This is a genomic window from Bacillus sp. HNG, assembly GCF_003400205.1.
Lineage (GTDB): Bacteria > Bacillota > Bacilli > Bacillales > Bacillaceae_L > Ferdinandcohnia.
In genome coordinates, this window is record NZ_QUQV01000003.1 from 346,029 (window position 1) to 403,699 (window position 57,671).

Genomic DNA, 57,671 nt, shown 5'->3' on the forward strand with positions numbered 1-57,671 from the left:
GGCATTTGTGTGAAATAAAATTTTTCATGGTCAGACCCTTGAACTTCATAATTCATGTCATGAAGTATCTGTGCCAATGAACTCATGCCAGTACCTTTGATTCCAACGAAGTGGTAAACTGTCATATAAAGAACCTCCAACAATGTCTATCTGTAAGACAGTATATGAAATTCATCTAGTTTTGATAATTGTACCCATGATTTTGAGATTGGTGCTAATGAATTTTATGTAATATACAATCATCTCACATTTTTTCATTATAGCACTAATCAATGGTTAAGACCATTACGAAAAAATGACTAGAAATTCGTCGAAGATATGTAGTTTGTCCCACATACTAAGAACCAGTGTGGGATAAGTTACCCTTATTATGAACGTTGGAGCATAGAAATAACCTTTCGCTATGTAGTTTTAGGGCTTTTTTAACTAAAAAAACGAAAGGCCGATAACAAAAGTTATCAGCCTTCATAAAACTCAGCAAGTTCCTCTTCCGTAATTAACACATCACGTGGTTTACTACCACGAGATTCCGAGATAATCCCCTGCTCCTCCATCATATCGATGAGACGCGCTGCACGATTATAGCCTATTCTAAATCGTCGTTGTACACTTGAGGTAGACGCTCCCCCATGTTCTAATACAAACTCACATGCTTCTAAAAACAACTCATCCTCGTCATTTGAAATGGAAGCCTTCTTTAAAAGCTCGTCTTGCTCAAACATATAGCTTGGTTTCATTTCTGCTTTCACGAAATCAACAACAGCTTCGATTTCATCATCGGAAACAAAATTTCCTTGGACACGAAATGGCTTAGATGAGCCATTCTCAAGGAATAGCATATCCCCTTTACCAAGTAGCTTTTCTGCCCCGCTAGAGTCAATAATTGTTCTAGAATCCACCTGGGAAGAAACTGAAAATGCGATACGTGTTGGAATATTTGCCTTAATTAAACCAGTGATGACATCAACAGATGGTCGTTGTGTCGCAAGAATTAAATGGATTCCACACGCTCTTGCTTTCTGAGCAATTCGGCAGATGGAATCTTCGACATCTCCTGGTGCAACCATCATCAAATCAGCTAACTCATCAATGATAATAACAAGGTATGGAAGCTTTCCGCTTTTTTCATCATGCTTTTTCACCATCTCATTATATCTGCCAATATCACGAACTCCGGTATGAGCAAATAGTTCATATCGTCTTTCCATTTCCTCAACTGCCCACTTAAGAGAAGCCGTTGCCGCCTTCACATCCGTAATAACAGGACTCACAAGATGAGGAATATGATTATATGGCGCAAGCTCGACCATTTTCGGATCAATTAAGAGTAGCTTTACTTCATCTGGAGAAGCCTTATAAAGTAAACTTACAAGCATCGCATTAATGCAGACACTTTTACCAGAACCAGTCGCACCGGCGATTAATCCATGTGGCATCTTTTGCAAATCCGTCACAATTGGCTTACCCGAAATATCAAGACCCATAGCCACGGTTAATGGGGATTTATTCGATGTAAATTCCGAGCTTTGGATAATTTCTTTTAAAAGCACAGGCTTGCTTTTTTTATTCGGGACTTCAATTCCAATTGTGTTTTTTCCTGGAATCGGCGCTTCAATTCGAATATCCTTCGCAGCTAAGCTCAATTTTATATCATCTGTTAGGTTTGTTATTTTATTCACCTTCACCCCAGGTTCAGGATGTACTTCAAATCTAGTAACAGCCGGACCCTGAGTGACATTCACGACTTTTGCTCCCACTTTGAAATTTCGAAGTGTTTGGTCAAGAATATTTCTCTGTTCCAAAAGCCACTGACTGTCATCGTGCTGCTCGGCAGGCGGTGCATTTAAAAAAGAAAGCCCCGGAAACGAGTAGCTTGAGATTAGCTCTTCGTTTGGTGAATGTAATTCCAATTCCTGCTGTTTGGCTTGTTCCATTTCTGTAGATGTTTCCTGCAGAATCGGTTGTTCCTGTTTTTTATCAGATTCAGTAGGCTCTTTAGCATCTGGCTGACTTACTTGTCTCGTTTCCTTTTGCGACAATTTCTGTTTATCCTTTTTAAACATTAAAACATTAAAAGGAATATGGGACCTTCTCGGCTCTGAATTTATCTGTTCTTGTCTCTGTATTTGTTCAGCGTGTGGATCAGCCTCATCCACTTCAACGGAATCCTCGTTTACTTCCGCTTTATGTTCTGTACTTACTTCCATAATATCCGTATCATCAGTAGGTTGCTGTGGTTCTTCTACCATACTTTCAGTTTCTACCATATCTTGTTCAATCACATTCGGTTCAATAGAAACATCAGGCACTTCCGTGGTAGAAGTCAGTATTGGGGTTTCCTCGCTATTAGAATCTTGGGTCGAAACCTGTACTGGTGTTTCCTCACTAATAAAATCTCGGGTTGAATCCTGTACCGGTGTTTCTTCACTTATAGAATCTTGGGTAAAAACCTGTACCGGTGTTTCCTCTCTAATAGAATCTTGGGTTGAAACCTGTACTGGTGTTTCCTCACTAATAGAATCTCGGGTTGAAACCTGGAACGGTGTTTCCTCGCTAATAGAATCATGAGTGGGAACCTGTACTGAAGTTTCCTCACTAATAGAATCCTGGGTTGATACCTGTACCGGTGTTTCCTCACTAATAGAATCTCGGGTCGAAACCTGTACTGGTGTTTCCTCACTAATAGAATCTTGGACATATGGCTCCAAATAATCTAGTTCTTCCTTAGCTTCTTCTTCCCTTATTAGTTGGTTCGCAAAGCTGACAACCTTTTGCTGCTTTTCTACATCGGAAACAATCTGAAGTTCAGGTTTCACTTGCTCCGTTTGTAGAATTGTAGGAGCAACTTCTTCTTGTGCTTCTTTCCATGCCCTAGCAATTGATTCTGTATCCGTGATAGGTGTTAAAGGAAGTTCAAACTCTATTGTTTCATGAGGCTTTGGCTTACTTAGACCATATACTGGGGAAGGCGTTTCAGTTGGCCGAAAAGGTTGTTTCTCCTGTACCTTAACAACGGGTTTAGGATTCGTATTCCTTTTTGGTTGTGAGGTACTAGTTTGTTGAGTCCGCCTTCTCTGCACCTTTTCAGTTTTTCTGATTTCTTGATCAGGAATGACTGGAAACCTGAATTTCCCCTTTGGGTATTCATATGTAACTCTTGCCTCAATATGTTTATTCTGTCGGATTTGAGTCGTATTTATTTCAATTGGATCTTCATCGTCCGCCTTAAAAAAATGTAGTAATCTTTTTATCCAATTCACAACTATCACTCTTCCATTTTAATTCTATTCCTTATTGTAACAAAAAAGCCGCTAGTTTTCCTAGCGACTTTTGATTTAGTAGATTATTTTCTTGGTCGATTTTTCCCAAGGATAAATATTGGCTCAAGCTCACCAGCTTCATATAAAAATGAAAGTGCTGTAATCGGTACACGTCCACTTGCAAAAAAGCTCATGGTCATCTGTGCAAGAATGTCATATCCCGTTTCATTTTGAATATCCACTATAATCAGAACATCCTGATGTGGTACGGCTACTGCCATCGTACCTTTTATTTGCTGACTCATTTTTTGTAAAAATGCATCATTCAAAATACGGCTTGCATCATACCCATCATTTTTATTGATAAAATAGAAGGTATTTCCTGCAACCTCATCCGTTTTATACGAAACATCCAGTGAACGAAGATTGAATCTTGCAATTTCACGAATCCGTTCAACCTTCCAATTTTCTTTTTCAAGTAGTCCCTGATCAATTAAACGATATGTTTTTCCTAAATCCAGTGCATAATAAATTCTTGTTTCTGCAGTATGATCATCATACACTAAATCTTCCCCATCATTTGATTGAGTTGGAAACGAGGTGGAGCGAATGACAGGAAAAATATTTTTTTCTTTTCCTTCAAGCTCAAGCTCAGTATTCATAACCATTAAGGATTCTTCAATATAATAAATAACCTCATCAAGACTTGCTTGGCCTTCTTCTTGGTATTTTGCTACAATCCCAGGAAGGGTAATAGTTGTTCCTCTTTTCGTTTCCTTATCCTCGATGCGTAATGTATCCTTTTTAGGATCGAAAGAAAATTGCCAGTTATGCTGTGCAAGTTTATCTTGAATGATTTTCTTTAATTTTTTCGAGTCCATTTTCCTTCTATTGTTTGAGTCCATAGAAACATTCTCCTCTCTCTTCTATTTTCTTAAGAGAGCTCATTAATGAATTGTTCAATTTCTTCCTTCGTTTTACGGTCTTTACTTACAAATCGGCCCATTTCTTTTCCATTCTCATACGCCACAAAGCTAGGAATACCAAACACATTTAAGGTTGCACACAAATCAATAAATTCATCACGATCTACATAGTAAAATGTATAATCAGGGAATGAACTTTCAATTTCAGGTAAGAATGGGTCGATAAAACGGCAATCTGGACACCAATCTGCTGAGAACATTAGAATGGTTTTTCCGTTTTGGATAATCTCTTGATATTGATCTATATTTTCAAGTTTCTTCATGTATATAACCTCCAAATTCCATATGCACTTATTATCATATATTCTTTGTCTAAAAACAAATAAAAGCCCCTACCAAGTAGTGGGGCTTTAGCGCACGTTTAATACTGAACGGATGAAACAATTTTCATCATCTCTGAAGCACTTTCCGAGATCTCACTTACCTTCACTTCTGTTGTCATTTTTATACCGCCTATGCCAACAGTTACAATGTAAAGCTTGTCCTCGATTTTGTATGCTTTTACATATCCATATCGTTCTTTGTCTTTAAAGGTTTGATCGACCATAAATTTCTCTGCGTCGATTTCCTTATACAGAGCATCGCTGGTTCGTTCTTCATTTGGATTTACAAATAAAATAAAGGTTTGATTTCCTTTTTGAAGGATTACGTTATTTTCATCCTTCTTTTCTATTTTCATAGTAGCAGGTAGATAAAAGGATACATCCCCATTCTCACTATTTGTTTTTTCAGGTTGGGCGTTAAATGCCGTTTCGACAGTTGAAATTGTTTCCTTTGATTCATCTTCAACTGACGCACAACCTGCCAAAAGTCCTACTAATAATAATAAGGTTAGAAAAAGGACCTTTCCTCGTTTCAATTTTCTCTCACCCCTTAAACAGGTAGACTTACCTCTATTTCTCTATTTTCTATAATAAACCTATTATTTTCTAGGTTGCAAGACTAATCTTATAATTTTAATCAATATGTAATAAGTACCATTTTTAATGAAAGGACTTTTAGTTATTTTTCCTGTATGTATATTGGCCGACTAGGAGTTTGACGACATGGGTAAACATATCTTTTCGATTAACATAGTGATTGGTAAAAATACCAATTGCACCTTCATGACTGCGAATGTCTTTTTGTTTTGTGAATTCCGCCATGACGTCTCCCAGCTCAATGCCTTTTTTTAATTCCTCTGCAATCTCATCAGGCAGAAGAATTCTAGCTCCACCAGCAATGATTGGTTCATTGTTCTTGTCAGTGATTGCACCCCAATTACATAAAAATAACCCAAATTCGGAGTCGACAACGCCACCCTCAAGTCCAATCCCAAGGCCGGTACCTTCTTTTTCTAGAGCAGATTTTGCACGATTGATTGCCCCCCGAATGGTTTCTTCATCTGAAAAAGGCTGGGCAGATACACCTGAGGGTACGGAAGTAGGGAAGAAGTTTGCTTCAACACCAGCAAATCCATTTATAATTGCATCTACTTTTGCAGGATTTTTCGTACCTATTGCAACTTGTAACATCAAAAAACACCTCATTTCCATAATGAATGCTCGGCAAATGCCGAGCACGTTTACATATTATTACCCATTTTGACGAATGGAATCAATAGTTGTACGGTCTGATGACTTTACTAGATTAACAAGTAATTCTTTTGCAGCTGCATAATCATCAACATGAATAATTGAAGCATGTGTATGAATATAACGTGAACAAATACCTATAACGGCCGATGGCACACCTTCATTTGCAAGATGAACTTGGCCAGCATCTGTTCCACCTTGAGAAATAAAGTACTGATACTTAATGTTATTTGATTCAGCAGTATCCAAAACAAATTCACGCATTCCACGATGTGTAATCATGGACCGATCAAAAATACGAAGCAAAGCACCGTGTCCAAGTTTACCAAAGGCATTTTTATCTCCTGACATATCATTAGCTGGGCTTGCATCAAGTGCAAAGAAAATATCAGGTTTGATCATAGTTGCAGAAGTCCGTGCTCCTCTTAAACCGACTTCCTCTTGTACAGTTGCTCCAGAGTAAAGTGTATTTGGAAGGTCTACGCCTTGTAATTCCTTCAATAACTCAATGGAAAGTCCACAGCCATAACGGTTATCCCATGCCTTAGCTAAAACTTTCTTTTCATTTGCCATAGGTGTAAATGGACAAATCGGTACAACTTGCTGACCAGGCTTAATTCCAATACGAATCGCATCTTCACGATCGTCAGCACCAATATCAATGAGCATATTCTTAATATCCATTGGTTTATTGCGTTGACTTTCTTCTAGAAGATGTGGTGGGATTGAACCGATTACCCCAATAACAGGACCATTGTCTGTAATAATTTGAACTCTTTGTGCTAAAAGCACTTGGCTCCACCAACCACCAAGTGTTTGGAAACGAAGCATCCCATTTTCAGTGATGGCAGTAATCATGAATCCAACTTCGTCCATGTGGCCTGCAACCATGACTGTTGGAGCATTAGCATCACTTCGACGTACTCCAAAAATACTACCTAAGCCATCTTGTACAACCTCATCTGAGTATTTTTCTAGCTGAGAGCGCATAAACTTTCTTACCTGGTGTTCATTTCCTGAAGCTCCGGGAAGCTCTGTTAACGTTTTAAATAGCTCTAGTGTATCCTGTTTCACTGTTATTCTCCTTCCGGTTTTAAAAACGTGGCGTTTTTATGTTTGATTCTATTTATGTACATTATTTAGTATATCGAAATTGTTTTTTTGTTACCATAGGGAACATAGCGATTTTTATAAAATCTAGTTATACTTATGGTAAGAATTAAGTTCGTTTAGGAGGGAAAAAATGAGCTGGAATAAATTTCTACTTGGCTTTGGTGTCGGTTTTGTTAGTGCTCTTCTGCTAAAAGAAGCACTAAGTGACTCCTTGATTCCAGGTGACAAAGCATTAAAAATCGCAAAAGAAGCTTTCAAAAAAAATGGTCCCATTGATGGGTCCTGGATTCAAATGAATCCTGAAGATTTCTCAAAGTCAGGAATTCAGTATCAAGTGTATAAAGGTGGCATTTCCCGTAAATTAAATCAAGAAAGCCACCAATATGAATTCGTGATGGATGCAAAAACAGGTTCTATTTTAGAGGTGAACCCTCTATAAAACAGATTAGCTTATAAGAAGACCTTATAAGCTTTTTTATTATTTACGGACTCTTTTCAAAGAATCAATTATTTCTCCCGATTGATTCCATTTGATTGCTCGATAATAAGCATCGTGGTAAAAAACATACCATGCCTCTGTTTCAAGACCTTTTTCCATCCATTTTTGTTTTTGCTCAATTGATTTCATTGGGTAATCATCATATGCCAACACCCATAATACATTTTGGTGTGCATGAGTTGGCATAATATCAGCCATATGAATCGCCACTTCCTCTTGGCTTTCAAATAAGATGATGGAATGACCATCACTATGCCCACCTGTATGTACCATTGTAATTCCATCAACAACCTCTAGCTGCCCTGAGAATGTCTTTACTTGGTGTTGAATTGCTTCCCAATTTTCCTTCCAGTACGTCGCTTTTGAACGGATATTTGGATTTCGCATTTCTTCCCACTCCACATTAGAAGCATAAATGATAGCGTTCTCAAAAGTCGGAACTAATTTACCATTATCCCATTTTGTAAGGCCGCATGCATGATCAAAGTGAAGATGAGTCATTAGGACAAGATCAATATTGCTTGTTGATAGCCCAAGTTCTGCCAATGATTGATCAATGGAAGACTCCTCAAGCACTCCAAAATTCCGCTTTTGTTTATCCGATAGCTTCCCATTACCAATCCCAGATTCAATCAAAATATTTTTTGTACCAACTTTGACAAGAATTGGATCGGTTCGAAGCTCTATTTGATTTTTATCATTATGTGGATATTTTCTGGACCATAGTGGTTTTGGGACAACACCAAACATAGCTCCACCGTCTAAATTTGTTACTCCGCCATTAAGCCAAGTAAGTGTAATATCACCTATTGTTAGCTGCTCCATTCTTTTCCTCACCCCTCTTGGTATGCTGCCTTCATTTTATCATTATTAAGAATATTATAAAATAAAAAACCCATAAACCGAATGGTTCATGGGATAAGTTATGGTTATTTATTCTGATATCGAACTTCCGAACGATAGATGGGATGCCCCATCTCGGAAAACTTTTCTTCATACTCCGTCATGATATTTCCTTCAAAATCAGATTTATGTAAATCAAGGCTTACAAATGTCAAAAGAAGTCCATATTCCGAAAAACTCCTAAGCGAGTATTCAAATAACCCTCGATTATCCGTTTTAAAATGGATTTCTCCCTCATCAACTAGAATGTCCTCATACATTTTTAAAAATGATTTGTAGGTTAGGCGACGCTTTTCATGACGGGTCTTTGGCCAAGGGTCACTAAAGTTAAGATATACCCTGTCAATTTCACCTTTTTCAAAAAAGTCCCTAAGGTTTGCTGCATTTTGATTCAACAATTTGATATTCGGAATTTCTGCTTCAATTACACGATCTAACGCAGAAACGATCACACTTTCATATAATTCAATCCCAATATAGTTGATATCAGGATGAGCTTTTGCCATTTCTGTCACAAATCTACCTTTTCCAGTACCTACTTCTATATGAATCGGATTATTGTTTCCAAAAATTTGATTCCAGCTTCCTTTATGTTCAACTGGATTATCGATTACGTACTGTGGGTATGATGCTAATTTTTCCTTCGCCCACGGTTTATTGCGTAAACGCATGATTGCCACCTCATTTAAATACGTGTTCAAAAAGGAGGATAAAAAGGACCACGCCGGCTAAAAACGCCACGTCCTGTGGCGTCGCCGGCACTAGCACATCCTGTGCGTCGAAAGTTCGAGGCGGTGCAGCTTTGAGTACCGGAGCGTATGAAAATAATACGTGAGGAACGGAAAAGCAAGCCAACGAGCTTCCACAGGATGTGGTGACTTCGACGTTCGACACAGGACGTGTCGGCAGTTAGTCGAAGTTCCAATATAGATGTGTCATTTTTACCGGACTTTTTGAACATCCACTTTAGTTGTATCGCACAAAAGAATAACATGTCCAAAGAATTCGTGCAAGCTTACTTTGTCGTTAAAAAACTCAAACCCATGCATTGTGAGTTTGAGTTTACATCGTATAAAAAAGGTCATTTCATGGAAATGTAGTATATAGACAACATCAAAAAGGAAGTGTTTTTAATGCCTCTAGATTATACACATCAAATGGATATTTTAAAGGATATCCTATCTAATCATCAAATGGATTGCTGTGGTACAGTTGCTGAGTGTGAGCAATTAGGCCGATTAATTCAATCACTCATTGCAAACCCGAACATTGACCAGAGCGTAAAACAGGTATTAACCGATGTCTATTCTTATAGTCAACAAGGACAATATACCCAACATCTTGATAACCATATCGAATCGCATCAAAACCAAATCAGCCAGTGGATATCTGATATTGACCAATACTCATAACAACTTCTCTAAATATTGCAGCCAATGAAGAACTTCTTTTTCCTTATTTTTCAACTGATACCAGCCTAAGAGATGTAGGGATTGTGCAACGACATACCATTTCATACGGAGAAGTAAATGATCCGTTAGTTCCATTCCGTAAAGACTGATCCATTTTGGCCAGTCTTCTTTTTTTATATACCAATGTAAAAGCATACCAATATCAACTGCTGGGTCAGCAATCATTGCGCCATCCCAATCAATTAAATAAAGTTCATCATCATCTGATAATAACCAATTATTATGATTGACATCTGAATGGCAAACGACGATTTGGTCTGTCTTAACATTATCTTTTTCTTTCTCTAAGAACTCGATGGCTTTGTTCACAATATTCATTTTTCGTAAATCAGGATGTAATTTGCGTACAACATCTTGCAAGACATCCTTTGCTTCTATAGGCTTCTTCCCTATACGTCTTAGCATATCTAAAAGCTCATTCGACTGGTGAATTTTTTTGAGCAACCCTGCTACATTTTCACCATACATATCGACTGGTTTTAGTTCTCTCCCACTAAGCCATTGTTGTGCAGTCACAACATCGCCATTTTCTAGACGCTTTGTCCAAATTAGCTTTGGAACAATTCCCTCTGCTGAAAGGACGGCCAGAAATGGGGACGAATTTCTTTTTAGAAATATTTTTTTATCATTCAATTGGGCAAAATACGCGTCTCCCGTTGAACCACCCGCTGGGGAGAATTCCCACTCGTTGCCTAATACGTATGTAAGCCAGTTTATCTCCAATTTCAACACAACATTTCCTAAAAAATCTTAAAAAAAAATGACAGCTATTGACGATCTATATAACAATAGCTATCTTACTAAATTTTAGCGTTCAATTACAATTAAAGTCAAGAAAAAGTAACGTTTCTGTTATAAATAATAGGAAATATAACACTAGTAAATGATACCAATTAGGATCATTTTACCATAAAGGAAAGTTTCCTATGTTGGACTTCCACCTGTATAGGAGTTTGTCCAATTAATTCACCATCTGCATGCACTAGTATTTTCTCATCTGATTCTACCTTAATGTTTGCTCCTTTATGTTGAGCAATTTCTTCAAACTTTGTATGTGCGCCAAAAAACACAGTTACAAAGACAAATAACAGCTTTACTCTTGAAAGATTATGAACAACTGTTATATCAAAAAAACCATCCTTTGGATTTGCCTTTGGGGCAATTTTCATACCCCCTCCATAAAATGGTTGGTTTGATACTGTTACAAACCAAACATTCTCATATTGATAGTCTTTGCCATCAATGTGTAACGAGACATTTGTAAGGCGATAGGTAAAAAGAAGGCGTATTAGAGCGCCAACATAGGCTATAGACCCCATATGTATTTTGTTTAAGTACTTTTTCATTTTCGATTCATTTGTTAGCTTTGAAACGGCTGCATCAAAGCCTGTACCTAAGCTACTTACAAAATAAGAGCTATTCGATTTACCTCGGATCTTACATTTTCCAATGTCAAACCATTTTCCCTTACTTGCCTTATTCCGAACGATGAAGGTCAGTGCGTCTAATGGGGACTTTGGAACATTAAATCCTCTTGAAAAATCATTTCCAGATCCTGCAGGGATATAGCCCACTTTTATCTCAGGATAATACACCATCCCATTTACAACCTCATTAATCGTACCGTCCCCACCAACAGCAATTACAGCCTCGACCTTGTCTTCAAACATAGAACCTATTTGTCGTGCTAATTCCGCTGCATGGTTCGGGTATTTTGTAAAAAAAGATCGGTAATCGATTTTTTTCTTTTCAAGTTCTTGCTTAAGCTTGTTCCAAACCCTTAATCCCTTTCCATTACCTGCCTTTTGATTCACAATAAAAATGAATAGTTTCATAGTTTATCCTCTAGAAAATTCGACATACATGCTTTAATAGTATTTTATATCCTTAAAGAAGGCAATAGAATAAAAGCGTAAGCGCCTTGATCAGCCCCGACAAGCATAAGAAAAGCTGGCGAGAAGGATGTATTTTATCCTTCTTGTCAGATTGGCTAGACCAGAGAGGGGCTAGGCGCTGGAGCTGGACTTGGATACATTCATTAAAAGTTATACACAACGATAAATTTTATAATTTCTTAGACCATGAAAAAAGGATGCTAATGCACCCTAGTCCATTCTACGAACACAAACTGTCTGACAGTATTGCAGTAAAGCATTGCCAGCTTTTAATTGCATGTGCTTTAATGGAGAACTCATTTTTCTTAAAGAGGTAAACCACTCTTCATAATTTCTCTTTTCTACTAATTCTATGTCATAAGGAACAAGTGGAAAATCAAAGAAGCCAGTCCGATTCAAGATTACTTTTCGAATCGGTAGTTCAATACCATATAAAGAATAAATCGTGCGGACAATCCCATCCATGCGATCAAGTTCAATCATTGGCGATAACACTTTTTTATCATGGCGACCCCTTTTTTCTATCCAAAACCGTTCATTTGAGCCTAAAAACACACTGTTTTCTTCACCTTCTAGGATTGTAATTAACCAGGTTGTAGTGGGGCTGATGATAATAATCTCCACTTCAACAGGTGCATTTTTTAATTTAAAAATAGGTTTATATAGAATCAGGTTGGTGTCTGGAAACCTTTGAAGAAAATATTTTAAATTCGGATCATGGTAAAATTCCCTGTCGACATATGATTTTTCTCGAATGGTAGAGCTTGCCCACTTCAACTGAAATTCAAAAATCTGGTCCAGAAATTGTTGCTTCTGCTCATCGAGGGCATCTGTACTTTTATCTTTCGTCTTACCCCATTGTTGCTTTTTTAGGCGGATAAACTGTCCGGGATACCGGAACATATCCACCTCATATCGTGAAATATAATCTTGCAGTTTGATTAATTGTCCCAACTTTATTACACCTCATTATAAGAAAAAAGAAACCAGCATCGGCAATATAATTGACGTATAAACCGCGCTTAATATCATCGCAATCGAGCTAATTGCTCCTTCATTTGTGCCAATTTCCAATGCTCGTGATGTACCAATTCCGTGTGATGCGGTCCCAAATCCTAAACCCACTCCAACAAAGTGATCGACCTTGACCCATTTTAATAGGATTGGACCAAACATGGCACCCGAAATTCCGGCAATCATCACATAGACGGCCGCTAGTGCAGGGATTCCACCTGTTACACTAGCGATATCCATCGCAACCGGTGTCGTAACTGATTTTGGAGAAATGGAAAGTATGATTTTAGGATCGATTCCTACTATTTTTGAAAAATAAAGCCCTGTAGCAATTCCAGTAGTAGAGCCTACAAAGACACCTATTATAATGGGCATGAAAAATGCTTTTAAAGATTTTCGATTTTGATATAAAGGATAGGCCAATGCTACCACAGCAGGTCCAAGCAGTTCATCAATCCATTTTCCTCCCAACATATATGTTTCATATGGTATGGAGAAAATAAGTAAGAAGATAAGGATGACAAAAGTAGTCGTCGCAATGGGTACTAGTAATGGATGAGTTACTCGTTTATACAGCCTTGTCATCAATAAGAAAATAACAATCGTACCAATGACGGAAGCAATTGTTAAAACGATATTCATGCCCCGTAACCCTCCCCGAGATCCTTGCTTTGCTTTTTCCTAGTCGCAATTTTTTCACCAACTACACTGGAGATCAGCATAACAAGAAATGTACTCAATAATACAATGACTACCGTGATAATGCCCTTACCATTAAAAAAGGATAAGTAATCCATGATCCCAACGGTTGCCGGTACAAAGAGAAGGGCTAAATAGGTGAGCAAAAATTGTGCTCCATCCCCTAACCATTTTTCTTTGACGATTTTTGTATGCAACAATAAAAACAACAAAATCATGCCAATAATACTTCCCGGTATGGCTGTATGTAAAAGCCCTTGAATCAAGGTCCCTAGCCAATAAACCAGATACAAAATCGCAATCTGAATAAAAATCTTAACAAATCTCATCGAAAGTTCCCCTTTTATTTCAATGAAAAGATAGATAACGGCTGATACTTTGGAGAGCGGTTCAAATGGGTTTGGTATAACACAAAATGCTCCGCCTCAAAGATTGATTTTTCTTCCTTAGGTTGTACGATACCCTTCAGTTGTGTGGGCAAAAATAGATTTTCCGATTTCCATCTTCGTGCCATTGTAATATGCGGAGTAAATGATCGCTTATCAAGGGAAAAGCCCAAATCTGTACACGCTCCATACACATCTTGCCTTAGTGCACGTAATTTCTCGCTCTCCTCTACTCCTGCCCATAGGATTCGGGGAGAATCTGACTTTCCAAAGGTGCCCAATTCATTTATTTGAAGCGTAAAACGTTCATGTTTCTTTGCGATTTCGGGCATTTGCTTTTTAATGTCAGTAAGTTGTTTAAATGAAGCCTGCCCTCCCAAAAAAGCAAGCGTAATATGTAAATCCTCAGGATGAACCCAAGACTTGAACTTTAGCCTAGGTTCCAGCATTTCTCGCCATTTGTGTAATAACTCTTTTGTCTCGGCTGGGAGTGCGAGTGCAAGAAAATAATGGGTTTGCTGCTCCATATAAAAGCCCCTTTTTAACAGTATTTATTGTATCATTTTAGCAAACTTACGGGTAAAGGGAAACTTAAGGTGAGGGATTAGATTTCGTTGAAGAAATAAACTCGGTGACGTCTAGTGCCAGTGTGTTTTAATTGAAGAGAGTACAAAATATTTCTAGCTGCCGTTGGAGATGAGAGATTTAAGAAGTCTCTTAGTTGGCTGTTTGTAATTGTGTTGCTAATGATTAATTGATAGTCAATTATTGATTGGAGATAAGCTTTATTTGAGGAGTGTTGACAGTATTTGCAATGCCATTGCCTTTCAGTTCTATACATAGGGAGTTTGCCACACTTCGGACAAGCTACCCCTTTAATTATATCCTTTATATCTATCCCAAATTGTTTAAAAATATTTCCATCAAATGGAGTATGTTTTTTCAAAAGTGATTTTGACAATTTTTGAAGTTGTTTTTTATCGTAAATTATTTTTCTATGTCTCTTTTCAAATGGTTCTATTCTTGAAAGAAAACTGGTACTTTTAATGACCTTGTAAATTTGATTGTAACCTTCACTTGCAGAAATAATAGAACATGGATTTGTAAAAACAACTAAACTTTCGCTTAGGATTGGGGGGAATTTTAATTGTTGTAACAAACGCCTAAACTGCAACTGGTGTCTATTTATTTGTGCAATTGGGCAGGAGTATGCTTTTTTTCTATCGTCAATTGTTTGAATCAATTGTTCAAACATCCCGTCAAAATAAAGCTCTCCACGATAATTTTTAGCATCAATGATTAAGATATACGTGGGACCCATTAGAAGGATGTCTATTTCAAAGAAATGCTCACCGGAGATATCTGGAAGACGTAAATTATGGAGAGTTAGATAGTCTTTCTCTTTTAAAAAGCTTAAATAATACTTTAAGGATTGCTCGCCTCGGTATCCTGACATTCTTTTTCTGAATTCCTCACGAATTTCTGCATATTTGGGATGAAATTCATCGACTCTTCTTAGAAGCGCCTCCATTTTTCGTAATCTAAGTGGCATTTCTAATTCTTTTTTGATCATTTAACAAACTCCTTTATTATCGATATCTCTTTTTTCTACATAAACAGCTAAACTCCTTTAAATTTCACACGAAGTTTTCTATAAAAATTAGGCATGAAAATTTCTATCGGCTTTATTTGAGTTCTATCGATTTTATTTGATTCTATCGATTTTATTTCGGTTCTATCGATTTTATTTGATTCTATCGATTTTAGCAAAAATAAAATACAAAAGCCCGCCATCCATGGCGGGCCACTAACTTCCTCAATTATTTTGCCAGTTCATATATGGCCTGTGCATAGATAGCGGTAGCTTTTAGTAAGTCTTCTACTAAAATAAACTCGTCCTTTTGGTGGGCAACATCAGGTCGTCCTGGGAACAATGGTCCAAACGCAACGCCTGCTTCTAAAGATCTTGCATAGGTACCTCCACCAATTGAAACTAATGTCGCTTCTTCGCCTGTCTGTTCTTCATACACTTTTTGAAGGGTTTGAATTAATGGATGATTTTTATCGACATGATGAGGTGAAGAATTGCTGTAATTTACAAGTTCGAACCCAATCTTCTCACATACCTCTTCAATTTTCTTTTTCGTACCATCCATATCATTGGTTACTGGATAACGCAGATTTAAACCAAGGCTTCCACCATCTGCTTTCGTGTAAGCAAGCTTTCCGACATTGATGGTTAAATCACCTGTGATGTCGTCACTATAAGCAACACCTAAATTTCTTCCCCTGGAATCTCCTACAAAATACTCAGTCACCATACTTAAATACTGCTTTGCTTGTTCATCTAATGAATACCCTTGTAAAAAGGATACTAAATATAAACCAGCGTTTTTCCCATGGTCGGGCTCCATTCCGTGTGCGGACACACCTTCTAATTCAAAAACAACGGTGTCCTCATCACAAAGGCCTCGTCCCATTAATGAGTTTTTGTCTAAAAACGCCTGAAATTCATTCACCATTTCCTGCAAATTGCCTTTCCCTTCAAGCTTCGCTTCGGCAAAATCCGGAACCATGTTATAACGACGACCTGAGTTGAATGACGCCAATTGAAGCTCAGCAACTGAAGATGACTGAGATTTTTGAACAAGGTCAAAATCTGCAATTCCTTTTTCTGCATAAATGATTGGGAAATCTGCATCGGGTGCAAAGCCCATTGTCGGCATTTCTTCGTGTTTGAAATAATGCTCAACACAACGCCAATCACTTTCTTCGTCTGTTCCAATTATCATTCGTACACGCTTTGAGAGCGGAAGATTTAATTCCTTAATGATTTTCATCGCGTAATACGCAGCCATTGTTGGTCCTTTATCGTCTAATGAACCTCTGGCAATCATTTTTCCATCATGAATTTCTGCGCCATATGGATCACTGGACCAGCCATCTCCTTCTGGCACAACATCAATATGGCATAAAATCCCGATTAATTCCTCTCCAGAGCCCATTTCGAGATGGCCAGCATATCCATCAAGGTTTTTCGAGGTAAAACCATCCTCGCTACCTTTTTCCAATAGATAATGAAGTGCCTCATCAATCCCAGCCCCAAATGGTGCAGTCGGGGTTCCATTCTCCTCATCAAGGACACTTTTTATTTTCAAGAAATCCTGGGTATCTTTAATAAGTTGATCTTTACGTTTCTCTACTTCTTCATGCCAGTTAATCTGTTCCATCTGAATTCTCCTTACAAAATGATCAAAATAAAAATCAAATACACCATAGCGTATTTACGCTCGATTTTCGAGCAAACTCGAAAAATTCCCTTTGAAAAACCGTAGCATCCGCCGGAAGCTTTAATTTTATTCAGCCCAGGGAACCATCATAATAACGGTTTACTTTTAATACATTCACCCACCACTATAGAAGTATCCTACTTAAGCTGATTAAAATTAATATCAGTCCTACAATTAATATTACAGGAAGCGAAATGAAATTCACAATATAGTGTTCCGCCTGAATACGAATAATATCATCTTTTCTTACGTTGACGATAAAATGATTGGCCATAATTCGATTTACTACAATCTTAACCCACATTCTAAGAATGATAATAAATCCAAAAAAGATTAAACATTTGATCCAGATCGGTGGAATGATTAACAAGGCCACTGTTGTAATACTTGTGATTTGAAGACATTGAAACAAATAAGACCTGTTCCGAAAAAATACTTTTATACATAATTCTCGCAAGCTTTTCCTGCGATTTCGGTTTTTAAAAATTCGTTTTGAGTTTCGATAAAACAGTGGGCTCCGTTTCTTTTGACTCGGTACTTTTTCGACGTATTCCGAAAAAAGAAAAATACTTTTTACATATACGAGCTTTGCTTGCTTCTCTATGTCAACATCGTTGGAAAAGGTTGTAAGCCTATTTATCCTTCTAGAGGAATTCCATATAAATAAAAACCATTGAATACCACTGATGATAAATAAAAATAGGATAGACGTATCAAGGGTCCACATGACTAGTGTTGTAGTAAAAATCCCACATGCAAGGAAAATCAAAATCGTATAAAGACTCTTTTTCCATGTTGAAACAATACCATCTAAGTACTGTTTCCATCCAAGAATGAGTGCCTTTAAGCTAATAAAATAAATTGCAAATACAAAAATCTCACCCAAGGATAGGGTGTAATGATTGAATAAAAATGGAGCCAAAACAGCAATTAAAACTAGGATGCCAATACTATGTCCAATCACATATAGATTTCTTGTCCACTTTTTCAAAGTGATCACAAGGGAACGTTTTTGTAATAAAAATAATTGGTCCGCTTCCTCCAAAAATGTCCGAATACGTCCTTGCCAGCAATACAAATAAAGCAAACTAATAATAAATGAAAGTGGGATACCCTTTATCCAACTTGGAATGTCTGCCCACCATGTATAATAATAATAACCGCCAATCACAATGACTGGAATGAATAAATATAGAAAAATTGTCCAGTCTACAACACTTCTAAATACGCCCCATTGATACGCTATTTCCGTACGAAGTCGGGTTAAAAAAAGGCTTTTATTCATCGGACGACTCACCTTGCACAATTTGGTTAAAACACCGGAGAAGCGAGCCATCATGTAAATTAGCACTTTCACGGATATTATCAAGCTTTCCCTGAGCCTTCAGTCTACCACCCGCCACCAATAGGAAACGATCACACACTTTTTCAGCAGTATCTAGGACATGTGTACTCATCAAAATCCCAGCACCACGTTGTTTTTCCAAATCAATAAGTGTTAAAAAATCCTGCATTGCCATCGGATCTAATCCAACAAATGGTTCATCAATAATATAAATATCTGGTTTTATGAGAAATGCAGTAATAAGCATAACCTTTTGCTGCATTCCTTTTGAAAATGTACTTGGAAGCTTATGAATCACTTTTTCCATATGAAAGAGTTTAACTAACCTCATTGCCCGCTCATTAAAGTCAGCATCATCAATCTCCATTACACCCGCTGCCAAATCAAGATGCTCCCATAATGTCAATTCATCATAAAAAACCGGTCTCTCCGGGATATACGAATATGTATGATTATTGATAAAATCAATTTTCCCATTGGAATTTTCTAATAATCCAAGAATCGTTTTTATTGTTGTACTTTTTCCAGCACCATTGGGTCCTATGAGCCCAACAATCTCACCTCGGTTGATTGAAAAAGAAAGATTTTCTACAATATTACTATTTTCTTCATAGCCAGAATTCTGTATTGAGACTTCCAATAAAGTCCGTTCCATTAGCAATCCCTCCGCTACTACATACGAAAATCCAACAGAAAAGTTCCCCATTTTAGCCAAGGTTTACCAAACTGTAATAAAAATGTAAAAAACAGAATAGTAGAAATAATTTATGATTATAATAGAACTAAATGAAGATTTTTGACAATTTATGTAGAAAGAGTCATACTATTCAGATACAACTATATATATATAGCAAACGCACCTGTAAAGAAATGAGGTGATATGGGACATATATATAAGATTGGGTTATTAAAATAAGAAAAACTGTTGCGAATCGTTATTTTGAGAAAATTAGTTTAAGAGTACGACTGAGGCATGTATATCATGTACAAAAATGATAAGGAGTGGTTTTTTGAAACCTTCAACAAACCGTATGTTAACTCGTATCAAATCAGTCTACATGTTTATTAACGAAAAAGGGACTGTAACAACTCAGGAGCTTGTGGATGAATTTGGAACTACTTCACGTACCATTCAGCGCGATTTGAATGTGTTAGCATATAATGATTTGGTTCAAAGCCCTAGCCGTGGAAAATGGACAATCACAAAGAAGAAAGTCAAAATATCTTAGCAACAAACATAAGGGGCATATGAAGAAGGTAGCAAATAACTTCACACTAGAAGGCCTTTTCATACAGATACATATGGAGAAACTAGATTCTAATAAAAAAGGGGCTGTCACTAAGACAGCCCTTGTTACTTTTTCGTATACGTTTTTAATAATGTAACCTCTTCATCCGTGAGCTCTCGGTATTCACCAAGCTCAAGTGTTTCATCTAGTGGTAATGGCCCCATCTTCATTCTTTTCAAATAAACGACTCGTTTTCCTACTGCTTCAAACATTCGTTTTACCTGATGGAATTTTCCTTCCTCGATTACAACTTCGATCTCAGAACGTAATCCACTGCTAATAATCGTCAGAACAGCTGGCATCGTTTCATATCCATCATCAAGGATAACTCCGTTTCGGAAAGCCTCCACATCCTCTACTGTTACCTCTCCCTCAATGATGGCTACATACGTTTTGGGAACATGTTTTTTGGGGGAAAGCAATTGATGTGCAAGCTGACCATCATTCGTTAAAAGTAATAACCCTTCCGTATCTTTGTCCAACCGCCCCACTGGAAAAGGCTTATAGACTGCATCTTCCATTTCTAACAAATCTAAGACTGTATCATGAAGATGATCCTCTGTTGCGGAAATGACACCTTGAGGCTTATTTAACATTAAATAGATAAATTCTTTGTATTCAATCACTTCTCCATGAACGGTGACTAGATCTGCTTCGACTTTTACATGCTTACTAGAATCTTTAACCGGTATGCCATTTATTTGAACGGCTCCTGATTTTAATAAGCTCTTTACCTCTTTTCTACTTCCAAAACCTCGATTTGCAAGTAATTTATCAATTCGCAATGCAATAACCTCCTTTACCTGTGCGAATACCTATCTAACTAAGAATAGGCGTTTTATTCATTACACAAAAGCCCTATTAACATACACTATTACTGTACTTTTAAAAAGAAAAAGGAGCGAAACCACAATGTATTATTATGACTATGATTATCGTCAACAACCTCAGGGTTTCTTCCCAGGCAGTCCTGGATTCCCTGGATTCCCTGGAGGAGGCGGAGGCGTCGGCGGAAACGTAAACCTTCGTCTCGACCGGATTGAGCGCCAAATGCAAAGACTAGAAAATCAGATTGTTCGTTTAGACCGCCGTGTAAACCGAATAGAGCGCCGTCTTGGCTTTGGTACTTTCCAAGGCTAACTCATAAAGAGAACCTTCTAACACCCGGGAAAACCTAATCTCACACAAACTGTAGTATTAGAATCTTAAAAAAGGCTGTCACTTACTGCACAGCCTTTTTCCTATTTCTTGATAAAAATGATAATCGATTGCCAATTAGAACCTCCAATAGGCGTGAACGATATGCTAAATATAGATACGCAACAGCGCCAACTGCAACCCCTACTAATAAAACAAAGACCGACTGTAATCTGCCATTTTCATATCCGACAATAAATGATAGTAGCCACTCAATCAACATTATCGTCAAAGCCATCACTGTCGCAAAAATAGCCATTAAAAGCGTTCTCCTTGCAAACAATGAATAACTATACCCAGCATGTCTTGAAATCATCCAGAAGCAATACGCAATTGCTACCGTGTAACCTAAAGCTGTTGCTAGTATCGAACCTATCTCGCCAAACCAGGTAATAAACAAACTATTGAAACTGATTTTTAGAATAAGCCCCATGAACAGACTAACAACTGCAAATTTTTGCTTATTTATTCCTTGTAAAATAGCAGCTGAAATCGAATAAAATGAAAATAGAATCGCAACAGGTGCATACCATCTTAAAATTCTGCCACCAGCCACATTCATTTCAAATAACGCATTGAAGGTAGGGTACGCTAATACGGATAAACCAACAACTGCCGGTAAAACCAACAGTACACAAATTTGAAATGTCTTATCAATTTGGCTTCTAAGTAGTTTAAAATCACCTGATGTAAATGAATTTGTAATCGTTGGAACAAGTGTCAAACTAAACGCCGTTGCCAAAGAAACGGGAATCATGACTAATTTTGGAACCATAAATGTGACATATGAGAATAATCCCTCTGATACATCTTTATCAAAACCGTTTTCGATCATTGTCCTGTTAAAGGTGAGTTGGTCAACATATTGATAAAGAGGAATTGAAAGTCCCACAAGGACAAAAGGTCCTGCGTAAGAGAAAAGCTCCTTAAACATTTCTTTTGTTGTCATATCCGTTTGTGGTCTACTTTTTGCAAGCATTTCATCTAAATATGGTTTTCGCTTAAACCAATACCAGATGAGGACTGCCAAACCTCCCAATGCTCCAATAAACGCACCAAATGTAGCTAATCCAACTGCGAATACCCTTTCACCAGCCATTACCTGCATCACGATAAAGGTTGCTGACAGGACGAAAAGAATTCGGACAATTTGTTCCACCACCTGTGAAACAGCCGTTGGTCCCATTGATTGATGTCCCTGGAAAAAACCTCTTTGAATACTCATAATCGGAACGACAAGTAGAGCAAAACTGACCATTCGAATCACATACGTAACATCTTCAACTGTATTTTTTGCATCTTCTCCACCAAGAACAATGGGTGCAAGAATGGGTGCAAGTAAATTTAAGATTGTAAAGCCTAATATACCGGTAAGTCCCATTACGATAAGTCCGGATTTATACATCCTCATTCCAGTATGATAATCGCCAAGGGAATTATATTTCGAAACAAATTTAGAAACAGCAGCTGGAATTCCAGCAGTTGATATAAATAAAAAGATGGTATATTGAGCATACCCATAGGAATAAAGAGCAGAACCAATATCTCCAACTAAATAAACGAATGGAAAAACATAAATCATTCCAAGTACTCGAGAAATATATGTAGCAAGGGTTAAGACAAACGTCCCACGCAGTAATTTTGAATTTGAATCTGCCATATTAAATCCCCAATCTCTATTTTTGAAGACTAACTAATCAAGTTTATCATATTTATAAAAATTAATAACCTATATTTATTTGTCAGTTTCATGACATAATGGATTCTTTCGCTTTTTTATGTATAGTTTAGACTTATTGAATTTGAAATTCAACGTTATTCTATACCCTGTTCCCATGATATGATGTAGATAAGAAAATATGGGAGTGTGGAAAGCCATGAATCATATTATCTTGTTTGATGGAGTTTGTCATTTTTGCAATAGCAGTGTGCAATTTATCCTGAAAAAAGATTCGAAACAAATGTACCATTTTGCGTCCCTGCAAAGTGAAGCAGGAAAGTCATTATTGAAAAAACATGGCATTCCTGAGGATATTAATAGTATCGTATTAATTGAAGGCGATCAGTATTATACAAAATCAAGTGCAGCTCTTAGAGTCTGTCGTAATCTGAGTGGTGCATACCGCTTTCTGTATATTTTTAAAGTGATACCGGCCCCCATCAGGGACATATTTTATCATATAATTGCCAATAATCGTTATAAATGGTTTGGAAAACAGGAAAGCTGTATGCTTCCTTCTCCAGACGTTCGGAAGCGATTTTTAGATTAAGGAGTGTTTACATTTGCAGTATGATGTTGTTGTAATTGGAGGAGGACCTTCTGGCTTAATGGCTGCGATCGCCGCCGGTGAGCAAGGCGCGAAGGTACTTCTTTTAGATAAAGGGAATAAGCTTGGGAGAAAGCTTGCGATTTCAGGCGGGGGGCGCTGTAATGTCACAAACCGTCTTCCAATCGATGAAATCATTAAGCACATTCCAGGAAATGGTCGGTTTTTATATAGTGCATTTTCTGTTTTTAATAATGAAGATATTATAGCTTTCTTTGAAAAGTTAGGAATTCAGCTTAAAGAAGAAGACCATGGCAGAATGTTCCCAACAACCAATAAAGCGCAATCTGTTGTCGATGCATTGTTAACTAGGCTCAATTCATTAGATGTCCATATCGAAACGAACACACCTGTTGCTAGGCTTGATTATAAAGATGGACATGTTGCTGGTGTACATTTGAAAAACGGTGAATATGTAGAAGCTGGATGTATCGTTGTCGCTGTCGGTGGTAAATCGGTACCACAAACAGGTTCGACTGGAGACGGCTATGCTTGGGCAGAAGCAGCCGGTCATACGATTACAGATCTCTTCCCAACTGAAGTCCCGGTTACATCTGATGAGGAATTCATCAAAAACAAAACCTTACAAGGTTTAGCATTACGGGATGTTGCTGTGAGTGTCCTAAACCCTAAAGGAAAAACAGTTATCACCCATCAAATGGACATGCTATTCACTCACTTTGGTATTTCAGGACCGGCGGTTTTACGCTGTAGTCAGTTTGTTGTAAAAACGATGAAAAAGTTTCATGTAGACCGTGTAGTTATGAGTATTGATGCACTGCCATCATTAAATGAGGAACAAATCTTCCAACAGATTTTAAAACAATCAAAAGAGGACCCAAAGAAATCTTTAAAAAATATCTTAAAAGGCTTTTTACCAGAAAGATACCTACTATTTTTGCTTGAGAAAAATGAAATTGACCCTCTTGTTACCTTTGCAAACTTATCGCATGATCGTATTCGTGCATTTGCAAAAGATTGCAAGCAATTTCAGTTTACAGTCAACGGAACGCTGTCAATTGAAAAAGCATTTGTAACGGGTGGTGGGGTGTCAATAAAAGAGATTCATCCAAAGGAAATGGAATCAAAATTAATGAAGGGACTCTTTTTCTGTGGGGAAATCCTTGATATTCACGGATATACGGGCGGTTATAACATTACATCAGCCCTTGTGACAGGTAGATTAGCCGGTGAAAACGCAGGAAAGCATGCAACTGCCTTACGAAACTAAAATAGAGCCTAACTCCAATAGCAACTAATGGGTTAGGCTCTATATATGATCATAGCCGAAAAACAAAAAATTTGATCATCCTCTTGGTCACAGGATACCCCAACTTGGAATTTAACCTCAACAATATCATGTTCATCCACTTTTTCAAAAAAACGATTCATCTTATGTTCTAAATCCTCTTCATGTTCTTCATCAAAAACCTTAACCTTTAATGCCATAAACTCCACCTCCACTACTAGTATTGACAGAGTTTTAGATTCTTAAGCTTATAATCTAGGTTTTTTCACTCTTTTAAAGATTGCGAACCCTACAATCAATAAGATTCCGACTATGGAAAGGTACAAAACAAGATTTGATTTTCCTGGCTCCCTTAGCTCTCCTTGCAAATCCACTTTTTCAGTTGGAACCTTCCCTTTTCCAAGAATATCTAGATCCTCACCCGCTGCAGATAATAATTCCGTTCTCTCACAAAATCCTGTTTCTAATTGTTCTTTATCCCCGTACGCATATACAAGATATTCCTTGTTTAATTCAAATTCATATCCACAGCTCGCACCTGATCTTGCAGTGCTTACGATAACCTGGGAAGTATGAATACCTTTCCAACTTTCTTTAACCTCGAATAACACGTTTATTGGGTCTGCACTCGATTGGCTGTAGGAAAATTTATTTTCATCAACAAGATCAATCACTTTTCCAGAAAAAACCGCTGTTTTTCTATTTAACTCATCATTTACGGATTCCGGCCGAGCGCAATCACATGCAGATGCTTGACGAGGGAAAAGACTAATAAAAATCAGAAAAAGTAACAGCAGGACAAGCAACCCTTTTAAATATTTCAAATCGTCGACCCCCTTTTTAGGTATAGTCGAAAATGGATGTGAAAGGTTGCATAAATGATCCGAACGCATCATATTTTTTCATTTTTAACTATTAATTTTTACTATAGTCGTAGCTTATCAAACATTTGCGCTATTTCTTTTTCCTTTTTATTACAACAGTCCTGTCTTATCAAGCATTTATACTATGAGTTTTTCCTTTTTTATACAATACTCACAGCTTATCAAGCATTTATACTATGACTTTTTCCTTTTTTATACAATACTCACAGCTTATCAGGCATTTATACTATAGCCTTTTCCTTTTTTATACAATAGCCATTGCTTATCAGGCATTTGTGCTATGACCTTTTCCATTTTAGTAAAAAGTCTTGAAGATTCTTCCTTAATTAACCCTAAAATTAATGCATTTCCTTTCTCTCAAACAAGCCTGTAAATAAAAAGCAGGTTATGAAAGCTACCAACGTTACTGTAATTGCCATAACAAGACCGATAAATGCCATGAATGTATCGTGTCCAGGGAATTGTGGTTCAAGTGTTACAATCATATAGGTGAATATGAGTGTGAGTAGTAAATAAAAGCTACTACCGATAAACCCTCTTAAAATCCGCCCCTTCTTATCTCCAGTCCATGCATGTAGTAGAATAATCCAGGCTACCAAGCTTACGATGACAGCCCCAAACATAACCAATAAATGGATATAAGGAATGGTTAAAAAGCCTAATAAAAAGAGTATTAGTAAAGTGGAGCCAAATAGAATTGCATTTAACACAAATAAAAATAGACCACTAAGCCAAGGGTTTTGGAACCACTCATAGCTTGATAGTTTTTTTACTAGACCATTATTGAGACCAATACTAGTTACCAGTTTATTTCGATTTACCCCTACTAAAATCATTAACAATATACCGACCATTAAAAATAGTGTCATTCTTATCCTCCTTAATAAAAACATTTCTAGTTTGATTTTAAAGGATGATTTATTGTTTATCAATAAATTTTTATTAATTTTAAACATAATATTATTGTTTATTATTGCAACTATAATAAAAAGCGCGAATTCATATTAGAATCCACGCTAGATATGTATCAGAATCTGTTTTATCGTTTTGTTTCACCAGTCCAATTCATCATGCCACCGACCATGTTTCGTACTTTGTAGCCTTGGTCATCTAGAAATGCACAGACGTTGAAGCTTCTTCCACCAGAGCGGCAGATGATAATGTATTCTGTATCCTTATCAAAATACCCCAGGTTATCTGGAATATCCCCCATTTTGATATGCTTAGCGCCCGGAATCATGCCTTCTGCTACTTCTTCATCCTCACGGACATCGACAAGCTCTAATTTTTCCCCATTCTCAAGCTTTTGTCTTAATTCTTCTGTTGTGATTTCTTCAATCATAGGTCCCATCCTTTCAAAAATCGTCTCGACTATTATAACAAAGTGGAAATAAAGAATTCAATTTTCCACGTTTTGTCAAACTAGAATTTCTATATAAAAAAGAGTATGATGAAACTAGCTGAACATCAAGGGGGAAATGAAGTTGACTTATCCAAATACTGACGAAACGATTCAACTCATAAAAGAACTTGTTTCGATTCCAAGTCCATCCGGGAACACCAATGAAGTAATTACATTCGTTGAGAAGCTTTTAACAGAAGCAAATGTGGATACATATCGAAATCGCAAAGGCGGTCTCATCGCTACACTTCCTGGAAAGGACACACAAAAACACCGTATGCTCACTGCACATGTGGACACTTTGGGGGCTATCGTAAAAGAAATCAAACCAAGCGGTCGATTAAAGCTTGATCTCATCGGTGGGTTTAAATATAACTCTATCGAAGGTGAATATTGCCGCATCGAAACTTCAACAGGAAAATTCTATACGGGTACAATCCTGATGCATCAGCAGTCTGTACATGTCTATAAAGATGCTGGGAAGGCTGAGCGTAATCAAGAAAATATGGAAGTCCGTATTGATGAAAAAGTTAAAAATGCAGAAGAGGTTCGTGCTCTTGGGATTGAGGTTGGAGACTTTGTTTCCTTCGATCCACGAGTTGAGGTTACATCCACAGGCTATATTAAATCTCGTCACTTAGATGATAAAGCGAGTGTTGGCATTCTGCTTCAATTGATTAAACAAATCAAAGCCGAAAACATTGAACTTCCATATACAACCCATTTTCTTATTTCGAATAACGAGGAAATTGGCTATGGCGGAAATTCCAATATCACACCCGAAACTGTCGAATATTTAGCAGTGGATATGGGAGCAATGGGTGATGGTCAATCAACAGATGAATATACAGTTTCCATTTGTGTGAAAGACGCAAGCGGTCCATATCACTATGCTTTCCGTAAAAAGCTAGTCCAGCTTGCTGAAAAGCATGAAATTGGCTATAAGCTAGACATCTATCCTTACTATGGCTCTGATGCTTCTGCAGCGATTCGTTCTGGACATGATATTATCCACGGATTAATCGGTCCTGGAATTGACTCTTCTCATGCATTTGAACGTACACATAAAGATTCGATTGAAAACACAACAAAATTGATTTATCACTATCTACAATCTGAAATGGTTGAATAAGCGTATTAGGATGAAACATCAGGCATCCTGTTACATGTTTAAAGCCCTCCAAGTGGAGGGCTTTATTTTTAATTCGCAACAATATTTACAAGCTTTCCTGGTACCGCAATTACCTTACGGACAGTTTTGCCTTCAATTTGTTCTTTGATTGGGTCTGCACCCATTGCAATTTGTTCAAGTGCTTCTTTTGAAGCATCCGCTGGAACATGAAGCTTCGCCTTTACTTTTCCATTCACTTGAATAACAATTTCAATTTCAGCTTCCACTAATTTTGCTTCATCAAATGCTGGCCAAGATTCATAAGCAATTGTACCTGTATTACCAAGCTTCTCCCAAAGCTCTTCAGCAAGATGGGGAGCAACTGGAGAAAGAAGTTTTACAAACCCTTCAATGAATGGCTTTGGTAAATCAGTTGCTTTATATGCTTCATTAATGAAAACCATTAATTGTGAAATCGCAGTGTTAAAGTGTAATGCTTCGTAATCCTCTGTTACCTTTTTCACTGTTTGGTGATACACACGTTCAAGGGAAGTGTCATTAGAATCATCTTTTACTTTTGATGATATGTTTCCATTGTCATCAACGAGTAAGCGCCAAATTCGATCTAGGAATCGACGTGACCCATCAAGTCCGTTTGTTGACCAAGCAATGGAAGCATCTAATGGTCCCATGAACATTTCATATAAACGAAGCGTATCTGCACCATGTGATTCAATAATATCATCAGGATTTACAACATTTCCTTTTGACTTACTCATTTTTTCGTTACCTTCACCAAGAATCATACCTTGGTTGAAAAGCTTTTGGAATGGTTCTTTCGTTGAAACAACGCCAATATCATATAGAACTTTGTGCCAGAATCTTGCATATAGCAAGTGCAGCACCGCATGCTCTGCTCCACCGATGTAAATATCAACTGGTAACCATTCTTTTATTTTTTCCGGATCTGCTAGAGCTTCTTCATTATGTGGATCAATATAACGTAAATAGTACCAACAGCTACCTGCCCACTGTGGCATTGTGTTTGTTTCACGACGACCTTTTTTACCGGTCTTCTCATCAACCACATTTACCCATTCAGCGATATTCGCAAGAGGTGACTCGCCTGTTCCAGAAGGTTTGATTTCCTTCGTTTTTGGAAGCATAAGTGGAAGTTCTTCCTCTGGAACAGTTGTCATTGTTCCATCTTCCCATTGAATAATTGGAATCGGTTCACCCCAATAACGCTGACGGCTAAATAACCAATCACGAAGTTTGTAGGTAATTTCCTTTTTACCAATCTTATTTTCCTCTAGCCATGCAATCATTTTAGTAATGGCTTCTTCTTTATTTAAACCATTAAGAAAATCTGAATTTACATGTTCACCGTCGCCAGTGTATGCTTCTTTAGTAACATCTCCACCAGCAACTACTTCTTTAATAGGCAATTCAAATTTCACAGCAAATTCATAGTCACGCTCATCATGGGCAGGAACTGCCATAATTGCACCTGTCCCATAGCTCATTAAGACATAATCTGCAATCCAGATTGGCATTTTTTCTTGATTTACAGGGTTGATGGCATATGCACCTGTGAATACCCCAGTTTTATCTTTTGCTAAGTCTGTACGCTCAAGATCACTCTTACTTTTAACTTTATTTAAGTAAGCATTAACTGCTTCTTTTTGTTCAGGTGTCGTGATTTTATCAACAAATGGGTGCTCAGGAGCAAGTACCGCGTAAGTAGCACCAAATAAAGTATCGGGACGTGTTGTGAAAACAGTAAATGTTTCATCATGTCCATCAATGTTGAAAGTTACATGTGCTCCTTCAGAACGACCGATCCAGTTACGCTGCATTTCTTTTAAGCTTTCCGGCCAGTCTAGTTCTTCTAAGTCTTCTAGTAAACGCTCAGCATATGCCGTAATTCGCAACACCCATTGTCTCATTGGGCGTCTTTCTACAGGATGGCCACCACGTTCACTTTTTCCATCAATGACTTCTTCATTAGCAAGTACTGTTCCTAATGCTGGACACCAGTTAACAGGAATTTCATCCACATATGCTAATCCTTTTTCATAAAGCTTTGTGAAAATCCATTGAGTCCATTTATAATATTTAGGATCTGTTGTGTTAATTTCACGATCCCAATCATATGAAAATCCGAGTTCTTTAATTTGACGACGGAAGGTATTGATATTTTTTTCAGTGAATTCAGCAGGGTCATTTCCAGTATCTAATGCATATTGCTCAGCAGGTAACCCAAATGCATCCCATCCCATTGGGTGTAGAACATTGTACCCTTGCATTCTCTTCATTCTTGATAAAATATCAGTAGCAGTATAGCCTTCTGGGTGACCTACATGTAGTCCAGCACCAGATGGATATGGAAACATGTCTAGCGCATAAAATTTACGCTTACCTTTGTCTTCAGTTGTCTTAAATGTTTTGTTCTGTTCCCAATACTGCTGCCACTTTTTTTCGATCTTTTGGTGATTAAAACTCATAAGACTTCCTCCTTAATAATCCTAAAAACCTCTAAAAAAAACAAAAAACCTCTAATCCCAAAAAGGGACGAGAGGATATGTATTCTTCCCGCGGTACCACCCACATTAGTGACAAATTGTGCACTCACTTCATTTATCCTTAACGCGGACCAGTCGATAAGCACTAGTTTGCTCCTGCATTTCATGCTTATTGCTCTAAGGCGAGTTCATGTTCATCAACGATTGACTTGCACCACCCGTCAACTCTCTAACACGTGTGTAGAACACTACTACTCCTTTTCAACGCTTCATGTATTTTTGATTATATTCAGTATTGTATAGAATTTGTGATAGAACTGCAAGTAAAATAGGAAAATTTGGGCTTTTCCCCCAACATTATACCCAATTTATCTTTTACTAAACATGGACGGTTTATTTTTCAAATTAGCTCATTTTCCTTCTAAAATAAGACGAATCGTACTTTGTGAAAACAGCCCTAAATTGTGATGTAATTTTGACTAAAAATGATGTTTCGAGGGCGTTTAAACCCTTACCACTATTGGAAAGTTGTTTATATGTTCACCTTTTCACAAACTGTACACAGATTACCATCAATATCGTGATTTAAATCACTCTTTGGGGTCCCCTCTCTGAATATGATTAAGGTGTAGAAGGAAATCAAAAACCAAATCAATAACCAAGTTCAAGGGGGTAAAATTTTATGAACAAGCAAGTGAAATGGTTACTCGCATCTTTGGTTGGAACTTCAATTGTTTTATCTGGTTGTGGAAAGCAAGATGTGGCATTAGAAAAAAAGGTGGAGGCTCAAACAACTGCTACTGAAACAAAAACTGGGGAAATTATTGCCCCACACAAAGACCTTAACCAAGAACCAGTTCCTTTAAAAGTAGAAAGAGTTTCAGAAAATGTTGTAAATGTTGAAATGACTGCACAGATTACGGACATTGAAATTGACAAAGGCTATACCTATAAGGCTTGGACCTTTAATGGTGAAGCACCTGGACCTGTTGTAGTTGTAAACGAAGGTGACACTATTAACTTTACATTAAAAAATATGGATCCAGCTATTCCACATAGTATGGACTTCCATGCAGTACATGCTTCACCTTCGAAGGATTTCATTGATGTCATGCCAGACGAAAGTGGAACATTCTCTTATCCAGCAAACAAACCAGGAGTGTTCATGTATCACTGTGGTACAAAACCTGTGTTATCACACATCGCAAATGGCATGCATGGAACCATTATTGTTAAACCGAAAAATGGCTATCCAACAGATAATGAGATTGACAGAGAATACCTTATCATCCAAAACGAATGGTACAAATACAATGATTTAGATGACATGACAAACGGTGTACCTAGCCAAGTCGTATTTTCAACAAAAGCTCTTAAAGAAGGCGACTTAAACACAAATGGTGATACTTTCTCATTAAAAGAAACACCACTACTTGCAAAAGTGGGCGACAAAGTTAGACTTTACATTAACAACGTAGGTCCAAACGAAGTGAGCTCTTTCCACGTAGTTGGTACAATCTTTGACGACGTGTATATCGACGGTAACCCATACAATCATATGGAAGGACTACAAACAGTTATGCTTCCTGCGAGCGGTGGTGCAGTTGTAGAATTCACTGTAATGAAAGAAGGAACATACTCAATCGTTACCCATCAATTTAACCACGTTCAAAAAGGAGCAGCAGCATTGTTAAAGGTAACTGCAGATGGGAAAGATGATGGAAGTGCAGCAGCTGGGCATTAAAAAAGACCATATTAAAAAAGCACACAACTGGCACTTCTTAATACAGTCAACAAAAAGTCTAAATAAAGTTTAACACAAAAATAGAAAAATAGCAGAAAAAGAATCTCAAATTCTGAGATTCTTTTTCTATTTCTATTGAGCCGTATAACCTCCATCGATTACACAAGCCTGACCTGTTATTCCTTTTGCATGCTCACTTGCTAAAAATAGTACATAATTTGCGATCTCATCCACCGCTAACAATCGCTTTTGTGGTACAAGCGGATAGATCACCTCTTCTAAAACCTTTTCCAAATCCACATTTCTTGTCTTTGCTAAATCAACTAATTGATTTCTTACAAGTGGTGTATCCACATATCCAGGGCATACGGCATTCACTGTAATCCCATGCTCCGCTCCCTCTAGTGCGGCAACCTTCGTTAGACCGATAACACCATGTTTTGCACTATTATAGGCGGCTTTACCGGCAAAGCCAATTAACCCATTTATGGATGCCATATTAATGATCCGCCCAAATTTCTGCTGTTTCATAATCGGAAAAACATGCTTAATGGCAACAAATGGGGCTGTTAGCATAACGGATAATAGTAGCTCGAATTTTTCCGTTGGAAAATCCTCGATTGGTGACACATGCTGCAGCCCTGCATTATTAATTAAACAATCAATTCTTCCATATGTTGAAACAGTGTCATTGATCATCTTCATAATTTCTGTTTCATTCGTGACATTACATTTTAATCCGCTTGCTTCATAACCCGATTGTTGAAGCTGTAATGCAGAATTTTTCACCTCTGCTTCATCCATATCTGTTAACACCACACGTGCGCCATTTTCAGCAAAGACTTTTCCAATTTCAAATCCGATTCCACGTGCTGCACCGGTAATTAAGATAACCTGATTTTTAACCATAAAATAAATGTCCTCCTAAATCCCTAAGCCTAATGAAAACAAAATAATGGCTAAAATAAGCCCTATTGTAGGAACAATAACTGTTAAAGCTCCAACTGCACCATATGCATCTTTATGTGATTCTCCACAAATGGAACGAACTGTTGTGACAACATATCCATTATGTGGAAGTGAATCTAAAGCACCTGACGATATAGCAGCAACCCTATGAAGTGCTTCTGGATTAACCCCTAAATCCATGTAATGTGGGGCTATAAGTGGAAGTGCGATTACCTGACCACCTGAGGCCGACCCCGTCATCCCAGCAATCACACTAACAGCAATTGCGCCACCGATTAAAGGACTTCCAGGGATACTTGTCATTGCATCGACAGCTACCTGAAAAGCAGGTACCGCCTTTGCAACTCCACCAAATCCAACAACTGCTGCGGTATTACCAATTGCAATCAACGCACCCAGCGTTCCATCTGAAAGAGCCTTTCCTATTGATGTAAAATACTTACGATTTAATAAGTAAGTTGAAATAACCCCACCTAATAAAGCAATAATAAGTGCAGATTGGGCAAGCTTGTCATGAAAGATGAATGAAATGATAAGAACTACCGCCAATGGAATGAGTCCCATAATCGGATGAGGGAGTTCTTTATTTTCAACCGTTGGGTCATTCTCTCTTGAAACGAAGGTCTCACCTTTTGCAACTGCTTTATTAATCATCCGTTTTAACCACCAGCCGCCGAAAATCATCATAAATACAGCTACTATTGCACTTACTTCCCAGCCTGCTAAATGTGATGTACCTAAATATTCTATTGGAATCCAGTTTTGAATTTCTGGAGATCCCGCAGAAGTCATTGTGAATGTAACAGAACCGAATGCCAGCGTAGCTGGAATAAATCTTCTTGGTAAATTCGCTTCTTTAAATAAGCTGATTGCCATCGGATAAACTGAGAAAGCAACAACGAATAAGCTTACTCCCCCATACGTTAAAACAGCACATGCAAGTACTATAGCGAAAACTGCATATTTCATACCTAATTTATCAACAATCCACCTTGATACACTATCTGCAGCACCACTGTCCTCCATCACCTTTCCAAAAATGGCACCAAGTAAGAACATGAGGTACCAGGAAGTAACGAAACTTGAAAATCCAGCCATATAGTCTCCAACAAAATTGGCTTCCCCCTCACCTGCCAACTGTGGAAATAACGGTAGTCCACTTAACACGGCAACAAACAGGGCACATAAAGGACCTGCTATTAATAGGTTCATCCCCCTCATTGTTAAATAAATCAGCAATAATAAACCGCCAATAAGGCCTATCATACTAAGCATTGTGTTTCCCCCTCACTCAAAATAGTAACCGTTTTCATTTCTCTTCATAGATCATTTAATAAATGTACAACCGGCTTGATGCATTTTAGAATTTTTCACCACCCATTTATAAAAAATTTCAATTTACTTTGTTGCAAGTGGCGTGCCAACTTTGTAAAGTTCAGAAATTCGCCATATTTTACTTTCTATTTTTATATAAATTCCAGAATTCTGGAATGCTAGATTTTAAGTTCCGTATAAAAGCCTGTATTTTGGATAAAAAAAAGGATTCCAGAAAACCGGAATTACGTTCCGGAAACCTGGAATCTATATTTCAAGGTTTAGCTTTTTAAGTTTTTCGTACATGCTAGACTTACTAATACCGAGTGCTTTTGCTGCTAATTGCTTATCATTATTGTATTTATGCAGTGTTTTAGAGAGGACCCTTCTTTCAGTATCCTCAAGGATTTCCTTTAATGATTTTTGACCAATTAATAATTTCGGATCATCCACCAAATAATCTGGTAATGAACTAATTTCAATTTTTTCTCCAGTTGTTAAATGAATGGCAGCTTCTATTACATTTTCGAGTTCACGGAGGTTTCCTGGCCATTGATGGACTTGAAGAATATTCATCACCTCATCATCAATAGCGGTGATACGCTTTCCCATTCGCTTTGAGGCTCTCTCGATAAAATACTTTGTTAAAGGAATAATATCCTCTGGTCTTTCTCTTAGTGGAGGGATTGTAAATGGAATGACATTGATGCGATAAAATAAATCCTCCCTAAATCGTTTTTCAACGATCATTTGCTCTAATGGTCGATTAGTCGCTGCAATCACTCGAACATCCACAGGAATAGGATTTAGTGCACCCACTGGTTCGACTTCTTTTTCCTGGAGTACGCGCAATAACTTTATTTGCATATGTAACGGCATATCACCGACTTCATCTAAAAAAATGGTCCCTCCATCTGCGAGAATAAATTTACCTTTTTTACCACCCTTTTTTGCCCCAGTAAATGCACCTTCCTCGTACCCAAACAGCTCAGATTCCAACAAATGCTCTGGGATTGCACCACAATTAATTTTGATAAAAGGATTTTTACTTCTCTCACTTAATTGATGGATACTATGGGCGAATAATTCCTTACCGGTCCCGCTTTCTCCTCTAATCAGAACGGAAATATCCCCTGATGCGATATTTTTAACCTTCTCCTTTAATTCGAGAATTTGCCTAGATTCCGTCTTGATATCATTTAATGTATATTTCGCCCCATTATTCTCCTGCCAATCTTCTATATATGTTTGGAGCTGTGACATTAGGCTTTTAATATGAGTGTTCATTTTATTCAAGGCTTTTGTATCTCGGAAAATAACGGCGCCAACTGCCCCAATAATTTTGTTATCTGAATGTATCGGAATCCGATTGGCAATCATATAGTTTCCTTTAATATAATGAGGGCTCCCAATTTCCTCTTCCCCAGTTTGAACCACAATATGCATCCTACTATTTTCAATAACCTCTGTTACATGTGTTCCAATGACTTCTTCTCGATTGACCTCTAAGAACTCACAATAATTGTGATTGATATACACTATTTTCCCCTGATGATCTACGACGACAATCCATTCATAAGCAGTATCAATAATCGTTTCTAGAATCTTATTTTTGAATTCCAAATCATCTTGATTAAACATTTTCCCACACTCTCCCCTAGGTACATCATATCATCTGAATCGCAATTCATTAAAGGGGATAAATAATAAAGACCCGATACAAATCATGTATCAGGCCTTCGCACTTAGTACAATATTGCTTTTTTCTTTTAGTTTTCTATCATAGATAACAGTTGTAAAAATGGAAACAACCAACAATACTGCTAAAACTGTGAATAACATACTCATTCCCCATAAATCAACGAGCATTCCACCAAGGACAGGTCCAATCATTCTGCCACCGGTAGCCGTACTATTTACAATCCCTTGATAAAAACCTTCTCTCCCTTTTGGTGCAAGATCATTTGCAATCGTTGGGACAGCCGGCCAAACAAACATTTCACCAACCGTTAAAATAATCATTGCCACTAAAAATCCACTAAATGAGTCAGCAGTCGAGACTAGTAGAAACGAACAAATAAAAATAAGAATTCCAAGGATAATTTGTTTTTTCAAGGATTTAGCAATGGTTTTTATCGCCATGTTCAGTAACGGCTGTCCGAGAACAATTAATCCACCGTTCACTGTCCATAATAAACTATATTGTTTTAATGTAATGCCAATGTCCTGTGTATAGCTTGAAATTGTAGCCTGCCATTGCACATATGCCACCCAACATAAAACATAACCGATACAAAGAATCAATAGGGCAGTTAATTTCGAACGGTTTTTGACTATTTTAGATTGTTCAAGCATACTTGTTTGTTTTCCTTTTTCAGCATGTATTCCACGATAGCCGAATAATGCTACCAAGAAGAATAAGACGTACATCAATGTATTTGCCATAAAAATATAATCAAACGAGTAAGATGCTACAAATCCACCAAGACCTGAGCCTATCGCTACTCCGAGGTTCTGCGCGATATAGACAGCATTAAATGACCTTCTCCCACCTTCTGGCCAAACAGCTCCCGCCATTGCGAACATGGCTGGAAACACCATCCCCGTACCTAGGCCGATGATGGTTAGAAAAATAACATAATGTGGCCACCCATGATAGAAGGTCAATCCTGTAAGAGCCACCAAGGAAATGAGGATTCCTGCAAGAATTGACTTGTAGCCACCAATTTTATCAAATAGGACGCCACCCACTAAATTACCGATAACAGTCGCACCCGCATTCACCATTAACACAAGACCTGCTACAGATAAAGACTTTCCTAAATGTCCATGAATATAAATCGCATTTAACGGCCATAAAAAAGATGAACCAGTTACATTAATTACCATTCCGATGATGATCATCCAAAGCGCTCTCGGCATACGGGCACCTCCTTTTTTCCCTTTTTCCTTCACATACCAAAATAAATTTTATTCCTTTCCATACCTTTAATCAATTTAAAAAAGTATTCCGATAAAAGGACAAGCAACAGTTGTAAGATAATCTTTGGAAATACGTACTTTTAGGGAAAATTGGATGGATGTACACGCCAAAATGGGAGTATAGAAAAATGAAGAGCTTTGTTATAGCAGTACGGAAGAACGAGGTTGCGGTACAAGTTTCAACATGAGCATGCTACGCAAGAACTAAGTCAAGGTACATGATTGGGCGAATTTTGAGCGTACATGTACTGCAAGAACCTTTTTGCGGTACATGATTGGGAAGTTTCAACTTGATCATGCTACGCTAGAACGAGGCCACGGTACATGCTGAGGCAAATTTTGAGCGTGCATGTACTGCAAGAGCCTTGTTGCGGTACATGATTGGGGAAGTTTCAACCTGAGCATGCTACGCTAGAACGAGGTCACGGTACATGCTGAAGGGAATTTTTGGCGTGCATGTACTGCTAGAGCCTTGTTGCGGTACATGATTGGAGAATTTCAACATGAGCATGTACCGCAAGAACGAGGTCACGGCACATGCTGAGGGGAATTTTTGGCGTGCATGTACTGCAAGAACCTTGTTGCGGTACATGATTGGGGAATTTCAACATGAGCATGCTACGCAAGAACGAGGTCACGGTACATGCTGAAGGGAATTTTTGGCGTGCATGTACTGCTAGAGCCTTGTTGCGGTACATGCTTTTGGAATTTCAACACGCCCCTGGTACGCAAGAACAGAGTAACGGTAAATTACTGATGAAGTAAGGGACATAAGGTAAAAACCGACAAGCAAGAACACTTGTCGGTTCAACGTTTATTCAGGGCGTTGCTTTGATTTTATCGGTTGCCCTTTTTTAAGGTAATTTTGCTTTGACTTTTTCACAGGGTCAAAATCCTGTCCAAATTCTACATCATTGCTATTTCTACCATTTTTCGTCTTTTGCTCAGGATTATTTTGGTCTGAACGCTTTTTCATTGATCTTCATCCCCTATTTATACTCTTGAATGATATTCGCATCCAAAGTCATATCATTTTGGAGTTGCTGCAATTGTAGTCTCATTCGGTGCAACTGCTCACGCTGCTGGTCATTACAGCTTTGTGCAAGCTTTGCCAATTCGTTTGTGACATCCTCCAATTGCATTTGTGCGTCGGTATACTCCGTTGCATTATAAGCTTCTTGTCTTCTAGCAGTGTTGATTTGTTCTTGGGCATTACGAAGAGAATCCTCACAGCGCTGCATAAATGCCTCAACAGATTGTCGAGTAGCCATACTTCCCCCTCCTAATTCCAAAATGAGAAAAACGAAAGCTTTCTCCTTTATAGTGTGTTCAACCTTGATTTCTTCTCTCAGAAAAGTTATTACCAATTTATGAGGCCCACACGACGTGGGTCACAAAGACGTTGCCACAGGATGTGGCGTTCTTAGTCTTTGAACTTTTGAATTCCATTTGAGTTCGTAAAAGACTGCATGCTAATATTAACTTAATTCTGCAGAAGCCTCTATTTTGCTGAAAAAATTAAAGCCTCAGGGAAACATGCAATTTTTAGTAGAAGCTTTTCAGCATGAATCTGCACTAGCCCCTCATGGGGTGGCAATTTGCCAGTTAAGCTGATAGAGTAAACGAAGACTATGAACGTGTTGCAACGTCTTTGTGACCCGCCTCGAGTGGGCTGAAATTGGCGCAAATACATCAAGGCGATTTGATTGTAGGAATTTTTTCTTAGTTAGGAGTGGCAAACAAATGCCTCAGGTTAACCCATTTCCATATTCAACAGATAATAAACGATATCATACATGGAATTATCACTTACGAAATACATTTGGACATAAGGTATTTAAAGTAGCGCTTGATGGAGGGTTTGATTGCCCTAATCGAGATGGTACAGTGGCACATGGTGGCTGTACGTTTTGTAGTGTCGCAGGATCAGGTGATTTTGCTGGAAACCGTGCAGATGATATCCTCACACAGTTCCATACAATAAGAAATAGAATGCATGAAAAATGGAAGGACGGTAAATACATGGCGTATTTCCAAGCCTTCACAAATACTCACGCACCTGTAGAGGTATTACGTGAACGTTTCGAGCCAGTCTTAAATCAAGAAGGGGTTGTCGGCATTTCGATTGCAACAAGGCCTGATTGTCTTCCTGATGATGTTGTTGAATATTTAGCAGAGCTAAATGAACGGACTTATCTTTGGGTTGAGCTTGGGCTACAAACCGTTCATGAAAAAACAGCCCAGCTTATTAATCGTGCTCACGACTTTCAATGCTATGTTGACGGGGTCAATAAACTTCGCAAGCACAATATTCGAATATGCTCCCATATTATTAATGGACTGCCACAGGAATCGCCAGAGATGATGATGGATACAGCTAGGGAAGTTGCGAAACTCGATGTACAAGGAATAAAAATTCATTTGCTCCATTTATTAAAAGGAACCCCGATGGTCAAGCAATATGAAAAAGGACTTTTGGAATTCCTCTCTTTTGATGAATACGTACAATTAGTTTGTGACCAACTTGAAATTTTACCCCCAGAAATGATTGTTCATCGCATAACAGGGGATGGTCCAATTGATTTAATGGTAGGACCAATGTGGAGCGTTAACAAATGGGAGGTTCTTAATACAATTGATGCTGAATTAAATCGTCGTGACAGCTATCAAGGTAAATATTATCAAAAGGTGGCGGAAAGCGTATGAAATTAGATCGAATTCTTCCGTTCGCCCGGAAAGTACTCAATCTTGCTATTAACGAAGGAGATTATGCCGTTGATGCAACGATTGGAAATGGACATGACACCGCTATGCTAGCGTCCTTAGTTGGTGATAGTGGACATGTTTTTGGCTTCGATATTCAAAGAGAAGCAATCGAAAGTACAACTTCCCGACTGAAAGAGCAAGAATTACTCAATCGTGTAAGCTTGTTTCATAAAAGCCATAATCAACTTTTAACGACAATACCGAAAGAAGCCCACGGGAAAATTGCTGGTGCCGTTTTTAATTTAGGATATTTACCTGGTGGAAATAAGGAAATTGTCACAAAACCAGATTCTACGATTGAAGCGATAGAGCAATTATTATCTCTTATGAAGCCTGAGGGTATTATTGTCCTTGTGGTGTATCACGGTCATGATGAAGGGGCTGTCGAGCGAGATCGCCTTCTGGAATACTGTTCAACACTTGACCAACAACGCGCTCATGTATTAATGTATCGTTTTATGAATCAAATGAATAATCCGCCTTTTATTATCTCCATTGAAAAAAGATAGAGCCTAGACTGTTGACAAACGCTCGCATACTTCGTTGCTTGCCTCTCTCGTCCGCTCATGAGGGCAACTTCTATTCGCGTCTTCAATCGACTGCGGCCTTGTCTGACAAGCGTTTTCAAGTTAGTCTGGAATGTTCTGCCCAAAGTTTTACTTATAAAAATTAAGATAGAGCTCCACCGCTCTATCTTTTTTTATCCAATTACTTGTTGAAATCTACGGTAAGCCCGTCCATTCATGTAAAAGAAAAACGATGTCTTCCCACCTAGTCTAATGATTTTCTTTGCAATTTTTAAAACACTTCGTTGTGTTCGAACCTTTTCATCTGATAAATAGAGGCCCAATAATCCTCGATTAATCATTCGATGGAATTTTTCATTTGGTAATCCTGCTGTATGCTTGTCCGCTTCATTAATAAAATGCTTAAGACGAGCCACAAGTTCATTTTCATGTGGATAGTAAAAACAAAAATTCAAGTCCCCACCTTGACGATCCTCTTCTTGGTCAATGAAATAATCAAGAAGGATATGGAGCCCTTGTATATAAGGAAAATACCCATTTCTAACTTTAACTGCAATTTCCTGGTTGAATTTCTCATGAAACGAATAAGCCACTAAACAAAAAATGCCTAGTGTTGACCCTGAGCACGCTGAAAATTCATACCATTCCATACGTGGAAGTTGATCTTGATGGCTTTTAAACCAGTTCTCAAGCCTTGGGACACGCTCTTCTACTTTTACATGTTTATGTATTTGCAGATCACAATAATAGGCTGCTAATTCCTGTAAAAAAGTATCTATTTTATCATAGTGGTTGATGTTTTGAAGAACATCCTGACAAGTTAAGACTAGGCTTTCTAAATACCCAGCATCATCCTGCTCATCGCGGTACTGATAATAATTTTTTGTGGGTTGCCCTGGTCGCAATGCATCTGGCATGGAATCATGAAGCGAACGAAAATCGACAGGGTCTAATGAGGTACTTCGATCACATAGATTATCCAGATAGTCACTAATTGTTTGATAAGCTACGATAAAACGGATGCATTCCTCCATTTTTTCTTCTGCTAATAAGGCGAGGATGGATCCACCTTCACAGTGAAATGTTTTTGAATGAATACTAGCCAAAGCCTGCTTCCGAAGCTCCTCATTTGGAATCTCCTCAGCTTTCTTTTTCCAAATAGCTAATTCACGATGTACAATTGGAAATACCTCACGATACACTTTCTTCATTAAACTAATTGGTTGTGTTGGTACCAAAGATATCACCTCAAATTTTAGATAGATTGAATATATGTCGATTTACGATACTTGTGAAAGTTGATACACTAACATTAAATGATATTACAGCGAATATCAAACAAAAGTGGGGGTACCTAATATGATTTATCCATACAAAGGGAAATATCCTGAAATTGCGGAATCTGCATTTATTGCGGACTATGCAACAGTTACCGGTGACGTTAAAATTGGCGAGGAAACGAATATATGGTTTAATACCGTGATTCGAGGTGATGTTGCACCAACAGTTATCGGAAAAAGAGTGAGCATCCAGGACAATTCGACCTTGCATCAGAGCCCCAACAATCCCTTAATCGTTGAAGATGATGTCACAATTGGACATCAGGTTATCCTACATAGCTCGATTATTCGTAAAAACGCCCTAATTGGAATGGGTTCGATTATTCTTGATGGTGCTGAAATTGGTGAAGGTGCTTTTATTGGTGCTGGAAGCCTCGTTCCACAAGGTAAGAAAATCCCGCCCAACACGCTCGCCTTTGGTAGACCCGCTAAGGTGATTCGTGAATTAAACGCAGAGGATAAAAAAGACATGGCTAGAATTCGTCGTGAATATGTTGAAAAAGGACAGCATTATAAACAATTACAAAATGAAAAGCGCCTGGAGCTAGACACAGAAAAATAAGTACGAACAAAAAGCTCGCCAAATCGGCGAGCTTTTCTATCTTATTTTGCAGCTTGTGTCTTTAGAGTTTCTGCTTTGTCAGTACGCTCCCATGGTAAATCAAGATCATTTCTACCAAAGTGACCATATGCAGCAGTTTGTTTATAAATTGGACGACGAAGGTCCAACATTTTAATAATACCCGCTGGACGCAAATCAAAATTATTGCGAACCAATTCTACTAGAACATCCTCCGATACAGTTCCTGTACCGAAAGTATCAACAGAAATAGAAACTGGCTGAGCAACTCCGATTGCGTATGCAAGCTGAACTTCACACTTATCCGCTAGTCCAGCTGCCACGAGGTTTTTTGCAACATAACGTGCAGCATATGCAGCAGAACGGTCAACCTTAGTTGGATCCTTACCTGAGAATGCACCACCGCCATGGCGTGCATAACCACCATACGTATCAACAATAATTTTACGACCTGTTAAGCCAGCATCCCCTTGAGGACCACCAATTACAAAGCGGCCAGTTGGGTTAATAAAGTATTTCGTATTTTCATCAATTAGTTCACTTGGAACAACTGGATTGATTACATGTTCTTTTAGATTTCGCTGAATTTGTTCCAATGTGATTTCCGGATGGTGCTGAGTTGAAATAACAATGGTGTCGATACGGACAGGATTATTATTCTCATCATACTCTACGGTAACCTGAGTTTTTCCATCTGGACGTAAATATGGAAGAATCTCATCCTTACGAACTTTCGTTAAACGGCGTGAAAGCTTATGAGCTAACGAAATTGGTAAAGGCATTAACTCCTTTGTTTCATTACATGCATAACCAAACATTAAGCCTTGATCCCCTGCACCAATTGCTTCGATTTGCTCGTCTGTCATTTGACCTTCACGAGCCTCTAATGCTTGGTCAACCCCCATCGCAATGTCTGGAGATTGCTCATCAATTGATGTTAAGACAGCACAAGTTTCATAGTCAAATCCGTATTTTGCACGGGTATAACCAATCTCTTTAATCGTTTCACGGACAATCTTTGGGATATCTACATATGTAGAGGTTGTAATTTCTCCCGCAACAAGTACAAGACCTGTTGTAACAGAAGTTTCACACGCTACGCGTGCATTTGCATCATTTGCTAAGATGGCATCTAAAATAGAATCTGAAATTTGGTCACAGATTTTATCTGGATGTCCTTCCGTAACAGACTCAGAAGTAAATAAACGGCGTCTAGTTGTCACAAACGCTTCCTCCTTTTTCGGATTCAGAATCAAGTATCCTCAAATTCTGACATTCATTGATACGGTACTCATTCCCTTAGTATTGTTACCTTCACGATTTTCTATCCTATATTAACAACCATTAATACAGCATATGTAGACTAGTTATCTGTGGTGAACACATATAACCGCTATAAGTAACATAGTTCTTATTAAAGAAATAAAAAACCTTCCCTACTTTTTTGAGGAAAGGTATTATCATTTATCTCGCCTTTCACTCTTATCGATCAAGGACATACCTTGCTCAGGTTAGCACCTTATCACCTTTATCAATGGAGACCTACTTATATGTATAGGATTCTCAAAAACTCACTTGATATGTAAAAAGTGATGGTTGCCGGGTTTCATCGGGCCTGTCCCTCCGCCAGCTCGGGATAAGAGAGTATCCGTTCAATGAATTATCATAACGTAGTCATCCTTTTCATGTCAACCAAATTCGGAAAAAAACACGTTCGAAATGTGTCAATTTTTTTCAAGAAAAAGATATATATCCAAACACATGAATTATATCGGACTATTTTTGAATCTGTACGCACTTTTTATAGATATGTTACGTAAAATACGTAAATAGTATAGACTATTTTCGTTAATGTGTTATACTAATTGTAAATTTCGATTATATAAAAAAAGGTAAAGGATGGTTTTACATGAATTCAGTTGAAGTTTCAAATGAGCAGCTAGTAGCATTAGTGAATGGAAAAAATGTACATCATAACCTATCTGTTCCTATTTTAGTTGAGAAAGTACTTGCTAGACAAGAAGGAATTCTTACTTCGACTGGGGCTGTATGTGCAACAACTGGGAAATATACAGGAAGATCACCAGAAGACAAATACATCGTAGAAGAAACATCTACGAAAGATAGAATTGACTGGGGCAAGGTAAATAAGCCAATTTCTGAAGCTGCATTTGAAAACCTTTACACAAAGGTGCTTTCATATTTGAAAGAAAAAGATGAGATTTTTGTATTCAATGGGTATGCAGGTGCTGATAAAAAAGTGCGTATGCCTATCCAAGTGATAAACGAATATGCATGGCATAATCTTTTTTCCCAACAATTGTTTGTTCGACCAACTGAAGAAGACTTAAAAACACATCAACCTGAATTCACAGTTATTAGTGCACCTAATTTTAAGGCAGATCCTGAAGTCGATGGCACACGTTCTGAAACCTTCATCATTATTTCCTTTGAAAAACGGACAGTTTTAATAGGAGGAACGGAGTATGCAGGTGAAATTAAAAAATCAATTTTCTCCGTGATGAACTATGTATTGCCTGAGCAAAACATACTTTCCATGCACTGCTCTGCTAATGTAGGTCAAGAAGGGGACGTTGCGCTTTTCTTTGGTCTATCCGGAACAGGAAAAACAACTCTATCTGCAGATCCAAACCGTCGACTTATTGGAGATGACGAGCACGGTTGGTCTAGCTCTGGAGTGTTTAATATTGAAGGTGGCTGCTATGCGAAATGCATCAATCTTTCACGTGAAAAAGAACCGCAAATTTTTGATGCGATTCGTTTTGGCTCAGTTTTAGAAAATGTTGTTGTTGATAAAGAATCTAGAATAGCTGATTATGATGACAATTCATTGACGGAAAATACAAGAGCTGCCTACCAAATCGACAATATCGATAATATTATTGTACCTAGCATTGCAGGTCATCCGAATACCATTGTTTTTCTAACAGCAGATGCTTTCGGTGTGCTTCCTCCAATTAGTAAGCTAACTAAAGAACAAGCCATGTACCATTTCCTAAGTGGGTACACAAGTAAGCTTGCAGGAACAGAGCGAGGGGTGACAGCACCTGAAGCAACATTCTCAACTTGCTTTGGATCTCCTTTCCTTCCACTTGCAGCAACTGAGTATGCTGAGATGCTTGGAAGAAAAATTGACGAGCACAATGTTCAGGTATTTTTAGTGAATACTGGGTGGACAGGTGGAGAGTATGGAGTAGGCAGTCGCATGAAACTCTCATATACACGTGCAATGGTTCAAGCAGCGTTAGAGGGTGAACTTACTCATGCGGAAACCGTGAAAAATGATATTTTCGGTTTAGAAATTCCAATTCACATTCCAGGTGTTCCTGATGATGTACTGCAACCTGCAAAAACATGGGCAGACCAAAGTACGTACTATGTAAAGGCCAAAGAATTAGCTATTAAATTCAAAGAAAACTTCAAAAAGTTCCCTAATGTTGCAAAGGAAATTGAATTATTAGGTGGACCTAGAATATAATTTCAATGTTTAAAAGCTCGAGGAAAATCACACCTCGAGCTTTTTGGTTTTGTGCTCCCTTGTTTTCATCCACTCCGTTAATCTCCTCACCGTTTCCCTATTTTCATGCGGCGGAAAATAATGATCGTATTGTGGAAAATACCAGCTTTCTACCTGTTTTCCTAACTCTCTTACTCTTTTTTCAAGTCGATATGCGTGTTCGACAGAAACATTTTCATCTTTTTCACCATGGATAATAAGTAATGGGGCTTCAAGCTTTTCAATTTCATACAAAGGCGTTCTCCACCTATAACGTTCCGGGTATTTTGTAGGTGTACCTCCAATTACCCGTTTCAGCATTCGTCTCAAATCATTTCGTTCTACATATGTAAGACTTAAATCACTTACGCCTCCCCATGAAACAATCGAACAAATTTGTGGTTGATGGATTGCCGTGAGTAGGGCCATCACACCTCCACGTGAAAAACCAAAGACATGTATTCGAGTTGGATTCACTTTTTCATGTACTTCCAACACTTTAACCGCAGAAAATGCGTCATATCGATCATGTCCTGCAAAATCCTCGTTTCCCTCTCCCCCTTGATTTCCACGATAAAAAGGTGCCATCACTACAAAACCCTCTGAGGCAAATTGAATAATCCGACCAATTCGAACCTTCCCTACATTTTTAATTCCGCCACGCAAATATAAAAATCCGTCATAAACCCCTTCTTCCTTTGGTTCAGCAAGATACCCTTTTATTTTCAATCCTTTACTCAAATATGTAATTAAATAAAGATTAATTTTAGGGCTAGGAGACGGAAATCTTTGCTTTTCGATAATTGTGCCATCCACCATTTTATCCATCCTCTCTACCACATTATTTTCGAAAAAAATTTTATAGACCCTCCTCAATAAAAACAAAAAATAGGCTATCACACATTTTTGTCACGTTTCATAATCTATCCTAGATAAGTCTATAGCAGATTTTATCACGTTTCATAATCTATCTTAGATAATACTTAAGCAGACAGAACATCTGTCAAGGAGGAATGAAGACATGCGTCGTTTTTTTGCTAGCCTTTTTGCATTACTGCTTATTATTCCATTAGCCGCTTGTAATAATGACCAGGTTCAAAAAATCCGAATTGCCGAGGTAACGCGTTCTGTGTTTTACGCACCTCAGTATGTAGCCATTTCAGAAGGATTTTTTGAAGAAGAAGGTCTAAAAATTGAATTAACAACCGTTCCAGGTGGCGATAAAACCATGACTGCGTTAATTTCTGGCGGTGCTGATGTTGCCTTAGTTGGTTCGGAAACATCTATTTATGTAGAAGCACAAGGCTCAACCGACCCTGTTATTAACTTTGCAGCTCTTACACAAACGGACGGTACGTTTTTAATGGCAAGAGAAAATATTGAAGACTTTAGCTGGGACCAAATTAAAGATAGTACATTCCTTGGTCAACGTAAAGGTGGAATGCCACAAATGGTTGGGGAATTTGTCTTAAAGAAGAATGATATTGACCCACATGGCGATTTAAATTTAATTCAAAACATTGACTTTGCAAACATTTCTAGCGCTTTTGCATCAGGTACAGGTGACTTTGTCCAATTATTTGAACCGACTGCTAGTTTGTTTGAAAAAGAAGGGCGTGGATATATTGTTGCTTCCTTCGGTGAAGAATCTGGGAAGGTGCCCTATACAACATTTATGACAAAGCAAAGCTTTATTGATGAGAATGGAGATGCTGTTGAAAAATTCACACGCGCAGTCTACAAAGCGCAGCAATGGGTAGATTCACATAGTCCAGAAGAAATTGCAAAATCCGTTCAAGAATTCTTTCCAGATACACCTATGGATTTAATCACATCCTCTATTGAACGTTATAAGAACCAAGGCTCTTATGCAACAAACCCTGTCCTATCAGAAGAAGCGTGGAATAATTTGCAGGACATCATGGATGAAGCAGGTGAATTACCAAAGAGAATTGATTATGACACACTTGTGAACACAAGTATTGCCGAAAAAGTCATCTCAAATTAGGAGTGTTACTATGAACTTTTTGTCAGTAAAAGATCTACACCATGTTTATTTTACAAAGGATTCTACAACGACTGCACTCGAAGACATTTCGCTCACAATCGAGGAAGGGGAGTTCATCTCCCTCCTCGGCCCAAGTGGGTGTGGTAAAACAACATTACTCTCCATAATCGCTGGATTATTAAAACCAACATTTGGGGAGGTTTTAATTGAAGGAAAGACGATTGAAAAGGCAAAGTCTGATATTGGATATATGCTACAGCAGGATTACTTGTTTCCATGGAAGACGATTGAGGAGAACATTCTTGTAGGGCTTCAAATTATGAATCAAGAAACAGATCAATCAAGAAAAAACACATTAGCACTACTTGAGGAAATTGGGTTGAAAGGGGTTGAAAAGTCGTATCCAAACCAGCTTTCAGGTGGAATGAGACAAAGAGCTGCTTTGGTTCGAACCTTGGCGACAAATCCAAAAATACTCCTACTTGATGAACCATTCTCCGCATTAGATTTTCAAACAAAGCTAAAATTAGAAGATCTCGTTTCTGATACCCTCAAGGAATATCGCAAAACAGCCGTCCTAGTCACACATGATATCGGAGAAGCCATTGCTATGAGTGACCGAATTTATCTCCTATCGAAGAGTCCAGGAAAAATTGCAAGAGTATTTGATATCCCAGAAAACTTACAAAATGAAACTCCATTTGATGCAAGACAGCACCCAGAGTATTCGAACATTTTTCAGCAAATATGGGAGGAGTTAGATAAACTTGAAACAAAATCTCAACATTAAAGAACTCCATAATCATTTCTTACAGAACATTCAAAAAGAGAAAAAAGTGGTTCGTTTTTATCAAGCCCTAATTTTTCTCGTCTTTTTCGGTATTTGGGAGATTGCGAGTCGATATCATTGGATTGACCCTTTAATCTTTAGTCGCCCATCTAAAATTTGGACGCTCTTTTTAGAGAAAATGAATGATGGAACATTGTTTAATAATCTTGCGGTGACATTGTTTGAAACCGTTCTTGGGTTTATTTTAGGAACCCTCTTAGGAGCTTTGATTGCGGCAATTTTATGGTGGTCTGAACGTCTATCAAACATTCTTGATCCATATTTAGTTGTTCTCAATGCCATGCCAAAGGTTGCACTTGGTCCGATCTTAATTGTGGCATTAGGAACAGGATATATTTCAATCATCGCAATGGGTGCAATTATATCCATCATCATCACCACGATTGTCGTCTATACCTCGTTTAAAGAAGTCGATTATAACTATATTAAAGTCTTGTTAACGTTTGGAGCAAATCGGAAACAAATATTCCGCAATGTCATACTTCCCTCGTCTTTCCCAGCAATTATCTCAACATTAAAGGTAAATGTTGGATTATCATGGGTTGGGGTCATCGTTGGGGAATTCCTTGTCTCAAAGCAGGGATTAGGCTATCTCATTATCTATGGATTCCAGGTGTTCAATTTCACATTGATCTTCCTAAGCTTATTATTAATCGCAATCTGTGCGACACTTATGTACCAAGGCGTCGAGTACCTTGAAAAAAAATTAATAAAAGACTCCAAATAAAAAGCTCTTCTAGTTGATTGCTAGAGAGCTTTCTTCGTTGTTATGTGTTTTTCTACATAGTCCAAGCTATGCGTGAGCACATCATCCTTCATGATAAAGCTATAGCGACGATCAGACTTAACCGTATCCAAAGGAATTTCCTTTAACAGAACAGGACCTTTCGTTTCAAAATAATCCTTCTTCTCAAGGAGCCTTTCAATTTCAGCAAAATATATATTTTTAATAATCGTTTTTCCTTTTCCAATAACCTTATATTGACCGATGTACGCAAGTTCTGAAACCACTGCTCCCGTCTCCTCCATTACCTCTCGTATAGCAGCAGCTTTCGGTGTTTCCCCCTCTTCTACCTTACCACCTGGAAATTCAAGCCCACGTTCCGAATGGTCAGTCAATAGCCAATGGCCATCATAACGACAGATTACCCAAACATGTTTAGGGTGAGTAGAAAAAGGATCTGGTGTAAACGATAAATTCACTTCATTATGATACATATCATGAAAAACAATCATTTTGTTTAGTCTCCATTATTGTTGGTTTTTTTGGCTGTTTTCGTAAACTTTTTTGTTATTGGATATTATTGTGCGAAGGGACATAGTAATTATAGGCCTTCATGTGATTTCAGTGGATGGTACGAGATCCTCGAAAATGCATGCATTTTCTTCGGGCGTTGTAGCTTCAAGGAAGCAAGCACAACGTCCTGAGGGAATGGCGAGCCAAGCGAGACCAATTAATGTTCGAAGCCTAAGAGCGCCACGTCCTATGGCAACGGCTTCGTGACCTACATCGTGTAGGCCTGAGGAGGCTCGCGGATCGCCGGTGGTAAGCAAGTACCATGAGCGGAAATCACCCTATGTTTTAAAAGCAACAATCTTTTAGTAATGAGCCTTTTTTATTATGATAACATAAAAACAAGCCGCTTCATGTAGAAGTGGCTTAATCAATTGTTCGTAAGATATCTAGGATCCCTTCTGATTCAATGAAGTTCCTGGCCTCCTGGTCTCCCAACTGATAGATGATTTGATAAACCTGTAGCATATTAGAGTCATATTTGTCATTGGAAGAATCATAATGATATTCAACAAAAGGCACATGTGCACGTAAAAAGTTTTCAACCTCATTCGAATAATTCGCATCAAACAGGTTTCTCAACTGACGAACTTCTTCGTCGGTTGCTTCAATTTTATACTCCCATGTAGAACCAGACTTCACTTGAGAAATTTCTCCACTTCCAACAGAGATATAATAGGTTTTCCTTGGCTGTTGTTCCAACATGTTCACTCCTAACAATGTCATTCCGTTATTTTAGCTTTTTCCTCTGGTATAAAAAATATGCACTTAGCCGAAAACTGTTTTATTGCCTATTTTCAATACATGAGTATCTTTTGTTAGGTTCCCCCATATACTAATTTCCAAGAAACCCTCTAAAAAACAGATAAAGGGGAAACACATATGAAAATCATTGATGAAATTTATGAAATGTATCGAAATAAATTAACAGGGGATGAAGAAGATGCAGACATCATCGCTTTCTCCGTACTTGAACAATTTGCCCGTGAAGATCTGATTGATCTTTTAAGTGATTTAACCGACCAAGAATTGCGTAATTTAGTCGGTTTTTATATGATTGAAAACCTAAAAGCGAAAATGGCCCGTGATGGAATCGGTCAGTCAAAAATGATGACGGTGGATGAACTGAGGAATATCCATTAGTTTGGGTCTATCAGCGATAATTGAATTCTATTAACGTTATTTTATTTCTATCGGCGTTATTTTGTTTCTATCAACATTAGCTCAAAACACCTTAAAAAAAGGATTGTCCGCTAACGAGCAATCCTTTAAATTAATCAGTATTAAAGTTTACTAACAATTTGTAAAGCTTTTTCAATTGACTCTCGATCCACATCGTAATGTGTCGTGAATCGTACGAGTTTAGGTCCAAATGTTGAAACTAAAACGCCATGATCTTTTAGTAATGCAGCAAACTGACTTGAGGTTAATCCTCTTTCACTTACTTCTACTAAGATAATATTTGTATCAACCTGGTTAACAACGTTCAAGCCGCTCATATTGCCGAGTCCTTGCGCTAAAAACGAAGCATTCTCATGATCGATTGCAAGACGTTCAACCATTGTCCGGAGTGCAACGAGTCCTGGTGCTGCAATAATTCCAACCTGTCTTAACCCACCACCGAGGCGTTTCCTCCATTTTCTTGCTTGGTTTATAAACTCCTCACTACCAGCAATGATCGAGCCAACTGGAGCACCTAGTCCTTTTGACAAACAAAATTGCACAGAATCTGTATATTGAGCAATATCCTTTACAGGACAACCTAGTGCCACCGCTGCATTGAATAAGCGTGCACCGTCCAAATGAACAGGAATATGATTTGCCGATGCAACTTTATAAATGGCGTCCATATTACCAAGTGGGATGACTGCCCCACCCGCGCGGTTATGAGTATTTTCAATACAAATCAACCCCGTTTCAGGGTTATGCACATCCTCTACTTGAATAGCTGCCTCGACTTCCACTGGGTCCATGGCTCCTCTATTTCCTTTAATCGTACGGGGTTGTACCCCAGCAAATGCAGAAATGGCAGCCCCTTCGTAATTAAAAATATGGGATTCCTGCTCGACGATAATTTCATTTCCTCTTCTAGTGTGAGTTAGCACCGCAATTTGATTTCCTTGGGTCCCGCTTGTTACAAACATAGCAGCCTCTTTCCCAAGCATTTCAGCAGCTGTGTGCTCAAGCTCCTTTACTGTTGGATCTTCTTGATAAACATCATCACCAACCTCAGCTTCGTACGCTGCTTTTCTCATTTCGGCTGTTGGTTTTGTAACGGTATCACTTCGTAAATCGATCATACTTTCTCCTCCCCTTTATATTTAAAAATAATATAAAACCCTTCTTTCGACAAGAAAGAAGGGCATGTTCTTTTTTATTTTCCTAGGAAGGATTGAAGCATCCAAATATGCTTTTCAAGAGCTTGGTGAATCGCAAGCAGCATATCACCAGTTGTTTCATCATCTACATCTGCAGCTACCTTCATGCCTTCTTTTAACTCCCCGGTTAGAATGGAAAAATCATTTGAAATGTTTGCAACCATTTCTTCCGCATTTTCATTTCCGTTTGCTTCCTGGATAGAAGATATTTCAAGGATTTCTTTCATGGTCGCTACAGGTTGACCACTAATTGCAAGAAGTCGTTCTGCTAATTCGTCTATGTGAACAGCAGCCTCATTATACAACTCTTCAAATTTTACATGTAACGTAAAGAATTGAGGTCCCTTTACATACCAATGGTAATTATGTAGCTTCGTGTAAAGTACACTCCAGTTTGCAACTTGCTTATTTACGATTTCGATTAATTGTGTTGACATTAAAAATCTCCTCCTTATTTGTTAACATACCCCCTTTATAACACGGTGAAACATAAATTCTTCGATTGTTTTTTAATAAATTTCATACTTTACTTACTTTAAAATGAATATCAATACCTTCATCCTCCGTACCATGTTAAAATGAAAGGAGAAAAAAAGAGGGGGTTGCTATGTGACATGCTTACAGTAATAATTGTTTCAATCATTATTGTGTTTGTAGTCTTATTTTTAGCTGTTAGTACAACATCAAAAGCATATCAGTACAAGCATACAGTCGATGAATTAGAAGAAAATCCACATTTAAATCATCTTGAAAATGAGGAGAATTCAGATGGAAAATAAAATCCTTCAAGACTTAGCTAATGATTGGTTAATTGAGGCTACAATTGATTCCATTCAAGAAAAATATGAAAAAGAAGAGCTTACTGCCAAACAATTGGTACTCATGTATTTACATAGAATTTCAAGCTATGATTCAAAGTTAAAGTCAATTATTGAGATTAATCCCGATGCCCTTCAAATCGCAATGATGTTGGATGCTGAACGAAAAGAAATCGGTCCCCGAGGCCCGCTTCATGGTATTCCTGTTTTACTTAAAGATAATTTAGATACGTATGATAAGATGCACACATCAGCCGGCTCACTTGCCTTAGCAGAATCATATGCTCCTGAAGATTCATATGTTGCTTATCTTTTAAGAGAAGCTGGTGCGATTATATTAGGCAAAACGAATATGACGGAATGGGCAAATTTCATGACAGAAGGAATGCCTAGTGGCTATAGTTCACGCGGTGGTCAAACATTAAACCCCTATGGACCAGGTACATTTGATGTTGGTGGTTCTAGCGCAGGTTCAGGTTCAGCCATTGCTGCAAATTTTGCAGTCGTGGCAGTTGGTACAGAAACATCAGGCTCAATTTTAAGTCCATCTAGTCAAAACTCACTTGTGGGTATTAAGCCTACAGTGGGATTAGTAAGTCGTGCAGGGATTATTCCAATTGCCCATACGCAGGATACGGCAGGTCCAATGGCTCGTTCAGTGAAAGATGCTGCTTACCTTTTATCTGTCATTGCTGAAGTAGACGACCGTGACCCAATTACTTATACAAGTAGAGTGCTGCCTTCTACTAATTTCACAGAATATTTAGATGCCGATGGTTTAAAAGGTGCACGGATTGGTATCGCAAGAGAGGTATATTTTGACTACCTTAGCGAAGAAAAACGGACAGTTATGGATAAAGCCGTTAAGAAGCTTGAAGAACTAGGGGCAACTGTCGTAGATGATGTAAAAATTCCATCTAGCAAGAATAAGTGGAGCTACGATGTGTTAACTTATGAATTTAAGGTTGACCTTAACGCCTATTTACGCCGATTAGACCCATCCATAAAAGTCCGAAATTTAGCAGACCTTATCAAATATAATAAGGAAAATGAAGAAAAAATGCTAAAATACGGTCAAATTATTCTAGAAGAGGCAGAAAAGACGAGTGGAACATTGAGTGAAAAAGAGTATCTTGAGGCACTTGAAAATGATCATTTTCATTCGACGGACAATGGAATTGATTATGTATTAAAAGAGCATCAATTGGATGCAATCGTATTTCCTAATAATGTTGGAGCTGGAATTCCAGCTAAAGCCGGTTATCCTTCAATTACAGTTCCTGCTGGATATACACCTGAAGGCGAACCTGTCGGAATTACGTTTACCGGAACTGCATTTTCAGAATCCTTATTGATAAAATTAGCCTATTCCTTTGAGCAAGGAACGAAATATCGTATTCCACCTAAACTATAAAACCTCAGCCACTATGGCTGAGGTTTTTTTTTATTATCCGAATACTTTATGAAGGTCTTCTTTTGATTGTGATAACCAAAAACGCATAAGGCGCTTTGCACCTTCTAAGTCATGAAGCTTCGCTTGCCCACATTGAGTTTCATTTGCGGCTGGAATTTCTGTAATTTCTAAAGCACTTTGCATGGTTGCTTCAAGTAAATCAATGATTTCAGAAACAGTAGGCTCTCCACTAACCACTAAGTAATAGCCTGTTTGGCAACCCATTGGAGAAATATCAATAATATCAAAATGGTCATATTTCTCACAATGCTCACGAAGATTAAAAGCTAATAAATGCTCAAGTGTATGAATAACGTCTGGCTTCATTGCTTGTTTGTTTGGCTGACAAAAACGAATATCAAATTTATTTACTACTCCATCTGTCCCAACTTTATGGACACCACAGTGTCTTACATATGGTGCTTTTACAGCATTATGATCTAGTTCAAAGCTTTCTACTGATGGCATTCTCTTCCACTCCCTCATTCTTCTTTATATCTATCATAACGCTAATTCCGATTTTTTTCATCTGTTTAATTAGAATTAGACGTATAAGATGCTTTAATCCATTACATATAGTATAGTATAAATACTAAAAAACGATAAGGGAAGTAGAAAAAATTGCTTCAAGCGTTATTTATAGGAATCATTCGTTTCTATCAAAAATTTATATCTCCATTAAAACCCCCGACCTGTCGTTTTTATCCGACATGTTCGCAATATGGACTTGAAGCAATCAAACGCTTCGGTGCAATTAAAGGTGGCTGGTTAACCATAAAACGATTGTTAAAATGTCATCCCCTTCACCCTGGTGGAATTGATTTTGTTCCAGAAAAAAAGGAAGGTAAGCATCACCATTGATGCTTACCTTTCTTCCTTTATTTAACATTTGTTGCTTTTTCAAGATGTTCGTGGATTTGTCCCTTTTCAATATGTACTTGAATATTGTAATCCCCAGTTTCAGCAAAAGTATAATTGGACTGATAAACGCCCTCTTTTATTTCGTTGGCATCTATAAAATCATGCTTTTCAGCACCTGTCTTCCAAACTTCAAATCGAACCCTTGCTTCAGTCAATGGAGTTCCTGATTGTTCAAAAGATACTTCCAATGTAGATGCTTCCCCTTTGGAATACTCAGCTTCTAACGGAAAATCGATTGTAACATCGCCACTTCCGTGATGACTCTCACCTGCATGATGATCACTGTTTTCTTTTGCTTCATCCGTCGGCTCATCGCTAACTTCTGGATTGCCGATAACGACTTCGACCTTTGGCATTGTATGCATGCTCCTAGCTGTTACGTGTGCAGTGACAAAATAAACACCATCCGCATCGAACGTTTTAACAGCCGTATATTCTCCACCAGAAGTATGCTCCCCATCTAAAAATTCGCTTTCTTCACTGCCCTTTTGAACAATTTCGAATCGAACTTCATCCGCATCCTCCACTTTATCATCTCCCTGTGTTACAAATGCATGGAGGGTAACTTCATCGCCTGGGTTAATTTTTTCAGGATCAATTTTTACATCAACTTCAATAGGAGTTAATTCTTCCGTATTCGTATTTCCCGTTTCCGTTTCATTATTACATGCTGCAAGCGTTATAATTGCAGCTATAAGAAGAAAAAGGAACCATTTTCTCATAACCTTCACCTCAACTACATGGTACAACAAAAGTCCATTTATTCCTGTGTCTTTTTTATGACAATCTATTACTCATTTTAACCAATAATAGCATTTGTTTAACATGCATAATCCAAAAAGAGGTCAATTACTTGACCTCTTACTTATATCCATTAATAACTACATCCAATTTACCTGTCTCAGGGTTAATAACGAGACCGTGAACAGGAACTTCTTTTGGAAGAAGTGGATGATTTTCAACCATTTCAACACTGTGACGGACACTTTCCTCTACACTGCTGAAACCTTGAAACCATTCTTCCAGATCAATTCCTGAATACTTTAATGTATCAATTCTTGTTTGAGTAACGCCTCGATCTTTAATTTTATGTAAAATCGAATCAGCATCGAGTGCACTCATACCGCAATCATGGTGGCCAACGATGCAAATTTCGTCTGCATTTAAATCATAAACCGCAACTAAAATACTTCTCATTACACTTCCGAATGGATGTGAAACAACCGCACCAGCAACCTTTAAGATTTTCACATCTCCATTTTTCATATTCATTGCTTTTGGTAATAGCTCAATAAGTCGAGTATCCATACATGTTACGATAACCATTCTTTTATTTGGAAGCTTAGTGGTCTGGTATTTTTCATATTCCTTTGATTCAACAAATGATTTGTTGAACTCTAATATACTATCCAATTGAGACATTTAATCACCTTTTTCTTTTATTTCATTTTATTTTATCAAAAACCAGTCTGTATTAATAACTTTTTATGCAATTGTTCAATTAATTTCTAAACAGTCAGAGATACTAAAAAAAGACATTGTTACTCTAAAAAAGTTTCTAGTTCTCAAATCGTAATAATTACGATATAATATGAAAGGACTTAATACAGAGACCTTTTGGTACTTGAGAGGAGACAATATATGAAAAAAACAAGCGGATACTTTGTGCTCCTTTTGTTAATTAGCATACTTTCGGCTTGCGGAGCAGATCAAACAAATAAAGAAAGTAAACTTACGGTTTATACTACTGTATTCCCTTTAACAGATTTCACACAAAAAATTGGTGGTGA

General features: G+C 37.9%; 63 protein-coding genes, 1 riboswitch and 1 other annotated feature (2 of these 65 cut by a window edge). Of the genes, 21 read left to right on the forward strand and 42 right to left on the reverse strand.

Annotated features, from left to right (window positions below; translation table 11 throughout):
- From murC to DZB84_RS08320, 7 genes are all read right to left on the reverse strand, one after another.
- Positions 1-125, reverse strand: partial view of a UDP-N-acetylmuramate--L-alanine ligase gene (murC, locus tag DZB84_RS08290; protein WP_116351795.1) — the beginning only. The gene continues 1,174 nt to the left of window position 1, outside the view; 125 of the gene's 1,299 nt are visible here — the first part of the coding sequence; it begins with the start codon at positions 123-125; the stop codon falls past the left edge of the window.
- 333 nt (positions 126-458) lie between these two features.
- The gene (locus DZB84_RS25545; protein ID WP_116351796.1) at positions 459-3,260 is read right to left on the reverse strand and encodes a DNA translocase FtsK; all 2,802 of its coding nucleotides are present in this window, start codon (positions 3,258-3,260) and stop codon (positions 459-461) included.
- An 83-nt stretch (positions 3,261-3,343) separates the two neighbouring features.
- Complete coding sequence (locus DZB84_RS08300; protein WP_116351875.1) at positions 3,344-4,141, reverse strand: DUF1444 domain-containing protein; 798 nt, start codon at positions 4,139-4,141, stop codon at positions 3,344-3,346.
- A gap of 53 nt (positions 4,142-4,194) precedes the next feature.
- Positions 4,195-4,509: a thioredoxin family protein gene (locus DZB84_RS08305; protein ID WP_116351797.1), complete on the reverse strand. Its 315-nt coding sequence runs from the start codon at positions 4,507-4,509 to the stop codon at positions 4,195-4,197.
- Between the two features lie 98 nt (positions 4,510-4,607).
- Complete coding sequence (locus DZB84_RS08310) at positions 4,608-5,105, reverse strand: hypothetical protein (RefSeq protein WP_116351798.1); 498 nt, start codon at positions 5,103-5,105, stop codon at positions 4,608-4,610.
- 139 nt (positions 5,106-5,244) lie between these two features.
- On the reverse strand, positions 5,245-5,760 hold the full coding sequence (locus DZB84_RS08315; RefSeq protein ID WP_116351799.1) for a DUF84 family protein: 516 nt from the start codon (positions 5,758-5,760) through the stop codon (positions 5,245-5,247).
- Between the two features lie 60 nt (positions 5,761-5,820).
- On the reverse strand, positions 5,821-6,894 hold the full coding sequence (locus tag DZB84_RS08320) for a M42 family metallopeptidase (RefSeq protein WP_116351800.1): 1,074 nt from the start codon (positions 6,892-6,894) through the stop codon (positions 5,821-5,823).
- A gap of 169 nt (positions 6,895-7,063) precedes the next feature.
- On the opposite strand from DZB84_RS08320, the gene DZB84_RS08325 reads away from it, so the two are divergent.
- Entirely contained in the window at positions 7,064-7,372 is a 309-nt protein-coding gene (locus tag DZB84_RS08325; protein WP_116351801.1) for a PepSY domain-containing protein, read from the forward strand.
- A gap of 39 nt (positions 7,373-7,411) precedes the next feature.
- Here DZB84_RS08325 and DZB84_RS08330 read toward each other — a convergent pair whose 3' ends face one another.
- Both DZB84_RS08330 and trmB read right to left on the reverse strand, forming a co-directional pair.
- Positions 7,412-8,257 (reverse strand): YtnP family quorum-quenching lactonase, encoded by an 846-nt coding sequence (locus tag DZB84_RS08330; protein ID WP_116351802.1) that lies wholly within the window; start codon positions 8,255-8,257, stop codon positions 7,412-7,414.
- A gap of 104 nt (positions 8,258-8,361) precedes the next feature.
- On the reverse strand, positions 8,362-9,006 hold the full coding sequence (trmB, locus tag DZB84_RS08335; protein ID WP_116351803.1) for a tRNA (guanosine(46)-N7)-methyltransferase TrmB: 645 nt from the start codon (positions 9,004-9,006) through the stop codon (positions 8,362-8,364).
- Positions 9,007-9,468: 462 nt separating this feature from the next.
- On the opposite strand from trmB, the gene DZB84_RS08340 reads away from it, so the two are divergent.
- Positions 9,469-9,747, forward strand: coding sequence for a YtzH-like family protein (locus DZB84_RS08340; RefSeq protein WP_116351804.1), 279 nt, complete (start codon positions 9,469-9,471; stop codon positions 9,745-9,747).
- On the opposite strand, the gene DZB84_RS08345 is transcribed toward DZB84_RS08340, so the two are convergent.
- The 10 genes from DZB84_RS08345 to DZB84_RS08390 all read right to left on the reverse strand — a co-directional run bounded on the left by DZB84_RS08345 (position 9,742) and on the right by DZB84_RS08390 (position 19,091).
- On the reverse strand, positions 9,742-10,530 hold the full coding sequence (locus DZB84_RS08345) for a phosphotransferase family protein (protein ID WP_116351876.1): 789 nt from the start codon (positions 10,528-10,530) through the stop codon (positions 9,742-9,744). The genes DZB84_RS08340 and DZB84_RS08345 overlap by 6 nt on opposite strands.
- Before the next feature lie 176 nt (positions 10,531-10,706).
- Positions 10,707-11,642 carry a diacylglycerol/lipid kinase family protein gene (locus DZB84_RS08350; protein ID WP_116351805.1) on the reverse strand — a complete coding sequence of 312 codons (936 nt, stop codon included), beginning with the start codon at positions 11,640-11,642 and terminating at the stop codon, positions 10,707-10,709.
- Positions 11,643-11,912: 270 nt separating this feature from the next.
- Positions 11,913-12,656, reverse strand: coding sequence for an NERD domain-containing protein (locus DZB84_RS08355; RefSeq protein ID WP_116351806.1), 744 nt, complete (start codon positions 12,654-12,656; stop codon positions 11,913-11,915).
- Between the two features lie 15 nt (positions 12,657-12,671).
- Positions 12,672-13,358, reverse strand: coding sequence for an LrgB family protein (locus tag DZB84_RS08360; RefSeq protein ID WP_116351807.1), 687 nt, complete (start codon positions 13,356-13,358; stop codon positions 12,672-12,674).
- Complete coding sequence (locus tag DZB84_RS08365; RefSeq protein ID WP_116351808.1) at positions 13,355-13,744, reverse strand: CidA/LrgA family protein; 390 nt, start codon at positions 13,742-13,744, stop codon at positions 13,355-13,357. The genes DZB84_RS08360 and DZB84_RS08365 overlap by 4 nt, the downstream gene beginning before the upstream one ends.
- A 14-nt stretch (positions 13,745-13,758) precedes the next feature.
- A complete protein-coding gene (gene thpR, locus DZB84_RS08370) occupies positions 13,759-14,328 on the reverse strand; it encodes an RNA 2',3'-cyclic phosphodiesterase (RefSeq protein ID WP_116351809.1) in 570 nt (189 codons plus the stop codon).
- A 77-nt stretch (positions 14,329-14,405) separates the two neighbouring features.
- On the reverse strand, positions 14,406-15,374 hold the full coding sequence (locus tag DZB84_RS08375) for an NERD domain-containing protein (RefSeq protein WP_116351810.1): 969 nt from the start codon (positions 15,372-15,374) through the stop codon (positions 14,406-14,408).
- Positions 15,375-15,621: 247 nt separating this feature from the next.
- Positions 15,622-17,031, reverse strand: a complete 1,410-nt coding sequence (pepV, locus tag DZB84_RS08380; RefSeq protein ID WP_116351811.1) for a dipeptidase PepV — start codon at positions 17,029-17,031, stop codon at positions 15,622-15,624.
- Between the two features lie 184 nt (positions 17,032-17,215).
- Entirely contained in the window at positions 17,216-18,376 is a 1,161-nt protein-coding gene (locus DZB84_RS08385) for an ABC transporter permease (protein ID WP_189655183.1), read from the reverse strand.
- Positions 18,369-19,091, reverse strand: coding sequence for an ABC transporter ATP-binding protein (locus DZB84_RS08390; RefSeq protein WP_116351813.1), 723 nt, complete (start codon positions 19,089-19,091; stop codon positions 18,369-18,371). The genes DZB84_RS08385 and DZB84_RS08390 overlap by 8 nt, the downstream gene beginning before the upstream one ends.
- A 355-nt stretch (positions 19,092-19,446) precedes the next feature.
- Here DZB84_RS08390 and DZB84_RS08395 point away from each other — a divergent pair, with 355 nt between their 5' ends.
- Positions 19,447-19,665: a DeoR family transcriptional regulator gene (locus DZB84_RS08395; RefSeq protein WP_116351814.1), complete on the forward strand. Its 219-nt coding sequence runs from the start codon at positions 19,447-19,449 to the stop codon at positions 19,663-19,665.
- Positions 19,666-19,790: 125 nt separating this feature from the next.
- Here the strand turns inward: DZB84_RS08395 and DZB84_RS08400 are convergent, their stop codons facing one another.
- A complete protein-coding gene (locus DZB84_RS08400) occupies positions 19,791-20,510 on the reverse strand; it encodes a pseudouridine synthase (RefSeq protein ID WP_116351815.1) in 720 nt (239 codons plus the stop codon).
- A gap of 127 nt (positions 20,511-20,637) precedes the next feature.
- Here DZB84_RS08400 and DZB84_RS08405 point away from each other — a divergent pair, with 127 nt between their 5' ends.
- Complete coding sequence (locus DZB84_RS08405; protein ID WP_116351816.1) at positions 20,638-20,865, forward strand: hypothetical protein; 228 nt, start codon at positions 20,638-20,640, stop codon at positions 20,863-20,865.
- 82 nt (positions 20,866-20,947) lie between these two features.
- On the opposite strand, the gene DZB84_RS08410 is transcribed toward DZB84_RS08405, so the two are convergent.
- Positions 20,948-22,582 carry a putative polysaccharide biosynthesis protein gene (locus DZB84_RS08410; protein WP_116351817.1) on the reverse strand — a complete coding sequence of 545 codons (1,635 nt, stop codon included), beginning with the start codon at positions 22,580-22,582 and terminating at the stop codon, positions 20,948-20,950.
- Between the two features lie 217 nt (positions 22,583-22,799).
- Here DZB84_RS08410 and DZB84_RS08415 point away from each other — a divergent pair, with 217 nt between their 5' ends.
- Together DZB84_RS08415 and DZB84_RS08420 are read left to right on the forward strand one after the other, a co-directional pair.
- Positions 22,800-23,192: a thiol-disulfide oxidoreductase DCC family protein gene (locus tag DZB84_RS08415; RefSeq protein WP_116351818.1), complete on the forward strand. Its 393-nt coding sequence runs from the start codon at positions 22,800-22,802 to the stop codon at positions 23,190-23,192.
- 13 nt (positions 23,193-23,205) lie between these two features.
- Positions 23,206-24,480 carry a BaiN/RdsA family NAD(P)/FAD-dependent oxidoreductase gene (locus tag DZB84_RS08420; protein ID WP_116351819.1) on the forward strand — a complete coding sequence of 425 codons (1,275 nt, stop codon included), beginning with the start codon at positions 23,206-23,208 and terminating at the stop codon, positions 24,478-24,480.
- 32 nt (positions 24,481-24,512) lie between these two features.
- On the opposite strand, the gene DZB84_RS08425 is transcribed toward DZB84_RS08420, so the two are convergent.
- The 4 genes from DZB84_RS08425 to DZB84_RS08440 form a co-directional block, all read right to left on the reverse strand.
- Positions 24,513-24,698: a sporulation protein Cse60 gene (locus DZB84_RS08425; protein WP_116351820.1), complete on the reverse strand. Its 186-nt coding sequence runs from the start codon at positions 24,696-24,698 to the stop codon at positions 24,513-24,515.
- A gap of 48 nt (positions 24,699-24,746) precedes the next feature.
- The gene (locus DZB84_RS08430) at positions 24,747-25,322 is read right to left on the reverse strand and encodes a hypothetical protein (RefSeq protein ID WP_223254397.1); all 576 of its coding nucleotides are present in this window, start codon (positions 25,320-25,322) and stop codon (positions 24,747-24,749) included.
- A gap of 398 nt (positions 25,323-25,720) precedes the next feature.
- Positions 25,721-26,251: a hypothetical protein gene (locus DZB84_RS08435; RefSeq protein ID WP_116351822.1), complete on the reverse strand. Its 531-nt coding sequence runs from the start codon at positions 26,249-26,251 to the stop codon at positions 25,721-25,723.
- 170 nt (positions 26,252-26,421) lie between these two features.
- Positions 26,422-26,724 carry a rhodanese-like domain-containing protein gene (locus DZB84_RS08440; protein WP_189655184.1) on the reverse strand — a complete coding sequence of 101 codons (303 nt, stop codon included), beginning with the start codon at positions 26,722-26,724 and terminating at the stop codon, positions 26,422-26,424.
- Between the two features lie 136 nt (positions 26,725-26,860).
- Between DZB84_RS08440 and DZB84_RS08445 the strand changes: the two genes are divergently transcribed.
- On the forward strand, positions 26,861-27,916 hold the full coding sequence (locus tag DZB84_RS08445) for a M42 family metallopeptidase (RefSeq protein WP_189655185.1): 1,056 nt from the start codon (positions 26,861-26,863) through the stop codon (positions 27,914-27,916).
- A gap of 68 nt (positions 27,917-27,984) precedes the next feature.
- Here the strand turns inward: DZB84_RS08445 and leuS are convergent, their stop codons facing one another.
- A complete protein-coding gene (leuS, locus tag DZB84_RS08450; RefSeq protein WP_116351824.1) occupies positions 27,985-30,402 on the reverse strand; it encodes a leucine--tRNA ligase in 2,418 nt (805 codons plus the stop codon).
- A gap of 60 nt (positions 30,403-30,462) precedes the next feature.
- Positions 30,463-30,694: a binding site (T-box leader), on the reverse strand.
- Positions 30,695-31,102: 408 nt separating this feature from the next.
- Here leuS and DZB84_RS08455 point away from each other — a divergent pair.
- Positions 31,103-32,164 carry a multicopper oxidase domain-containing protein gene (locus DZB84_RS08455; protein ID WP_116351825.1) on the forward strand — a complete coding sequence of 354 codons (1,062 nt, stop codon included), beginning with the start codon at positions 31,103-31,105 and terminating at the stop codon, positions 32,162-32,164.
- Positions 32,165-32,296: 132 nt separating this feature from the next.
- Here DZB84_RS08455 and DZB84_RS08460 read toward each other — a convergent pair whose 3' ends face one another.
- The 4 genes from DZB84_RS08460 to DZB84_RS08475 form a co-directional block, all read right to left on the reverse strand.
- Complete coding sequence (locus tag DZB84_RS08460) at positions 32,297-33,073, reverse strand: 3-hydroxybutyrate dehydrogenase (protein ID WP_116351826.1); 777 nt, start codon at positions 33,071-33,073, stop codon at positions 32,297-32,299.
- A gap of 15 nt (positions 33,074-33,088) precedes the next feature.
- Positions 33,089-34,408, reverse strand: coding sequence for a GntP family permease (locus DZB84_RS08465; protein WP_116351827.1), 1,320 nt, complete (start codon positions 34,406-34,408; stop codon positions 33,089-33,091).
- A 306-nt stretch (positions 34,409-34,714) separates the two neighbouring features.
- Positions 34,715-36,088 (reverse strand): sigma-54 interaction domain-containing protein, encoded by a 1,374-nt coding sequence (locus DZB84_RS08470; protein WP_116351828.1) that lies wholly within the window; start codon positions 36,086-36,088, stop codon positions 34,715-34,717.
- Positions 36,089-36,178: 90 nt separating this feature from the next.
- Positions 36,179-37,369 carry an MDR family MFS transporter gene (locus DZB84_RS08475; RefSeq protein WP_116351829.1) on the reverse strand — a complete coding sequence of 397 codons (1,191 nt, stop codon included), beginning with the start codon at positions 37,367-37,369 and terminating at the stop codon, positions 36,179-36,181.
- Between the two features lie 563 nt (positions 37,370-37,932).
- On the opposite strand from DZB84_RS08475, the gene DZB84_RS24855 reads away from it, so the two are divergent.
- On the forward strand, positions 37,933-38,079 hold the full coding sequence (locus DZB84_RS24855) for a hypothetical protein (protein ID WP_189655186.1): 147 nt from the start codon (positions 37,933-37,935) through the stop codon (positions 38,077-38,079).
- A 164-nt stretch (positions 38,080-38,243) separates the two neighbouring features.
- Here the strand turns inward: DZB84_RS24855 and DZB84_RS08480 are convergent, their stop codons facing one another.
- The gene (locus tag DZB84_RS08480) at positions 38,244-38,405 is read right to left on the reverse strand and encodes a glycogen biosynthesis protein GlgD (RefSeq protein WP_116351830.1); all 162 of its coding nucleotides are present in this window, start codon (positions 38,403-38,405) and stop codon (positions 38,244-38,246) included.
- A 13-nt stretch (positions 38,406-38,418) separates the two neighbouring features.
- On the reverse strand, positions 38,419-38,700 hold the full coding sequence (locus DZB84_RS08485) for a YtzC family protein (RefSeq protein ID WP_116351831.1): 282 nt from the start codon (positions 38,698-38,700) through the stop codon (positions 38,419-38,421).
- 472 nt (positions 38,701-39,172) lie between these two features.
- Here DZB84_RS08485 and mnmL point away from each other — a divergent pair, with 472 nt between their 5' ends.
- Both mnmL and mnmM read left to right on the forward strand, forming a co-directional pair.
- Positions 39,173-40,135, forward strand: coding sequence for a tRNA modification radical SAM protein MnmL/YtqA (gene mnmL / locus DZB84_RS08490; RefSeq protein ID WP_116351832.1), 963 nt, complete (start codon positions 39,173-39,175; stop codon positions 40,133-40,135).
- Positions 40,132-40,704: a tRNA 5-(aminomethyl)-2-thiouridylate-methyltransferase MnmM gene (gene mnmM / locus DZB84_RS08495; RefSeq protein WP_116351833.1), complete on the forward strand. Its 573-nt coding sequence runs from the start codon at positions 40,132-40,134 to the stop codon at positions 40,702-40,704. Before mnmL ends, mnmM begins: the two co-directional genes overlap by 4 nt.
- A gap of 191 nt (positions 40,705-40,895) precedes the next feature.
- On the opposite strand, the gene DZB84_RS08500 is transcribed toward mnmM, so the two are convergent.
- The gene (locus DZB84_RS08500; RefSeq protein ID WP_116351878.1) at positions 40,896-41,933 is read right to left on the reverse strand and encodes a tetraprenyl-beta-curcumene synthase family protein; all 1,038 of its coding nucleotides are present in this window, start codon (positions 41,931-41,933) and stop codon (positions 40,896-40,898) included.
- Between the two features lie 148 nt (positions 41,934-42,081).
- On the opposite strand from DZB84_RS08500, the gene DZB84_RS08505 reads away from it, so the two are divergent.
- Complete coding sequence (locus DZB84_RS08505) at positions 42,082-42,624, forward strand: gamma carbonic anhydrase (RefSeq protein ID WP_116351834.1); 543 nt, start codon at positions 42,082-42,084, stop codon at positions 42,622-42,624.
- Between the two features lie 41 nt (positions 42,625-42,665).
- Here DZB84_RS08505 and metK read toward each other — a convergent pair whose 3' ends face one another.
- The gene (gene metK, locus DZB84_RS08510) at positions 42,666-43,865 is read right to left on the reverse strand and encodes a methionine adenosyltransferase (RefSeq protein WP_116351835.1); all 1,200 of its coding nucleotides are present in this window, start codon (positions 43,863-43,865) and stop codon (positions 42,666-42,668) included.
- Positions 43,866-44,121: 256 nt separating this feature from the next.
- A riboswitch (SAM riboswitch) is annotated at positions 44,122-44,285 on the reverse strand.
- Positions 44,286-44,551: 266 nt separating this feature from the next.
- Here metK and pckA point away from each other — a divergent pair.
- On the forward strand, positions 44,552-46,141 hold the full coding sequence (gene pckA / locus DZB84_RS08515; RefSeq protein WP_116351836.1) for a phosphoenolpyruvate carboxykinase (ATP): 1,590 nt from the start codon (positions 44,552-44,554) through the stop codon (positions 46,139-46,141).
- Positions 46,142-46,168: 27 nt separating this feature from the next.
- On the opposite strand, the gene DZB84_RS08520 is transcribed toward pckA, so the two are convergent.
- Entirely contained in the window at positions 46,169-46,975 is an 807-nt protein-coding gene (locus DZB84_RS08520) for an alpha/beta hydrolase family protein (protein ID WP_116351879.1), read from the reverse strand.
- 205 nt (positions 46,976-47,180) lie between these two features.
- On the opposite strand from DZB84_RS08520, the gene DZB84_RS08525 reads away from it, so the two are divergent.
- The 3 genes from DZB84_RS08525 to DZB84_RS08535 are packed head-to-tail and all read left to right on the forward strand — an operon-like array spanning position 47,181 to position 49,744.
- Positions 47,181-48,167, forward strand: a complete 987-nt coding sequence (locus tag DZB84_RS08525) for an ABC transporter substrate-binding protein (protein ID WP_116351837.1) — start codon at positions 47,181-47,183, stop codon at positions 48,165-48,167.
- A 10-nt stretch (positions 48,168-48,177) separates the two neighbouring features.
- Positions 48,178-48,957 carry an ABC transporter ATP-binding protein gene (locus DZB84_RS08530; RefSeq protein ID WP_116351838.1) on the forward strand — a complete coding sequence of 260 codons (780 nt, stop codon included), beginning with the start codon at positions 48,178-48,180 and terminating at the stop codon, positions 48,955-48,957.
- On the forward strand, positions 48,935-49,744 hold the full coding sequence (locus DZB84_RS08535; RefSeq protein ID WP_116351839.1) for an ABC transporter permease: 810 nt from the start codon (positions 48,935-48,937) through the stop codon (positions 49,742-49,744). The genes DZB84_RS08530 and DZB84_RS08535 overlap by 23 nt, the downstream gene beginning before the upstream one ends.
- Positions 49,745-49,764: 20 nt before the next feature.
- Here DZB84_RS08535 and ytkD read toward each other — a convergent pair whose 3' ends face one another.
- On the reverse strand, positions 49,765-50,253 hold the full coding sequence (gene ytkD / locus DZB84_RS08540) for an RNA deprotection pyrophosphohydrolase (protein WP_116351840.1): 489 nt from the start codon (positions 50,251-50,253) through the stop codon (positions 49,765-49,767).
- A gap of 424 nt (positions 50,254-50,677) precedes the next feature.
- On the reverse strand, positions 50,678-51,016 hold the full coding sequence (locus DZB84_RS08545; RefSeq protein ID WP_116351841.1) for a hydrolase: 339 nt from the start codon (positions 51,014-51,016) through the stop codon (positions 50,678-50,680).
- 177 nt (positions 51,017-51,193) lie between these two features.
- Between DZB84_RS08545 and DZB84_RS08550 the strand changes: the two genes are divergently transcribed.
- Positions 51,194-51,454, forward strand: coding sequence for a DUF6154 family protein (locus DZB84_RS08550; protein ID WP_116351842.1), 261 nt, complete (start codon positions 51,194-51,196; stop codon positions 51,452-51,454).
- A gap of 140 nt (positions 51,455-51,594) precedes the next feature.
- Here the strand turns inward: DZB84_RS08550 and ltaE are convergent, their stop codons facing one another.
- Positions 51,595-52,611 (reverse strand): low-specificity L-threonine aldolase, encoded by a 1,017-nt coding sequence (gene ltaE / locus DZB84_RS08555; RefSeq protein ID WP_116351843.1) that lies wholly within the window; start codon positions 52,609-52,611, stop codon positions 51,595-51,597.
- Positions 52,612-52,685: 74 nt separating this feature from the next.
- Complete coding sequence (locus DZB84_RS08560) at positions 52,686-53,126, reverse strand: Dps family protein (protein ID WP_116351844.1); 441 nt, start codon at positions 53,124-53,126, stop codon at positions 52,686-52,688.
- Positions 53,127-53,303: 177 nt separating this feature from the next.
- Here DZB84_RS08560 and ytzI point away from each other — a divergent pair, with 177 nt between their 5' ends.
- Positions 53,304-53,468 carry a YtzI protein gene (ytzI, locus tag DZB84_RS08565; RefSeq protein ID WP_116351845.1) on the forward strand — a complete coding sequence of 55 codons (165 nt, stop codon included), beginning with the start codon at positions 53,304-53,306 and terminating at the stop codon, positions 53,466-53,468.
- On the forward strand, positions 53,458-54,921 hold the full coding sequence (locus DZB84_RS08570; protein WP_116351846.1) for an amidase family protein: 1,464 nt from the start codon (positions 53,458-53,460) through the stop codon (positions 54,919-54,921). Before ytzI ends, DZB84_RS08570 begins: the two co-directional genes overlap by 11 nt.
- Positions 54,922-54,954: 33 nt before the next feature.
- Here DZB84_RS08570 and DZB84_RS08575 read toward each other — a convergent pair whose 3' ends face one another.
- Positions 54,955-55,428 carry an S-ribosylhomocysteine lyase gene (locus tag DZB84_RS08575; RefSeq protein ID WP_116351847.1) on the reverse strand — a complete coding sequence of 158 codons (474 nt, stop codon included), beginning with the start codon at positions 55,426-55,428 and terminating at the stop codon, positions 54,955-54,957.
- Positions 55,429-55,581: 153 nt separating this feature from the next.
- Between DZB84_RS08575 and yidD the strand changes: the two genes are divergently transcribed.
- On the forward strand, positions 55,582-55,821 hold the full coding sequence (gene yidD, locus DZB84_RS08580; protein WP_116351848.1) for a membrane protein insertion efficiency factor YidD: 240 nt from the start codon (positions 55,582-55,584) through the stop codon (positions 55,819-55,821).
- Between the two features lie 17 nt (positions 55,822-55,838).
- Here yidD and DZB84_RS08585 read toward each other — a convergent pair whose 3' ends face one another.
- Positions 55,839-56,603, reverse strand: coding sequence for a FixH family protein (locus DZB84_RS08585; protein WP_116351849.1), 765 nt, complete (start codon positions 56,601-56,603; stop codon positions 55,839-55,841).
- Between the two features lie 139 nt (positions 56,604-56,742).
- Positions 56,743-57,303 (reverse strand): beta-class carbonic anhydrase, encoded by a 561-nt coding sequence (locus DZB84_RS08590; RefSeq protein WP_116351850.1) that lies wholly within the window; start codon positions 57,301-57,303, stop codon positions 56,743-56,745.
- Positions 57,304-57,522: 219 nt separating this feature from the next.
- Between DZB84_RS08590 and DZB84_RS08595 the strand changes: the two genes are divergently transcribed.
- Positions 57,523-57,671: the start of a metal ABC transporter substrate-binding protein gene (locus DZB84_RS08595; RefSeq protein ID WP_116351851.1), read on the forward strand. It continues 772 nt past the right edge of the window; 149 of the gene's 921 nt are visible here — the first part of the coding sequence; it begins with the start codon at positions 57,523-57,525; its stop codon lies beyond the right edge, outside the window.

Coding starts and splice junctions, on each gene's coding strand:
- DZB84_RS08300 (WP_116351875.1), bottom strand. CDS start 4,141: ATGGACTCGAAAAAATTAAAGAAAATCATTCAAGATAAACTTGCACAG.
- DZB84_RS08305 (WP_116351797.1), bottom strand. CDS start 4,509: ATGAAGAAACTTGAAAATATAGATCAATATCAAGAGATTATCCAAAAC.
- DZB84_RS08315 (WP_116351799.1), bottom strand. CDS start 5,760: ATGTTACAAGTTGCAATAGGTACGAAAAATCCTGCAAAAGTAGATGCA.
- DZB84_RS08325 (WP_116351801.1), top strand. CDS start 7,064: ATGAGCTGGAATAAATTTCTACTTGGCTTTGGTGTCGGTTTTGTTAGT.
- DZB84_RS08330 (WP_116351802.1), bottom strand. CDS start 8,257: ATGGAGCAGCTAACAATAGGTGATATTACACTTACTTGGCTTAATGGC.
- trmB (WP_116351803.1), bottom strand. CDS start 9,006: ATGCGTTTACGCAATAAACCGTGGGCGAAGGAAAAATTAGCATCATAC.
- DZB84_RS08340 (WP_116351804.1), top strand. CDS start 9,469: ATGCCTCTAGATTATACACATCAAATGGATATTTTAAAGGATATCCTA.
- DZB84_RS08350 (WP_116351805.1), bottom strand. CDS start 11,642: ATGAAACTATTCATTTTTATTGTGAATCAAAAGGCAGGTAATGGAAAG.
- DZB84_RS08360 (WP_116351807.1), bottom strand. CDS start 13,358: ATGAATATCGTTTTAACAATTGCTTCCGTCATTGGTACGATTGTTATT.
- DZB84_RS08365 (WP_116351808.1), bottom strand. CDS start 13,744: ATGAGATTTGTTAAGATTTTTATTCAGATTGCGATTTTGTATCTGGTT.
- thpR (WP_116351809.1), bottom strand. CDS start 14,328: ATGGAGCAGCAAACCCATTATTTTCTTGCACTCGCACTCCCAGCCGAG.
- DZB84_RS08375 (WP_116351810.1), bottom strand. CDS start 15,374: ATGATCAAAAAAGAATTAGAAATGCCACTTAGATTACGAAAAATGGAG.
- pepV (WP_116351811.1), bottom strand. CDS start 17,031: ATGGAACAGATTAACTGGCATGAAGAAGTAGAGAAACGTAAAGATCAA.
- DZB84_RS08385 (WP_189655183.1), bottom strand. CDS start 18,376: ATGAATAAAAGCCTTTTTTTAACCCGACTTCGTACGGAAATAGCGTAT.
- DZB84_RS08390 (WP_116351813.1), bottom strand. CDS start 19,091: ATGGAACGGACTTTATTGGAAGTCTCAATACAGAATTCTGGCTATGAA.
- DZB84_RS08405 (WP_116351816.1), top strand. CDS start 20,638: ATGTATTATTATGACTATGATTATCGTCAACAACCTCAGGGTTTCTTC.
- DZB84_RS08410 (WP_116351817.1), bottom strand. CDS start 22,582: ATGGCAGATTCAAATTCAAAATTACTGCGTGGGACGTTTGTCTTAACC.
- DZB84_RS08415 (WP_116351818.1), top strand. CDS start 22,800: ATGAATCATATTATCTTGTTTGATGGAGTTTGTCATTTTTGCAATAGC.
- DZB84_RS08425 (WP_116351820.1), bottom strand. CDS start 24,698: ATGGCATTAAAGGTTAAGGTTTTTGATGAAGAACATGAAGAGGATTTA.
- DZB84_RS08435 (WP_116351822.1), bottom strand. CDS start 26,251: ATGACACTATTTTTAATGGTCGGTATATTGTTAATGATTTTAGTAGGG.
- DZB84_RS08440 (WP_189655184.1), bottom strand. CDS start 26,724: ATGATTGAAGAAATCACAACAGAAGAATTAAGACAAAAGCTTGAGAAT.
- DZB84_RS08445 (WP_189655185.1), top strand. CDS start 26,861: ATGAAGTTGACTTATCCAAATACTGACGAAACGATTCAACTCATAAAA.
- leuS (WP_116351824.1), bottom strand. CDS start 30,402: ATGAGTTTTAATCACCAAAAGATCGAAAAAAAGTGGCAGCAGTATTGG.
- DZB84_RS08455 (WP_116351825.1), top strand. CDS start 31,103: ATGAACAAGCAAGTGAAATGGTTACTCGCATCTTTGGTTGGAACTTCA.
- DZB84_RS08460 (WP_116351826.1), bottom strand. CDS start 33,073: ATGGTTAAAAATCAGGTTATCTTAATTACCGGTGCAGCACGTGGAATC.
- DZB84_RS08465 (WP_116351827.1), bottom strand. CDS start 34,408: ATGCTTAGTATGATAGGCCTTATTGGCGGTTTATTATTGCTGATTTAT.
- DZB84_RS08470 (WP_116351828.1), bottom strand. CDS start 36,088: ATGTTTAATCAAGATGATTTGGAATTCAAAAATAAGATTCTAGAAACG.
- DZB84_RS08475 (WP_116351829.1), bottom strand. CDS start 37,369: ATGCCGAGAGCGCTTTGGATGATCATCATCGGAATGGTAATTAATGTA.
- DZB84_RS24855 (WP_189655186.1), top strand. CDS start 37,933: ATGAGCATGTACCGCAAGAACGAGGTCACGGCACATGCTGAGGGGAAT.
- DZB84_RS08480 (WP_116351830.1), bottom strand. CDS start 38,405: ATGAAAAAGCGTTCAGACCAAAATAATCCTGAGCAAAAGACGAAAAAT.
- DZB84_RS08485 (WP_116351831.1), bottom strand. CDS start 38,700: ATGGCTACTCGACAATCTGTTGAGGCATTTATGCAGCGCTGTGAGGAT.
- mnmL (WP_116351832.1), top strand. CDS start 39,173: ATGCCTCAGGTTAACCCATTTCCATATTCAACAGATAATAAACGATAT.
- mnmM (WP_116351833.1), top strand. CDS start 40,132: ATGAAATTAGATCGAATTCTTCCGTTCGCCCGGAAAGTACTCAATCTT.
- DZB84_RS08500 (WP_116351878.1), bottom strand. CDS start 41,933: ATGAAGAAAGTGTATCGTGAGGTATTTCCAATTGTACATCGTGAATTA.
- DZB84_RS08505 (WP_116351834.1), top strand. CDS start 42,082: ATGATTTATCCATACAAAGGGAAATATCCTGAAATTGCGGAATCTGCA.
- pckA (WP_116351836.1), top strand. CDS start 44,552: ATGAATTCAGTTGAAGTTTCAAATGAGCAGCTAGTAGCATTAGTGAAT.
- DZB84_RS08525 (WP_116351837.1), top strand. CDS start 47,181: ATGCGTCGTTTTTTTGCTAGCCTTTTTGCATTACTGCTTATTATTCCA.
- DZB84_RS08530 (WP_116351838.1), top strand. CDS start 48,178: ATGAACTTTTTGTCAGTAAAAGATCTACACCATGTTTATTTTACAAAG.
- ytkD (WP_116351840.1), bottom strand. CDS start 50,253: ATGATTGTTTTTCATGATATGTATCATAATGAAGTGAATTTATCGTTT.
- DZB84_RS08545 (WP_116351841.1), bottom strand. CDS start 51,016: ATGTTGGAACAACAGCCAAGGAAAACCTATTATATCTCTGTTGGAAGT.
- DZB84_RS08550 (WP_116351842.1), top strand. CDS start 51,194: ATGAAAATCATTGATGAAATTTATGAAATGTATCGAAATAAATTAACA.
- ltaE (WP_116351843.1), bottom strand. CDS start 52,611: ATGATCGATTTACGAAGTGATACCGTTACAAAACCAACAGCCGAAATG.
- DZB84_RS08560 (WP_116351844.1), bottom strand. CDS start 53,126: ATGTCAACACAATTAATCGAAATCGTAAATAAGCAAGTTGCAAACTGG.
- ytzI (WP_116351845.1), top strand. CDS start 53,304: ATGCTTACAGTAATAATTGTTTCAATCATTATTGTGTTTGTAGTCTTA.
- DZB84_RS08570 (WP_116351846.1), top strand. CDS start 53,458: ATGGAAAATAAAATCCTTCAAGACTTAGCTAATGATTGGTTAATTGAG.
- DZB84_RS08575 (WP_116351847.1), bottom strand. CDS start 55,428: ATGCCATCAGTAGAAAGCTTTGAACTAGATCATAATGCTGTAAAAGCA.
- DZB84_RS08585 (WP_116351849.1), bottom strand. CDS start 56,603: ATGAGAAAATGGTTCCTTTTTCTTCTTATAGCTGCAATTATAACGCTT.
- DZB84_RS08590 (WP_116351850.1), bottom strand. CDS start 57,303: ATGTCTCAATTGGATAGTATATTAGAGTTCAACAAATCATTTGTTGAA.